48 protein-coding genes are annotated in these 57,671 nt (G+C 69.9%); 24 read left to right on the top strand and 24 right to left on the bottom strand.

The features are described 5' to 3' along the window. Positions 1 to 79 precede the first annotated feature (79 nt). A complete protein-coding gene (locus tag ABD156_RS15555; RefSeq protein WP_344272854.1) occupies positions 80 to 313 on the top strand; it encodes a hypothetical protein in 234 nt (77 codons plus the stop codon). 42 nt (positions 314 to 355) lie between these two features. Here ABD156_RS15555 and ABD156_RS15550 read toward each other — a convergent pair whose 3' ends face one another. The 9 genes from ABD156_RS15550 to ABD156_RS15510 form a co-directional block, all read right to left on the bottom strand. Continuing rightward, positions 356 to 1,345, bottom strand: coding sequence for an ABC transporter ATP-binding protein (locus ABD156_RS15550; RefSeq protein WP_344272851.1), 990 nt, complete (start codon positions 1,343 to 1,345; stop codon positions 356 to 358). Next, entirely contained in the window at positions 1,342 to 2,334 is a 993-nt protein-coding gene (locus ABD156_RS15545; RefSeq protein ID WP_344272849.1) for an ABC transporter ATP-binding protein, read from the bottom strand. The genes ABD156_RS15550 and ABD156_RS15545 overlap by 4 nt, the downstream gene beginning before the upstream one ends. Before the next feature lie 6 nt (positions 2,335 to 2,340). Further along, positions 2,341 to 3,369 (bottom strand): ABC transporter permease, encoded by a 1,029-nt coding sequence (locus ABD156_RS15540; protein WP_344272845.1) that lies wholly within the window; start codon positions 3,367 to 3,369, stop codon positions 2,341 to 2,343. A gap of 48 nt (positions 3,370 to 3,417) precedes the next feature. Next, on the bottom strand, positions 3,418 to 5,139 hold the full coding sequence (locus tag ABD156_RS15535; protein WP_344272843.1) for an ABC transporter substrate-binding protein: 1,722 nt from the start codon (positions 5,137 to 5,139) through the stop codon (positions 3,418 to 3,420). Between the two features lie 26 nt (positions 5,140 to 5,165). Then, positions 5,166 to 6,167: an ABC transporter permease gene (locus ABD156_RS15530; RefSeq protein WP_344272840.1), complete on the bottom strand. Its 1,002-nt coding sequence runs from the start codon at positions 6,165 to 6,167 to the stop codon at positions 5,166 to 5,168. Between the two features lie 214 nt (positions 6,168 to 6,381). Continuing rightward, on the bottom strand, positions 6,382 to 7,671 hold the full coding sequence (locus ABD156_RS15525) for a cytosine permease (RefSeq protein WP_344272837.1): 1,290 nt from the start codon (positions 7,669 to 7,671) through the stop codon (positions 6,382 to 6,384). Then, positions 7,668 to 9,110, bottom strand: a complete 1,443-nt coding sequence (locus tag ABD156_RS15520; RefSeq protein ID WP_344272835.1) for a YlbE family protein — start codon at positions 9,108 to 9,110, stop codon at positions 7,668 to 7,670. Before ABD156_RS15520 ends, ABD156_RS15525 begins: the two co-directional genes overlap by 4 nt. Continuing rightward, positions 9,107 to 10,648: an acyl-CoA synthetase FdrA gene (gene fdrA / locus ABD156_RS15515; protein ID WP_344272832.1), complete on the bottom strand. Its 1,542-nt coding sequence runs from the start codon at positions 10,646 to 10,648 to the stop codon at positions 9,107 to 9,109. Before fdrA ends, ABD156_RS15520 begins: the two co-directional genes overlap by 4 nt. Then, complete coding sequence (locus ABD156_RS15510; protein ID WP_344272830.1) at positions 10,645 to 11,517, bottom strand: oxamate carbamoyltransferase subunit AllH family protein; 873 nt, start codon at positions 11,515 to 11,517, stop codon at positions 10,645 to 10,647. Before ABD156_RS15510 ends, fdrA begins: the two co-directional genes overlap by 4 nt. A 98-nt stretch (positions 11,518 to 11,615) precedes the next feature. Between ABD156_RS15510 and ABD156_RS15505 the strand changes: the two genes are divergently transcribed. Further along, positions 11,616 to 12,545, top strand: a complete 930-nt coding sequence (locus ABD156_RS15505; protein ID WP_344272828.1) for a carbamate kinase — start codon at positions 11,616 to 11,618, stop codon at positions 12,543 to 12,545. Between the two features lie 283 nt (positions 12,546 to 12,828). Here ABD156_RS15505 and ABD156_RS15500 read toward each other — a convergent pair whose 3' ends face one another. The 3 genes from ABD156_RS15500 to ABD156_RS15490 all read right to left on the bottom strand — a co-directional run bounded on the left by ABD156_RS15500 (position 12,829) and on the right by ABD156_RS15490 (position 15,304). Further along, the gene (locus ABD156_RS15500) at positions 12,829 to 13,473 is read right to left on the bottom strand and encodes a GntR family transcriptional regulator (RefSeq protein WP_344272826.1); all 645 of its coding nucleotides are present in this window, start codon (positions 13,471 to 13,473) and stop codon (positions 12,829 to 12,831) included. Between the two features lie 48 nt (positions 13,474 to 13,521). Then, entirely contained in the window at positions 13,522 to 14,430 is a 909-nt protein-coding gene (locus ABD156_RS15495; protein WP_344272824.1) for an NAD-dependent epimerase/dehydratase family protein, read from the bottom strand. A gap of 88 nt (positions 14,431 to 14,518) precedes the next feature. Beyond that, entirely contained in the window at positions 14,519 to 15,304 is a 786-nt protein-coding gene (locus tag ABD156_RS15490; RefSeq protein ID WP_344272822.1) for an SDR family NAD(P)-dependent oxidoreductase, read from the bottom strand. A 101-nt stretch (positions 15,305 to 15,405) separates the two neighbouring features. On the opposite strand from ABD156_RS15490, the gene ABD156_RS15485 reads away from it, so the two are divergent. Then, the gene (locus tag ABD156_RS15485) at positions 15,406 to 16,011 is read left to right on the top strand and encodes a TetR/AcrR family transcriptional regulator (protein ID WP_344272820.1); all 606 of its coding nucleotides are present in this window, start codon (positions 15,406 to 15,408) and stop codon (positions 16,009 to 16,011) included. Between the two features lie 22 nt (positions 16,012 to 16,033). On the opposite strand, the gene ABD156_RS15480 is transcribed toward ABD156_RS15485, so the two are convergent. Continuing rightward, a complete protein-coding gene (locus ABD156_RS15480; RefSeq protein WP_344272817.1) occupies positions 16,034 to 16,381 on the bottom strand; it encodes a hypothetical protein in 348 nt (115 codons plus the stop codon). A 300-nt stretch (positions 16,382 to 16,681) separates the two neighbouring features. On the opposite strand from ABD156_RS15480, the gene ABD156_RS15475 reads away from it, so the two are divergent. From ABD156_RS15475 to ABD156_RS15465, 3 genes are read left to right on the top strand one after another with little or no spacing between them, the layout of a single operon-like run. Continuing rightward, complete coding sequence (locus ABD156_RS15475; protein ID WP_344272813.1) at positions 16,682 to 16,897, top strand: hypothetical protein; 216 nt, start codon at positions 16,682 to 16,684, stop codon at positions 16,895 to 16,897. Next, complete coding sequence (locus ABD156_RS15470) at positions 16,894 to 18,348, top strand: sodium:solute symporter family protein (RefSeq protein ID WP_344272810.1); 1,455 nt, start codon at positions 16,894 to 16,896, stop codon at positions 18,346 to 18,348. Before ABD156_RS15475 ends, ABD156_RS15470 begins: the two co-directional genes overlap by 4 nt. Next, a complete protein-coding gene (locus ABD156_RS15465; RefSeq protein WP_344272807.1) occupies positions 18,345 to 19,514 on the top strand; it encodes an amidohydrolase in 1,170 nt (389 codons plus the stop codon). Before ABD156_RS15470 ends, ABD156_RS15465 begins: the two co-directional genes overlap by 4 nt. Before the next feature lie 70 nt (positions 19,515 to 19,584). On the opposite strand, the gene ABD156_RS15460 is transcribed toward ABD156_RS15465, so the two are convergent. After that, the gene (locus ABD156_RS15460) at positions 19,585 to 21,051 is read right to left on the bottom strand and encodes a chlorohydrolase family protein (protein WP_344272804.1); all 1,467 of its coding nucleotides are present in this window, start codon (positions 21,049 to 21,051) and stop codon (positions 19,585 to 19,587) included. A gap of 137 nt (positions 21,052 to 21,188) precedes the next feature. Between ABD156_RS15460 and ABD156_RS15455 the strand changes: the two genes are divergently transcribed. Further along, a complete protein-coding gene (locus ABD156_RS15455; protein WP_344272801.1) occupies positions 21,189 to 21,845 on the top strand; it encodes a GntR family transcriptional regulator in 657 nt (218 codons plus the stop codon). 211 nt (positions 21,846 to 22,056) lie between these two features. On the opposite strand, the gene ABD156_RS15450 is transcribed toward ABD156_RS15455, so the two are convergent. Further along, positions 22,057 to 23,268 carry an amidohydrolase family protein gene (locus ABD156_RS15450; RefSeq protein WP_344272798.1) on the bottom strand — a complete coding sequence of 404 codons (1,212 nt, stop codon included), beginning with the start codon at positions 23,266 to 23,268 and terminating at the stop codon, positions 22,057 to 22,059. Positions 23,269 to 23,682: 414 nt separating this feature from the next. On the opposite strand from ABD156_RS15450, the gene ABD156_RS15445 reads away from it, so the two are divergent. Continuing rightward, positions 23,683 to 25,140, top strand: coding sequence for a glucosyltransferase (locus tag ABD156_RS15445; RefSeq protein ID WP_344272795.1), 1,458 nt, complete (start codon positions 23,683 to 23,685; stop codon positions 25,138 to 25,140). Positions 25,141 to 25,190: 50 nt separating this feature from the next. Here the strand turns inward: ABD156_RS15445 and ABD156_RS15440 are convergent, their stop codons facing one another. From ABD156_RS15440 to ABD156_RS15420, 5 genes are all read right to left on the bottom strand, one after another. Beyond that, positions 25,191 to 26,156 (bottom strand): class I SAM-dependent methyltransferase, encoded by a 966-nt coding sequence (locus tag ABD156_RS15440; protein WP_344272792.1) that lies wholly within the window; start codon positions 26,154 to 26,156, stop codon positions 25,191 to 25,193. After that, entirely contained in the window at positions 26,156 to 28,738 is a 2,583-nt protein-coding gene (locus tag ABD156_RS15435; RefSeq protein ID WP_425546108.1) for an HAD family hydrolase, read from the bottom strand. Before ABD156_RS15435 ends, ABD156_RS15440 begins: the two co-directional genes overlap by 1 nt. A gap of 323 nt (positions 28,739 to 29,061) precedes the next feature. Then, positions 29,062 to 29,898: a class II fructose-bisphosphate aldolase gene (locus ABD156_RS15430; RefSeq protein ID WP_344272787.1), complete on the bottom strand. Its 837-nt coding sequence runs from the start codon at positions 29,896 to 29,898 to the stop codon at positions 29,062 to 29,064. Next, positions 29,895 to 30,782: a 1-phosphofructokinase family hexose kinase gene (locus tag ABD156_RS15425; protein WP_344272784.1), complete on the bottom strand. Its 888-nt coding sequence runs from the start codon at positions 30,780 to 30,782 to the stop codon at positions 29,895 to 29,897. The genes ABD156_RS15430 and ABD156_RS15425 overlap by 4 nt, the downstream gene beginning before the upstream one ends. Further along, positions 30,782 to 31,609 carry an SIS domain-containing protein gene (locus tag ABD156_RS15420; RefSeq protein ID WP_344274459.1) on the bottom strand — a complete coding sequence of 276 codons (828 nt, stop codon included), beginning with the start codon at positions 31,607 to 31,609 and terminating at the stop codon, positions 30,782 to 30,784. The genes ABD156_RS15425 and ABD156_RS15420 overlap by 1 nt, the downstream gene beginning before the upstream one ends. Before the next feature lie 233 nt (positions 31,610 to 31,842). Between ABD156_RS15420 and ABD156_RS15415 the strand changes: the two genes are divergently transcribed. The 9 genes from ABD156_RS15415 (at position 31,843) to ABD156_RS15375 (ending at position 41,163) form a co-directional block, all read left to right on the top strand. Beyond that, positions 31,843 to 32,631: a DeoR/GlpR family DNA-binding transcription regulator gene (locus ABD156_RS15415; protein ID WP_344272780.1), complete on the top strand. Its 789-nt coding sequence runs from the start codon at positions 31,843 to 31,845 to the stop codon at positions 32,629 to 32,631. A 79-nt stretch (positions 32,632 to 32,710) separates the two neighbouring features. After that, positions 32,711 to 33,892: a Gfo/Idh/MocA family protein gene (locus ABD156_RS15410; protein WP_344272777.1), complete on the top strand. Its 1,182-nt coding sequence runs from the start codon at positions 32,711 to 32,713 to the stop codon at positions 33,890 to 33,892. A 57-nt stretch (positions 33,893 to 33,949) separates the two neighbouring features. After that, complete coding sequence (locus ABD156_RS15405; RefSeq protein ID WP_344272774.1) at positions 33,950 to 35,227, top strand: ABC transporter substrate-binding protein; 1,278 nt, start codon at positions 33,950 to 33,952, stop codon at positions 35,225 to 35,227. Between the two features lie 10 nt (positions 35,228 to 35,237). After that, positions 35,238 to 36,152, top strand: coding sequence for a carbohydrate ABC transporter permease (locus tag ABD156_RS15400; protein WP_344272771.1), 915 nt, complete (start codon positions 35,238 to 35,240; stop codon positions 36,150 to 36,152). Next, positions 36,149 to 37,036, top strand: coding sequence for a carbohydrate ABC transporter permease (locus tag ABD156_RS15395; RefSeq protein ID WP_344272768.1), 888 nt, complete (start codon positions 36,149 to 36,151; stop codon positions 37,034 to 37,036). The genes ABD156_RS15400 and ABD156_RS15395 overlap by 4 nt, the downstream gene beginning before the upstream one ends. A 23-nt stretch (positions 37,037 to 37,059) precedes the next feature. After that, positions 37,060 to 38,007: a carbohydrate kinase family protein gene (locus tag ABD156_RS15390; RefSeq protein WP_344272765.1), complete on the top strand. Its 948-nt coding sequence runs from the start codon at positions 37,060 to 37,062 to the stop codon at positions 38,005 to 38,007. After that, positions 38,004 to 39,308, top strand: a complete 1,305-nt coding sequence (gene melA / locus ABD156_RS15385; protein ID WP_344272762.1) for an alpha-glucosidase/alpha-galactosidase — start codon at positions 38,004 to 38,006, stop codon at positions 39,306 to 39,308. Before ABD156_RS15390 ends, melA begins: the two co-directional genes overlap by 4 nt. Before the next feature lie 246 nt (positions 39,309 to 39,554). After that, positions 39,555 to 40,328, top strand: a complete 774-nt coding sequence (locus tag ABD156_RS15380; RefSeq protein ID WP_344272759.1) for an endo alpha-1,4 polygalactosaminidase — start codon at positions 39,555 to 39,557, stop codon at positions 40,326 to 40,328. Between the two features lie 52 nt (positions 40,329 to 40,380). Further along, positions 40,381 to 41,163 (top strand): class I SAM-dependent methyltransferase, encoded by a 783-nt coding sequence (locus ABD156_RS15375; RefSeq protein WP_344272756.1) that lies wholly within the window; start codon positions 40,381 to 40,383, stop codon positions 41,161 to 41,163. Here ABD156_RS15375 and ABD156_RS15370 read toward each other — a convergent pair. Beyond that, a complete protein-coding gene (locus ABD156_RS15370; RefSeq protein WP_344272754.1) occupies positions 41,160 to 42,056 on the bottom strand; it encodes a DMT family transporter in 897 nt (298 codons plus the stop codon). The genes ABD156_RS15375 and ABD156_RS15370 overlap by 4 nt on opposite strands. Before the next feature lie 82 nt (positions 42,057 to 42,138). Here ABD156_RS15370 and ABD156_RS15365 point away from each other — a divergent pair, with 82 nt between their 5' ends. The 5 genes from ABD156_RS15365 (at position 42,139) to ABD156_RS15345 (ending at position 50,714) form a co-directional block, all read left to right on the top strand. Beyond that, entirely contained in the window at positions 42,139 to 43,032 is an 894-nt protein-coding gene (locus tag ABD156_RS15365; RefSeq protein ID WP_344272751.1) for a LysR family transcriptional regulator, read from the top strand. 741 nt (positions 43,033 to 43,773) lie between these two features. Next, positions 43,774 to 46,311, top strand: a complete 2,538-nt coding sequence (lanKC, locus tag ABD156_RS15360; protein WP_344272749.1) for a class III lanthionine synthetase LanKC — start codon at positions 43,774 to 43,776, stop codon at positions 46,309 to 46,311. A 32-nt stretch (positions 46,312 to 46,343) separates the two neighbouring features. Then, entirely contained in the window at positions 46,344 to 46,478 is a 135-nt protein-coding gene (locus tag ABD156_RS15355; RefSeq protein ID WP_158242558.1) for a class III lanthipeptide, read from the top strand. Positions 46,479 to 47,173: 695 nt separating this feature from the next. Then, a complete protein-coding gene (locus ABD156_RS15350) occupies positions 47,174 to 48,826 on the top strand; it encodes an ABC transporter ATP-binding protein (protein ID WP_344272741.1) in 1,653 nt (550 codons plus the stop codon). Positions 48,827 to 48,992: 166 nt separating this feature from the next. After that, the gene (locus ABD156_RS15345; protein WP_344272738.1) at positions 48,993 to 50,714 is read left to right on the top strand and encodes an ATP-binding cassette domain-containing protein; all 1,722 of its coding nucleotides are present in this window, start codon (positions 48,993 to 48,995) and stop codon (positions 50,712 to 50,714) included. 520 nt (positions 50,715 to 51,234) lie between these two features. On the opposite strand, the gene ABD156_RS15340 is transcribed toward ABD156_RS15345, so the two are convergent. Together ABD156_RS15340 and ligA are read right to left on the bottom strand one after the other, a co-directional pair. Further along, positions 51,235 to 51,621 (bottom strand): hypothetical protein, encoded by a 387-nt coding sequence (locus ABD156_RS15340; protein WP_344272735.1) that lies wholly within the window; start codon positions 51,619 to 51,621, stop codon positions 51,235 to 51,237. A gap of 127 nt (positions 51,622 to 51,748) precedes the next feature. Further along, complete coding sequence (ligA, locus tag ABD156_RS15335) at positions 51,749 to 53,740, bottom strand: NAD-dependent DNA ligase LigA (RefSeq protein WP_344272732.1); 1,992 nt, start codon at positions 53,738 to 53,740, stop codon at positions 51,749 to 51,751. 363 nt (positions 53,741 to 54,103) lie between these two features. Between ligA and ABD156_RS15330 the strand changes: the two genes are divergently transcribed. Both ABD156_RS15330 and ABD156_RS15325 read left to right on the top strand, forming a co-directional pair. Further along, entirely contained in the window at positions 54,104 to 54,835 is a 732-nt protein-coding gene (locus ABD156_RS15330; RefSeq protein ID WP_344272729.1) for a helix-turn-helix domain-containing protein, read from the top strand. A 100-nt stretch (positions 54,836 to 54,935) separates the two neighbouring features. Next, the gene (locus ABD156_RS15325) at positions 54,936 to 57,008 is read left to right on the top strand and encodes a HelD family protein (protein WP_344272726.1); all 2,073 of its coding nucleotides are present in this window, start codon (positions 54,936 to 54,938) and stop codon (positions 57,006 to 57,008) included. A 1-nt stretch (position 57,009) separates the two neighbouring features. On the opposite strand, the gene ABD156_RS15320 is transcribed toward ABD156_RS15325, so the two are convergent. Then, positions 57,010 to 57,513, bottom strand: coding sequence for a hypothetical protein (locus ABD156_RS15320; RefSeq protein WP_344272724.1), 504 nt, complete (start codon positions 57,511 to 57,513; stop codon positions 57,010 to 57,012). Between the last annotated feature and the right edge of the window lie 158 nt (positions 57,514 to 57,671).

Genomic DNA, 57,671 nt, shown 5'->3' with positions numbered 1-57,671 from the left:
ACCCGGTTCGCGGCAAATCCGGGAGGGTAGGGATGGTGAGGAGGCGGTCGCCGCGATCGCCGCAACCGGAGGGATCGAAATGACCATGCGGAAATTCTGGGCCACCGCTGCCGTCTGCGTCGCCGCCACCGGCGGTTCTCTGCTGCTCAGCGGCACCGCGTTCGCCAGCCACCTCGAGTACAAAGGGCCGTACGAAACCCCGGACGATTGCGTGCACGCCCTGCGCGCCCTGCCGCCGGACCCCACGGTCGACGGCGCCGAGTGCATTCCCATGAAAGGCAAGCACTACATCGAAATCTCGCACACGAACTGAACGAGAAGGGTTTCCCCGGCCGGAAAGGCCGGGGAAACCGCCTCACTCGGCCAAAGCCGAAGCTGCCACGTGGTGGCAGGCCGCCCCCGAAACCGAAGCGGGCGCCTGCTCCCGGCACAACCGCTGCCGCTCCTCCCCCAGTGCCGCATAAAGCGGGCACCGGGTCCGGAAGACACAGCCGCTCGGCGGGTCCGAGGGGCTCGGCAAGTCGCCGGCCAGCCGGATCCGGCCTGAGCGGTCCGCGCCCGGCGAAGGCGAAGGCACGGCCGACAGCAAGGCTCGCGTGTAGGGATGCTTAGGAGCCGCGAAGACATCGGAAGTCGGGCCGTGTTCCGCCAGGTGTCCCAGGTACATCACCGCGACCTGGTCGGCGAAGTGGCGCACCACGGACAGGTCGTGCGAGATGAACAGGTACGCCACCCCGGTCTCCTGCTGGATGTCCTGCAGCAGGTTGATCACCTGCGCCTGCACCGAAACGTCCAAAGCGGACACCGGCTCGTCGCAGACGATCAGCCGCGGGTCCAGCGCCAGCGCCCGCGCGATGCCCACCCGCTGTTTCTGCCCGCCGGAGAACTCGTGCGGGAACCGGTTGTAGTGGTCCGGCCGCAGGCCCACCCGGTCCATCAGGTCCCGCACCCGCGCCTTCACCCCGCCGGGCGGCGTGATGCCCTGCGCGAGCAGCGGCGCGGCGATCGCCGTGCCCACGGACTGGCGCGGGTTCAGCGCCGAGGCCGGGTTCTGGAAGACGATCTGCACGCGCCGCCGGTATTCCTGGAGGGCGGCGCCGCGCAGGGCGCCGATTTCCTCCCCGGCCAGCCGGATGCTGCCCGACGTCGGGTCCAGCAGGCGCATCACCAGCCTGCCGGTCGTGGACTTGCCGCAGCCGGATTCGCCGACCAGGCCGAGCGTCTGCCCGACCCCGATCGAGAAGCTGATCCCGTCCACGGCTTTCAGCGCGTCCGCCGCACGGAACAGCCCGGAGCGCACCGGGAAGTGCTTCACGAGGTCCCGGACCTCCAGCAGCTCGGTCATGCCGCCTCCCCGAGACCACCGAGATGGCACCGCGACAGATGCCCGGCACCGGACAGCAACGGCAGCTCCGTACGGCACCGATCGTCGGCCACCGACGACGCCCGCGGGCACCGATCCGCGAACAGACACCCCGCCGGGAGGTCGAGCAGCGCGGGCGGGAAGCCCGGGATCGGCCGCAGCCGTCCGGTTTCCTCGGCCAGCGACGGCATCGACGCCAGCAAGCCTTGCGTGTAAGGGTGGCCGGGCGCGGCGAAGAGGTCGTCGACGGACGCGACCTCCATGCACATCCCGCCGTACATCACCGCGACCCGGTGACATACCTGTGCCACCACCCCGAGATCGTGCGTCACCATGATCACCGCCGTGCCCGTCTCGGCCTGCAGTTCGCCGATCAGGTCCAGGATCTGCGCCTGCACGGTCACGTCGAGCGCCGTGGTCGGCTCGTCCGCGACGAGCAGCTCCGGCTCGCACACCAGCGCCATCGCGATCATCGCCCGCTGCCGCATCCCGCCGGAGAATTCGTGCGGGTATCCGGCCGCACGACGGCGCGGGTCCGGAATGCCGACCCGCCCCAGCATGTCGACCGCGACCTCGGCCGCGGCCTTGCGCGACACCCGGTTGTGCGTCCGGTACACCTCGGCGATCTGCGAACCGACCGGGTAGAACGGATGCATCGCCGACAGCGGATCCTGGAAGATCATCGAGATCTTCTTGCCCCGGTAGGCCAGCATCGCGGATTCGGACAGGGTGTTCAGATCGGTCCCGTCGAGCACGATCTCTCCGGTCACCGTCGCCGGCGTGCCCTTGAACAGGCCCAGCAGCGCCTGGCTGGTCACGGTCTTGCCGGACCCCGACTCCCCGACCAGCCCGATCGTCTCGCCCTTGCCCAGCGTCAGGTCCATCCCGTTGACCGCGTGCACGACGCCGTCGTCGGTCGGGAAGGCGACGCGCAGATCGCGGACCGCCAAAAGCGTTTCGGTTGCAGACACGTGCCCTCAGACTCTCACTCGGGGGTCGATCACCGCGTAGCACAGGTCGACGACCACGTTGGCCACGATGATGAAGAAGGCGGCCATCATGGTGACCGCCATCGTCACCGGCAGGTCGCCGGATTGCGCCGCGTGCACCGCGGTGAACCCGACGCCCGGCACGGAGAAGATCTGCTCGGTCAGCACCGCGCCGCCCAGCAGGCTGCCGATGTCGAGGCCGAGCATCGTGACGATCGGGGTGATGCCCGCCCGCACGCCGTGCTTGAACACGACGCGCCGGCGCGGCAGCCCCATCGCCCTCGCGGTGCGCATGAAGTCCTCGCCGAAGGTCTCCAGCATCGCGGTCCGGGTGATCCGGATGTACTGCGCGCTGAACAGCAGCGCCAGCGCCACCCACGGCAGGAGGTAGTTGCCGAACCAGCCGAGCGGTCCGGCCGGGCCGAACGGCGACGAGATCTCGTTGCTGGTGAACGGAAGCAGGTGCAGCGTGCTCACGAACACGAGCAGCAGCAGCAAACCCGTCACCGGGATCGGCAGCGACACCCCGCCCGAGGCGGCGCCGACGATCAGCTTGTCGGCGGCCCGTCCCTTGCGCAGCGCGGCGAGGAGACCGAGCGAGACCCCGGCGACTGTCCACAGCAGAATCGCGCCGACCGCGATCGACACCGTGTACGGCAATGCCCGCGCGAGCACGTCCGTCACGGCTTCGTTGGTCTGGAACGACTTGCCGAGGCACGGCCACGCGCACACCGTCAGCGCGCCAGGCGCACCGATCATCCGGCTGTGCACGAAGCCGGACAGGTAGTCCAGGTAATGCACGAAGAACGGCTTGTCCATGCCCAGCGCGATCCGGGCCTGGTCGATCCGCTCCGGCGTGCACTCCTGCCCGCACGCGGCGGCGGCCGGGTCGGCCGGGCCGACCTGGAACAGCGCGAACGTGACGAAGCTGATCACGACCAGCAGGACGATCATCGCGGCCACGCGCCGCACCAGGAATCCGATCACGTCCGCACCCGCCTGGTCCACTGTGGACACCGCATCGCCGGGGAATCCTCTCTCGTCGCTCGAGTGCTCGCTGGGGTGCTACTGCCCGACGCCGACGGCCGACAGGTCGATCGACCCGAAGAAATAGCCGACCTGGGCGTTGCGCACCTTGGAACCGACCACGCTGTAGGTGTAGTTGCGCACCAGCGGCACGAGCGGGTACTGCTGCATGATCTGGTCCATCGCGGCAGCCCACTTGCGGCCCAGCTCCTCGGCGGACCCGTTCTGCCCGCGCAGCTGGTACAGCTCGCCCGACAGCTTGGCGTCGTAATACCGCGGGATGTTCGAGAAGCCGTACGTCTTGCCGTCGAGGCTCGGGCCGATGTTCGGGTCGACGGTGAAGCGCACCGACGCGCTGTCCGCACCGCCGCACCAGCCGGAGCGCGCGATGTCCGGCATCTGGTCGCCCGCGAGCACGGTGTAGTAGTTGGCGGTCGGGATCGGGCGCAGCTGCACGTCGACGCCCAGCGCCTTCAGGTTCTGCTGCAGAACGGTGCCGACGCCCTTGTACTTCGACGACGCTTCGGCGTAGCCGTACACCAGTGACTTGGGATAGTTCTTGCCCTGCAACAGCTTCTTCGCCTCGTCGAGCTTCGGCTGACCCTTCGGGTCCAGTGCGGTGTGCTGCTCGACGTATCCCTTCTGCGCGTCGTTGATATACGACTGCGGGATGTTGCCGAACCGCTCGCCGCCGTACTGCAGCAGGATCGCGTTGCGGTCCAGCGCCAGCGCGAACGCCTTGCGGACGTCCGGGTCGGTGATGGTCGTCGTGTTGAAGTTCAGCACATCGGTGCAGCCGAGCAGACCGGCGGCGGTGCGCTTGGAGATGTCCTCGGCGGACAGTTTCGCGATGTCCGACGGCTGCAGCGCGCCCTGGGTGTCGAGGGTGAGCGCGGTCGGGTCCGCGTTGGAAAGCAGCTGCTGGCTGATCGTCGCCTGTGCGGTCGACAGCGTGAAGGTGAAGGTGTCGGGCAGCGCCGGGCGGTTCGGGTCGGTCGCCGCGTCCCAGTTCGGGTTGCGGACCAGCTTCAGGCTGCGGCCGCGGTCGTAGGACGCGATCTTGTACGGACCGCTGGACACCGGGTGGTTCGTGTAGTCGAGTTTGGTGTCCTTAGCCTGCGGCACCGGCGCGGTGTTCGACCGCGACACCAGCGCCGGGAACTCGGCGAACGGCTGCTTCAGGTGGAAGACGACCGTGTGCTCGTCCGGGGTGTCGATGGCCTTGAAATCGCCGCCCTTGTACGGGCCTTTGTAGCCGTCGTCGGTCAGCGCGGAGTCGAGTTCCTGCGGGGCCTGGGTGTAGACGTCGCGCGCGTAGGTGCGTTCGACGCCGTACTTGATGTCCTGCGCGGTGATCGGCGTGCCGTCCTCGTACTTCAGGCCTTGGCGCAGGGTGTACGTCCAGGTCAGACCGTCCGCCGACGCCTTGCCGAGGTCGGTCGCCAGGTCGGGCACGATCGTCGGCGGCTTGCCGGAGGTCTCCTTCGCCATGGTCAGCGTGCGGTAGTAGAGCTGGCCGACGTTGGCGGTCTGGACGTAGTTGCTGTTGCCCGGGTCGAGGGTCTGGAAGTCCGACGACATCAGGACGTGGATGTCGCCTCCCTTCGCAGTGGACCCCTCGGCCACCTTCACGGCGGCGCGCTTGGTCACGTCCTGCTGCCCGTTGCCCGCGCCCGCGGCGGGTTTCGGGCCGCCGCACGCGGTGAGGGCAAGCCCGGCGGCGAGCGCCAGGACTCCCGCCGCAGTGGTGCTTTTCTTCACGAACTACTCCTTATGCAGAAGGGAAATCAGCGACGGGACGCTTTGGGGTCGAGCGCGTCCCGGACAGCGTCGCCGAGCAGGTTGAAAGCCAGGACCGTGATCGCGAGCGCGCCCGCGGGCACCGCCAGGAACCAGGGGTCGGAGAGATACCAGTTGCCCGCCTGCGCCGCGTTGAGCATCTGGCCCCACGACGGCGTCGGGTCTTTCACGCCGACGCCGAGGAACGACAGCGCGGCTTCGGCGGTGATGTTGATCGGGATCAGCATCGTCGCGTACACGAGCACGACGCCCAGCACGTTCGGGATGATCTGCTTCAGGATGATCGAACGACGGCTCGCGCCGAACGCCTTCGCCGCCTCGACGTACTCCTGCTCGCGGATCGAGAGCACCTGGCCGCGCACCACGCGCGCGAGATACGCCCAGCCGAAGAAGCCGAGGATGATCACCAGCGAGGAGATCGGGATCAGGCTGCCCGAATCGAGCGCGGTGCCGCGCAGCCGGGACTGCAGGATCGGCGTCAGCGACAGCACCAGCAGCAGGTGCGGGAACGCGAGGAACAGGTCCATGATCCGGCTGATGACCATGTCGGTCTTGCCGCCGAAGTAGCCGGCCGCCGCGCCGAGCACGGTGCCCAGCACGACCGAGACGACGGTGGCCAGCAGCGCGATGGTCAGCGAAACCCGTGCGCCGTAGGCCATCCGCGCGAAGATGTCGCGGCCGAGGCCGGGTTCGAGGCCCAGCCAGTGCTCGGACGACGGGTAGCGGTAGTAGTCCAGCGGCAGGCCGGGCGTCGTGAAGCCGTCGAGGAAGTCCGGGCCGGTGTGCGCGGTGAACGGGTCGGAGCCCTCGATGCCGGTCAGCACCGGGGCGAGGATCGCGAACAGCACGATCAAGCACACCGCGACCAGCGCCGCCATCGCGATGCGGCTGCGCCGGATCCGCAGCCAGGCCGTGCCCACGAGGGTGCGGCCGGTGCGGACGGCCGCGACCGGGGCGGGCGCGGCGGCGGCCGTGTCGACACCTTGCACGGGGTTCTCCTCAGCGAGAGCGAAACGATGACGTTTGGTATACCAAGTGCTCGCCCAAGATCACAAGAGTGTCTTCGAGGATTGTTGCCGTGCTGTGTACTTCTTGCCGCAGCGCAAAACGGCCGCACGTCGCCGGAGCGACGTGCGGCCTACCAAATTCGGTTGGAAAGCAGCTGGGCCTCACGCGCTTGAACTCGTGAGGCCCAGCTGCCGGTCAGGAGGAGGCGGCGCGGGTGCGCGGCACCTCGATCGCCAGATACGCGAGGAGCCCGATCACGAGCCCCACGACGGCGTCCGAAAAGGACGGTGCGACGAGGTGTACCAGCAACGCCGCGGCGGCCCCGATCGCCCACGCGAGGAACGCCGTGGGCCGGAACCGGGTCTCCGCGCGTCCGGCGGTGCGACGGCGCAGGAGGATCTGGTCCGCGATGAGCACCGCGCCCAGCGGCGGCACCAGGACGCCGAGGATCGACAGCCAGTTCACGAAGTAGTTCCACGCGCCGAGCAGCGCCACCACGACGCCGATGATGCCCAGCACGAGCGTCAGGATCCGCATCTTGGACCGCACCAGATGCGACCAGCCGAGCGCGCCGTTGTACAGGCAGTGCGTGCACACCGAACCCAGGTTGACCACCACGAACACCACGACCAGCACGTTCAGCACCGGATTGCCCGGCCCGGTGAGGATCGGCGTGAAATCGCCGCCCGCCTTGTCCGCGCCCGCGATCGCCCCGGCGGCCACGAGCAGGCCGCCCGACAGCTGCGCGACGAGGCTGGCGATCGGGAACGCGGTCACCGTGGCGAGCACCGCTTGGCGGCCGTTCTTCGACCACCGGGTGAAGTCGGCGGTCATCGTGCCGGAGTCGGCGAACGTCGCCATGATCGAGGTGACCGCGACGCCGAACGTCATCGCACCCCCGCCGATGCCCGGATAGCTCGTGATGGCCCCGAAATCGTGGTTCTCGGCGGCGAGGAAGACCGCCGTTCCCGCCGCGATGACGAACAACGGCGCGGCGATCGCGCCGAGCCAGGACAGCGCCCGGATACCGAGGTAGGTCACCGCGATGAAGGCCAGCCCGGCGAGCAACGCGACGAGTGTTTCGTTCCAGCCGAACGCTTTGTTGAGACTCGCGCCGGTCGCGCCGGTGTTGAACGCGAACCACCCGACCACGACCGTCGACAGGAATCCGGACGCGATCGCGTATCCGGCGGTGCCGAAGGTTTCCGTGGCCTGCAAGGAAAAGCTCTTGCCCGTTTGCCCGGCGCGATGGCTGAGCAGGCTGACGTAGACGAACATGATCAGGTTCGCCAGCAGGATCGCCGCGAGTCCCCGCCAGAAGCCGAGCATCGCGACCACGAGACCGCCGGGCACGGCGTTCGTCAGGATCATCGGGAAGCCGAACCACACGGCCGAAACCGTCCAGAGCGACTTGCGGTGGGATTGCGGGACCGGCGAATGCTCGAATTCGGATTCGAGGCCGTTCTCTACTGTCGGCGTAGTCATGGCGCATCAGTCCCGGCGAGCTTTTCCGCGAGAGCGATGATCGCCTTCTCGAACGCTTCGGCGGGCGGATGCGTGATGCCCGCGCCGATCATGCCGATGCCCGCTTCCTTGTGCGCGATCGCGGTGTTGATGACCGGCAGGATGCCCGCGTCGAGCACCTTCCGGACGTCGATTCCGGTCGGCAGCCCGGTGAAGCCGAGCGACGGAACGGTGACGTTCGGGTTCGAGGCGGTGGTGATCGCGGCCATGTCGCGGGTGTAGCGCACCGCGTCCGCGACCGTGCCGCCGACGAGCGCGACGATCGCCGGCGCGGCGGCCATCGCGAAACCGCCGAAGCCGTAGGTCTCGGTGATGGCGCTGTCGCCGATGTCCAGCCCGGAGTCCTCCGGTTTGTACCCGGCGAACATCGGGCCGACGACCTTCTGGGCCGGTCCGGTCAGCCAGTGGTTGCCCGGGAGCCCGCTGACGCGAATACCGAATTCCACGCCGTTTCGCGCCATCGTGGTGACCACAGTGGACCCTTCGATGCCGTGCGCGGCGTCGAGCGCGGCCTTCGCCATCGCCATCCACGTCGGGCCGGAGAAATAGTCCGAACTCGCGATGAAGTCGAAGACCTCTTTCTTCTTCTCCGTGCTGAAATTCGTCTGCAGCAACGCGGGCGCGAGCGCTTGGAACAGAAGGACGGTGCCCGCGATGTTGCGGTTGTGGCATTCGTCGCCCATGTGGACGGCCTGGGCGAGCATGAGGCGCAGGTCGATCGGGTCGCCGATCTCCATGGCTTCCTGGAGCATCGGGCCGAGGGTGTCGCGCATCCACACGAGACGCTCGATGACGCTTTCGTCGTTCGCGCCCATGCGGAGGATCTTGGCCATCTGCTCGGACAGGTTGGTGTAGGCGTAATTGCCGTGCGTCTCGTTCTTGACGATGTGCATGTACATCGACGCGGACGTCACCCCGGCCATCGAGCCGACGCAATCGTGTTCGTGGCACGGCTCGAAGGTGATTTCGCCGCTCGCAGCCACTTCGGCGGCCTCGTCGAGGTCTTTTGCCAGTCCCTCGAAGACGAGTGCGCCGGTGACCGCGCCCTTCATCGGGCCGGACATCCGCTCCCAGGTGATCGGCGGGCCCGCGTGCAGGATGGTCTTCGGCGTCATGCCGGGGACGACGTCGAGCGCGCGGCCGAAGCCGACGAGCATCGGCTTGGCGTTGGTGATCCGGTCGACGGCCTCGGCGTTCGCGGCGGCGATTTTCTCGGCCAGCTCGGGCTTTTCGAGTGCGTCGAGCGCCGCGATGACGTCCGGCTTCCCGTTGCCCGGCGGGGTCCAGTCGAGGGTGGTGACCTTCCCGCCCTGCGCGGCGATGTCGTCGGCGAACATGGCGAGGCCGACGTTCACGACGTCGAGGTCGCTCCCGAACAGCCGGGTGGTGGGGGTGCTCATGCGGTGGCTTCCTTCCCGATGATGGCGCGGACGTACTGGCCCGTTTCGGTGCTGCTGCGGGCGACGGTCACCCCGGCCGCCTCGAGCGCGGCGACCTGGCCGGCGAGCGCGGGGGTGTCGAGGTCGGTGCCGAGGACGTAGCCGACGATTTCGAGGTGACGGCCGTCCTTTTCGGCCAGGCGCTTGGCTTCGGCGATGGCGGGCAGCGTCACGCCGACCGGGTCTTCGTGCGAGCCGAAGCCGAGCACGAAGTCCATGACGAGCACGGCGACGGTCGGGTCGGCGGCCTCGCGGACGAGGCGTTCGAGGCGCAGCGACGGGTCGATCATCGGGTGCGGACGGCCGTTGGTGAACTCGTCGTCGCCGAAGTCGAGGAAGGTGTGGCCGCGACTGGCGGCCCCGGCGGGGAGGACGAACTCGGGGGTCTTCTGGATGTTGCTCCAGACGTCCTCGCCCGCGTTGAGCAGCGCGTACATCGATTCGTCGCACAGCGTTCCGCCGCAGAAGATGCCGCGGACGTACTGCTGTTCCGGCTTGAGCTTCGCGCGCACGGCGGCGACGTGCGCGGCGTCCAGCGCGGGCACCTCGGCGACCGGATCGGTGGTGAGCCAGACGGCCTGGAGCGCGGCGTCCTGGCTGGTGGCGGCGAAGTGCCCGCCCGCGGCGGCGACCGCTTCCTCGGAGCCGCCGATGAAGTAGACGACGACCGGTTTGCCCGCGCCGGCGATCTCGGCGAGCACCTTCTTCTCGACCTCCGGCGCCGGGGGCTTCGAGACGAGGACGATCGCGTCGGTCCGGTCGTCGGCGGCCAGCGCGCGGATGCCGTCGATCATCATGATGCCGCCGACCTCGGCGCTCAGGTCGCGACCGCCGGTGCCGATGAGCTGCGAGATCCCGCCGCCGAGCGCGTGCACCCGGACGCTGACCTCCTGCGACCCGGTGCCCGACGCGGCGACGATGCCGACCGAACCGGGGCGGACCGCGTTCGCGAAGCAGAGGCCGGTGTTGTTGATGATCGCGGTGCCGCAGTCCGGGCCCATCATCAGCAAACCCTTGTCGTGGGCGAGATTCTTGAGCGCGATCTCGTCCTCGACCGGGACGTTGTCGCTGAACAGCAGCACGTGCAGGTCGTTCTCGAGCGCCTTGCGGGCCTCACGGGCGGCGTAGGCGCCGTTGACCGCGATGATCGCCAGGTTCGCGTTCCTCTGGGCGGCGGACTCGATCGTCCGGTGCACGACGGCCGTTTCGCCTTCCGCGGGCGGCTTGCGGACGAGCAGTTCCTCGATGCGCGCGAGGATTTCCTCGACGTCTTCGGTGCCTTCTTCGGTGACCACGACGATCATCAGGTCGCCGTTGGCCGCGTCCGCGAGTTCCGGCGTGAGCAGGCCGAGGTTGTCCAGCACGCCCTTGTTCATCTCGGTGCCCATGGCGACGAACGCCTGGTCCACGCCGTCGGCCTGGTTGGCCTTGGTGGAGATGGACATCAAGGACACCGAGTCGAAATAGGTGTTCTTCTTGATCACCGCTGTGACAGTCACACGGAACCTCTCATTTCGCTTTCCAGGTGGAGTCCGGCGGCCACGCCCGAGAGCAGGTCGGTCCCGGAGGTGTGGCCGATGGCGGCGACGCGCGCGACGGCGTCGGCCAGGCCGGTCCCGCCGCCGGGCTCGAGGAGCCGGCGCAGGAGGTCGAGGAGGCTTTCCCGGGCTCGGCCGTTCGCTGCCTCGCACAGGGTGACGGCGCTCAGCAGCGTCGTGCGGGCGAGGATTTTCCCGGTCAGGCGGGGAAAGCTCGTGGCGCGGCTGCCCGGTTGCGCGGCGACGAGGGCCAGGCCGGTGAGGAAGTCGTCCCCGGCGGGCGTGAGACCTGGGCCGAGGCCGACGAGCCCTTCGGCGGCCTTTCGCGCGGCTTCGGCGTCGTTTCGCCGGAGGGCTTGGGTGAGCGCCGTTTGTCCTTGGCGCAGCCGGATGCTGACCGCCGCTTGGAACGGGTCGGAGGTGTTGCCTTGCATTCCGCCGGGGACGCCGTGCGCTGCCAGCAGGTCGTCGAGCAGCCGGGCGCGGGCAGCCAGCTCCGTCCGGTCGAGGATCAACGGTACATCTTTGGCATACCATAAGCGCGGCTTGGCGAATTTGACCGAAGTCGCGCCGAACGTCGCACCTTGCGCTGTGACCACCGCAGGCGTCCCGGCTTCCACCTGGTGCCGACACCAGCCGTCGACGTCGACCCGGATCGTCCACGGAGCGTCATCCACAGTGGCCGCAGCGAACGCGACGAGCTGATCTTGCTGCGTGACAACGTTCAGCACTCGCCGGAACACGGAGTGCACTTCCCCCAGCAGGACCCTTTCGCGCGCCTTCCCGGCGACGACGGCATCCATCGACAACGCGACCGCCGTTGCGTTCATCGCCGCCGCCTTTCCCGCCGAACCCTGCTCGCCAATATGGTATACCATCTAAGCTGATGCAGGCACCGGTCCCGGACCGGCGGGCGAGGAGGACAAGGATGCGGGTAGTCGTGGCCCTCGGCGGCAACGCCCTCGCGAAGCGCGGAGAGCCGATGACGGCCGACCGGCTGCGGGCGAACGTGCGGTCGACCTGCCAGGCGCTGGCCGGCCTGGCCCGCGAGCACGAACTGGTGATCATCCACGGCAACGGGCCGCAGGTCGGTTTGCTGGCGCTGCAGAACCTGGCGTACCAGGACGTCGCGGCGTACCCGCTGGACATTCTCGGCGCCGAGACGCAGGGCATGATCGGATACGTGATCCAGCAGGAACTGTCGAACGCTCTCGGCGGCGAACGCGAGGTAGTCGCACTGATCTCGACGACGGTGGTCGACGAGGAGGATCCGGCGTTCGAACGCCCGACCAAACTGATCGGCCCGCAGTACTCCGCCCAAGACGCGGCCGAAGCGGCGGCGGAGTACCGCTGGACCATCGCCCGCGACGGCGGCGCGTTCCGCCGGGTGGTGCCGTCACCGGAGCCGATCCGAGTCGTGCAGGCGCCGTTGGTGCGGCTGCTGCTGGAAAACGGCCACCTGGTGGTGTGCGTCGGCGGTGGCGGCGTGCCGGTGAAGACGGATCCGGACGGCAAGCGGCAAACCGGGATGCAGGCTGTGGTGGACAAGGATCTCGCCGGTGCCGCGCTGAGTGCGGAGCTGGGCGCGGACACGTTGATCATGCTGACGGACGCGGACTACGTCACGGAGAATTGGGGAACGCCGCACCAGCGGGACATCCTCACCGCGTCGGCGGAGGCGATCGGAAAGCTGGAGTTCGCCGAAGGCTCGATGAAACCGAAGGTGGACGCGGCGATCCGCGTGGCGCGGGCCGGTGGCCGGGCGTTGATCGGGCCGTTGGACCGGCTGGACGATCTGCTGGCGCGGAAGATCGGCACCGAGATTCGCGGGGACGCGGACGGGATCGTGTACGCCTGATTTCTTCCGGCGGGCGGCAGCGGGGGTTATCCGGGCGGAGGTCCCGGTGCCGTCCGCCGGTTTCAGTTCGGCCGGATCGGTCGCGTCCGGCACCGGACGTTCCGCAGCCGTTCGCACCCCGGCCATCGCCGGGCGAACTGGCGGCCGCTCGTTCTCCAGACCGGGAGCGGTTCTCGCCGTCGGATCGCTCTCCGCCTGCGCCGGGTGCGCGGCTCAGCGCTCGATCTTGTCGCGCACCAGGGGATCGGCAACTCCCGGCACGCACGGGCAGTTGCGCAGGGCCTCAATCCTCCCCGCGCCCCAGCCCGCGCAAATGCCGCCCGCTCTCCATGTGCTCCATCAACAGCGCCTCGACCGTATCCACATCCCGCCGCGCAATAGCGTCGTAAAGCTCGCGATGCTCCCCGGCGACCCGTTCCAGATCCTCGTGCTGTCCCAGCAGCCACCGCATCCGGCTGCGCAGCGTCAGTTCCAGCTCGTTCAGCAGCTCGTTGCCCGCCATCGCCGTCACGGCCTCGTGGAAATCCGCCGCCGCGCGATGCGCCGTCACCGCGTCCCCGGCGGAAGCAGCGGCCGTTTCCTCCTCCAGCGCGGCCCGGAGCTGGTCCAGCCCGCCGCGCGAATGGCGGATCGCCGCGAGCTTGAACGTCAGGACCTCCAGCGCGGCACGCACTTCCTGCAGGTCCGCGATGTCGCTCGCGGTGAACTCCCGCACCACCGCCCACGTCCGGGGCCTCGGCGTGACCAGCCCCTCCGCGACCAGCGCTTTCAGCGCGTCCCGCACCGGAACCCGGCTCACGCCCAGGTCCGCGGCGAGATCCCGTTCGACCAGCTTGCTGCCCGGCTTGCGCGCCCCGTCCAGGATCTCGTCCCGGAGCTGCCGGACGACCCGGTCCGTCTCGGATTCGACGCCCTGTTCTGCTGCCATCCGGCCATTCTCGCACCACCGCCGGGACCGTCCACTGTGGCCAGTCGATCAGCGCGGATTGGCCTTCCGCCACGCCGCGTAATCCGCCACCGCCGCCCGCACATCGAACTCCGGCGCGAAGCCCGTTTCCTCCCTGAGCCGCGAAATATCCAGATACGGCCCGGTCTCCCCGCCGGGCTGCAGCCGATCCGGCAGGCCCGGCACCAGTTCCGCCAGCGCCTCGGCGAACTCCCGGTTGGTCACCGGCTGTCCGCTCGACACGTTGTACGTCTGATATTTCAGCGAAGGCGCCGTCATCAGCGACGCGATCGCACGCCCGGCGTCCGGTGCGTAACAGCAGTCGAACCCCTCGTCCGCGACCAGCGAGCGCGGCGTGCCGCCGCTGAGGCCCGCGTTGAGATACGACGGAATCGGGAAGAACGGCGAGTCCGGGTCCACGAGCGGCCCCCACACGGTCCCGATCCGCAGCACCACCGGCTCGACGCCGCTCCCCCGCAGGCTGTGCGTCGTCAGCGGTTCGACGGCCTTCTTGAACGCCACGATCAGATGCGGCAGGTCCGCGGTCGGCAGCGGCAGCTCCTCGTGCCAGGACGGCTCGTCGCGTCCGATGTACACGCCGAGGCTGCTCGCGACCGCGAACCGCCGCACCCGCCACGCCCGGGCCGCGTCCAGGGCGCTGGTCAGGCCGGCCAGGTCCGTCCGGAAGAACGCGACCGGGTCGTCGCCCGGGATGCTGCCCGCCAGGTGGACGATCGCGGTGATGTCGTACCGGTCGCCGAGCGCGAGGAAGGCGTCCCGGTCGGTCGCGTCGAGCGTTTCCACGGCGACCCGGCCGGCCAGGAACGACGGGACGTCCGTCCGCCGGTGCCCGGTGACCAGGACGTCTTGCCCGAGATCGGCGAGCGCCCTGGCCGTGTGCGCGCCGATCATGCCGAGGCCGCCGGTCACGAGGATCATCGCGGCGCCTCGCAGCGGGCGGTCGAAAACTTTGTCATGCCGCGAAGCTACGGCCCGGCCGCCCGCCGGTTCTTGAACGAATCGCGCATCAGAAGTGCGTGCCGCCGTCGATGCGGACCTCGGTGCCGGTGATGAACGCCGCGTCCTCGCTGGCGAGCATCGCGACGACCGACGCGACCGTCTCCGGGCCGGCGAAACCCTGGCCCAGCGCGGGAAGCAGCTTGCCGAGCAGGGTGAAATCGGCGTCCTCGGGGAAGCCGGGGCCGACGCTCTGCTTGCTCTTGCCGCTGCCGTCGGTCATGCCGGACGAGATCGAACCGGGCTGCACCGCGGTGAACCGGATGCCGTCCTTCGCGTATTCGGACGCCAGCGCGTGCGTCATCGACTGGATGCCGCCCTTGCTCGCCGCGTACGCCGCCATGTACGGGTGCGCGAACATCGCCGACGTCGAACTGAAGTTCACCACCGCGGGCGCGGAACCCTCGCGCAGCGCCGGGATCGACTCGCGGATCACCAGGAACGTGCCGACCAGGTTGACGCGCAGTACCTGCTCGAACGCCTCGAGCGGCATCTCGTGCGTGTGCGCCGACCGCAGGATGCCGGCGGCGTTGACGACCGCGTCCAGCCCGCCGAGCTTCTCGACCGCCGACGCGACCCCAGCCTTGACCGACGCTTCGTCGGCGACGTTCACGACCACAGTGCCCAGCCGGTCCGCCGCGTCGCCCGCCTTCTCGACGGTGTCCGCCAGGCCCGCTTCGCTCACGTCGGCGGCGACGACGCGCCCGCCCTCGGCCAGCATCCGCAGGACCGTCGCCTGCCCGATGCCCGAGCCCGCTCCAGTGACCAGTACGCGGCGTCCTTCGTAACGGTTCATGGTCCGCTCCTTTCTCCAACCGTCACGTTACGCCTAGATGGCAGACTGTGCCACTCTGGCGAGACAGGCACGCTTGGCAGGAATCGGGTAGCGTGGCCGTGGTGAGCGGAAAGACCCCGACCCTGACCGAACGGCGCAAAGCGGCGACGCAGCTCGACATCGCCCGCGCCGCCGCGCGCCTGTTCACCGAGCATGGCGCACAGGGGACGACCGCGGAAGCGATCGCCGCCGCGGCGGGCGTCGCGCCGCGCACGTTCTACCGCTACTTCCGCACCAAAGAGGACGCGGTCGCGCCGCTGCTGGTCGTCGGCGCCGATTCGTGGCGGGAACACCTCGCGTCGACACCCGAAGGCACGCCGTTGCTGAAGGCGGTCGAGGACGCGATCCACAAGACGATCTCCGCCGCCGACGCCACCCGGGAATTCTCCTGGACGCGCGGGTTGCTGCGAGCCGCGAGCGGGGACGATTCGGCGCTGGCGGCGGTGTGGCACCGGGTGAACGGCGAATCCGAAACCCGGCTGCGTCCGGTGCTGGCACGGCTGGCGCCGGAGACGGACGAGGTGACGGTGCACCTGGTCGCCGCGGCGGCGACGGACGCGATCCGGATTTCGCTGGAGATCTGGGCCGGGACCGACGAGGAGGCGGCGCCGGTCGAACTGGCGGTCCGGTGTTTCCGCGGGCTGTCCGCCGGGCTCGCGAGCGGCTAGCACCACGCTCGCGAGCCGCCGGTCAGCGGAACTCGTGCGCGACCTCGATCTCCCCGACCAGGTGCGCGTTGAACTCCGGCAATTCCTCAGCCGGAACCCACAGCTCCAGGATCGTCTCGCCACCGGCCTGCCGCACCGGATAGCGGGCCAGGAACGCCGTTTCGACCCGGAAGCGGGTCACATAGCCCGCACCGTCGTGCCGGACGTTCCAGTCCCGCGCGATCTTCACCGCGTAGTCCTCGTTCAGCACCGGGTAGAAGATCGGCTGTTCCGGCAGCCGCGGCGGCCACGCGCGCCAGCCGGACTGGCGCACCAGCTCCAGTTCGGCCGGGCCGGTCGGGCGCCACAGCTCGGTCGTCGGGTTGTCCATCATGCCCCCTCTCGACGGCACGGTAACCGCCGACAGGAAGCGCGGGCGACCGGTTTACCCAGGCAATTCGGTCTACCAAAGCCCGGGTCGGGCACTGCACCCGGCCAAGCCGCGTCCAAATCGGACAAACGGCCCCGCGTCCGCGCCCGGCGCCAGCCGAACCACTTTCCGCCACCGCCAGCACACCAACCGCCACCGGCGGCCCGGAACGGTCGCGAGCCCGCATCGTTCCCGTCCGCACCCTTGACAACCCGCCACCAGCCGCGCTTATGGTATACCAAACAACGAAGGGTGTGCGCGATGAAGCGTTCCGCAGTGGTGGCCGCGGTGGCCTTCACCCCTTACGTGGCGATGATCGGCGGCCTGCTCTGGTTCAGCGGCGACGGCCGGATCTGGTTCCTGCCCGAGATCGGGTTCTGGATCCTGCTCTGGGTGGCCCTCACGCCCGTCTTCCTCGGCGTCGCCGACCGCATCCGGCGCCCGAGCGCCGCCGAAACCGAGCAGGAGCAGCGATGAACGCGGGCGCGGTGGTAGCGCTGGCCGTGGTGGCGCTGGCGGTGGTCATCGGACTGGCCGCGCGCGGCCGGAAGCAGATGAACCTCGAACAGTGGACAGTCGCCGGCCGGTCGTACGGGACGCTGCTGTTCTGGGTGCTCGCCGCGGGCGAGACCTACTCGACCTTCACCTATCTCGGCGCCTCCGGGTTCGCCTACGCCAACGGCGGAGCGGCGTTCTACATCGCCGGCTACGGCACGTGCGCCTTCGTCCTGTCCTACTTCTTCCTCCCTCCATTGTGGAGGTACGCGAAGAAGCACAACCTCGTCACGCAAGCGGATTTCTTCACCCACCGGTTCCGCAGCCCGTGGTTCGGCGCGCTCACCGCGATCGTCGGCGTGGCGTTCATGATCCCCTACATCGAGGCGCAGCTGCTCGGCCTCGGCCAGATCGTCGAGACGACGACCGGCATCAACCGGGTCACCAGCATGGTGCTCGCGGTGGTGCTGATCGCGGTGTTCGTCTACGCGTCCGGCATGAAGGCCGCCGCGTGGGTGTCGGTGCTCAAGGACATCCTGCTGATCGGCACCGTGCTGGTCGTCGGCATCGCGATACCGGTGCACTACTTCGGCGGCTTCGAGCATCTCATCGACACCGTGCAGACACAACACCCCGGTTTCCTCGGCGTGCCGGCGCCGGGCAGCCCGCTCGGCGTGCCGTGGATGATGTCGACCCTGCTCGTCACGAGCGCGGCGTTCTTCATGTTCCCGCACGCGCTGGCCGCGATGTACACCGCGAAGTCCGAGCAGACGATCCGCCGCAACGCGATCTACCTTCCCCTGTACCAGATCCTGATCGCGCTGACGCTGTTCGTCGGCTTCGCCGCGGTGCTGGTCGTGCCGGGCCTGAAGGGCAGCGCCACCAACGGCGCGCTGCTTTCGCTGACGGTGAAGACCATGCCGTCGTGGGTGGTCGGGCTCGTCGGCGGCGCGGGCGCGCTGGCCGCGATCGTGCCGATCAGCCTGCTGCTCCTGCAGTCCGCGACGCTGCTGGCCCGCAACGTCTACCAGGGCGTCCTGCGGCCGAAGACCTCCGAACTGGGCGTGTTCCGGCTGTCGCGCGGCCTGGTCGTCGTGGTGACGGCGGTGGCACTGTTGTTCGCGATCTTCCAGCCCGCGCTGCTGGTGAACCTGCTGCTGACCGGCCAGAACGGCGTCTCCCAGTTCTTCCCGGCGATCGTGCTGGGGCTGGTGTGGCGGCGGCTGACCAAGGCGGGCGCGGCGACCGGGCTCGTGGTCGGCGTCGCGATCGTCGCGTGGACGGTCCTCGCTTCGAAGAACACGTTGTGGGGCCTCAATCCCGGCCTGCTCGCGATCATCGTCAACGTCGTGCTCACGGTCGGCGTCAGCCTCGCCACCTCCGAACGGCGCGAGCCGACGGTCCGCGCCGAGGCCGTGGAGGGGGTCGCGTGAACCTGTTGCTGCGCAACGTCCGGCCTGGCGGCGGCGATCCGACGGACGTGCTGGTGCGCGACGGCCGGATCGCCGGATTCGGACCTTCCGCCGCGGAGGCTCCTCACGTCCCGGTCGAGGACGGCGAGGGCGCACTGCTCCTGCCCGGCCTCGTCGACGCCCACTGCCACCTCGACAAGACCCTCTGGGGCCTCCCCTGGGTGCCGAACACCTCGGGCTCGGTCCTCGCCGACCGGATCTCGAACGAACAGCGCCGCCGCAAGGAATTCGGGCTCCCCTCGCCCGAACCCGCGGCCGCGCTGCTCGGCGCGATGATCGCGAACGGCACCTCCTTCGTCCGCACGCACACCGATGTCGACCCCGAACTGGGGCTGTCCGGCATCGAGGCGATGCGGGAGGCGGCGGCGCGGCATCGCGGCCGGGTCACCGTCGAGCAGGTCGCCTTCCCCCAGGGCGGCCTGCTCACCCGGCCCGGCACGCTGGAGCTGCTGGAGCGGGCGGTGGCGTCCGGAGTGGAGAACGTCGGCGGCATCGACCCGGCCGGGTACGACCGCGACCCGCGCGGGCACCTCGACGCGATCTTCGACATCGCCGCCCGGCACGGCTGCGGCGTCGACCTGCACCTGCACGACGAAGGTCCGCTCGGGGCCTGGGAAATCGAGCTGATCATCGAGCGGACGAAGGCGCTCGGCCTCGCCGGGAAGGTCGCGATCGGGCACGCGTTCGGCATCTGCGGCATCCCGGACGCGCAGCAGGACCGGCTGATCGAGGGCCTCGCGGAGCAGCAGATCACGCTCACCACCGCGGCGGTGTACGACCGGCCGGTGCCGCCGCTGGCCAAAATGCGGGCCGCCGGCGCGAATGCCGCGTGCGGCAACGACGGCATCCGCGACCTGTGGGGACCGTACGGCGACGGAGACATGCTGACGCGCACCATGCACCTGGCGTACCGCAGCTCGTTCCGGGCCGACCAGGAGATCGAGCTCGCGCTGCACGCGGCGACGTACGGCGGCGCGAAAGCGTTACGGCTCAAGGATTACGGCCTGCGGATCGGCGACCACGCTGATTTCTTCTTGATAGACACAGTGTACCCGGCCGAAGCCGTCGTGTCCCATCCTCCGCGGCGGCTCGTGGTGAAGGGCGGGGCTGTCGTCTCGCGGCGATAGCCCCGGTCCGTGAGGGGAACCCTGGGAGACTCTGAGTCCCTCAGGGTTCCCCTCACGGACAGCAGCCGGGTTATTCCTGGAACGCCGGGAAGGTCGGAGGGAACAACTCCCCCGCCTCCCGGCGTTCGACGTCCCGCTCCGAATACGCGGCGCGCATCTTCTCGAACAACGCCTGCGCACGACGGCGGAGGCCCTGCTCGTCGACGCCGGGCACGTGCCCGTCGACCAGCACCGGCCGCCCCGCGACGACGGAATGCGTTGCCTGGCGGGCGGTTCCGCTGAGCAGGAACGTCCGGATCGGATCGTCCCGCACACCGTCGCGGAGGTCGCCGACGTGGAACGCGACAAGGTCCGCTTGCGCGCCCGGAGCCAGCTTGCCGAGGTCGTCGCGACGGAGCGCGCGAGCACCGCCGAGCGTCGCGGCTTCGACGTACCACTCCGCCGGGGCGGCGTCGGCGCGGTCGTCCATCACCTTCGCCAAGTGCACGCCGACGTCCATGCCGCGCACCAGGTCTGGAGGGAAGGAATCGGTGCCCAGACACAGGTTCAGGCCCGCTTCACGGTAGTCGCGGAAGGAGCGCAGGGCGTGGCCGTAGCGGAAGGACGTGAGCGGGCAATGGATCACCGACGCACCGGCTGCGGCGAGCGCCGCGACATCACCGCGGTCCTCGCCGTAGACGTCGGGGTGGCGGTCGAGTACCTGACCGTGCGGGATCAGCAGCCGGTCGCCGAGCAGGCCGGTGCGCTTGAGCATTTCCAGTGGCGTTACGCCGTAACGGTCCAGGATCAGTTCCCGCTCCAGTACGCCTTGCAAGCAGTGGAGCCGCACCAGGACGTCACGCTGCCGCGCGGCGTCGGCGGTGGCGCGCATGAGGTCTTCGGTGAGGGTTTCGATGCGGCACGGCAACAGAACGCCGTTGACGAGCGGATCGTCCAGTTTCGTTACGTGGTCGAGGAACCGCAGCGCGTCGGCCAGCCCCTCCTCGCCGCGGGGCTCGTCGAAGGCGACCGTCCGGGTACCGTCCACAGTGGCCACATTGACGCCGGAACGGTAAGCGGGGCCGAGATATCCGCGCAGCCCGAGGTTCCGCGAGAAGTCCGCCATCGCCACGAGTTCCTCGTACGGTTCGGCCCACGACGAATGGACCTCCGACGCGATCGGCATGAACGTCGTGATGCCGTGCAGTGCCAGCTGAACGAGCGCGTACTCGCGAATGGTCTGCCGTTCTTCCGGGGTGAAAACGTCGTGGCGGCGGTTCGCGAAGTAGTCCTCGGACCACTGCAGCCCGGTCGCACGGTCTGCGGCAGCCCAGGAATCGAGGACGAGATGGTCCACGTCGGTCAGCGCGTCGAGGTCGATCAGGCCCGGGAGGACGAGCGCTTCGCCGAGGTCGACGTCCAGGTCGGCCGTTCCGGCATACCGCGGGCCGACGTAGGTGACGACGTCGTCCTCCCACACGACCTCGCCGTTTTCCAGCAGGGCGTGCTGTCCGTTCTGGTGGGCCAGCACATGGCGCGCACGCCAGCGAGTACGCATCGGGTTCCTTCCGTCGGTGCATTTAGGTATACCAAACGGCGGAACCTGGCGGCCAGACCTTGCCGGGGGCGGGTTTTTCCGGGAACCTGGGGGAAGGTTCGCCGATACTGTCGGTGACGGCGGCGGGAGGGGATCGGATGGAGCCGGGTTTCGCCTCGGAATCGGAGCGCGTGACGGAACGGCTGCGCAACGAAATCCTCGACGGCACGCGGGCTCCCGGCGGCAAGCTGGTCGAACGGGACCTGGCCGCGGAGATGGGCGTGAGCCGGGTGCCGGTGCGGGACGCGTTGCGCGCGCTGGGAAACGAGGGACTGGTGACGCCGCGGCCGCGGTCGTGGTCGGTGGTGCGGGAGTTCAGCGCTTCGGATGTCGCGGACCTCAACGAGGTGCGCACCGCCTTCGAGGGCCTCACTTTCCGGCTCGCCGCGCAACGCCGCACCCGCGAGGGCCTGGCGCGGCTGCGCGAGGTGCTGGACACGGAACTGCGCGCCGCCCGAGCGGGCGACGCGGTGTCCGCTCGCCGCGCCGCCGCGGATTTCCACGAGGTCGTGACGTCGCTGTCGGCGAACGAGCTGCTCGGCGAACTGGAGCGGACGCTGCGCAGCCGGATGCGATGGCTGCTCGGCCAGCACGACGACCTGGAAGCCATGGCGGCGGAACACGAGCTTCTGTACGAGGCGATCGTGGACCGGGATGTCGAACGGGTGGAACGGCTCGTGCTGGCGCACCTGGCGACGGGCACGAGCGAGGCGGTGCGGCGGCATCCGGCGGAGGAGGCCGCTTCGGCGGGGTGAGCTTGCGTCCGCCAGCCCGTAATTTCCGCCCCGCGGCAGGTGCGATCTCAGCACCTGCCGGCTGCCAGCGACATCCCCCGGCCGTCGCGATTCGACCACCCAGCCCCGATGAACGGCCGCCCTCCAGCGTGCTACCGGTGAGATTCCGCCACCGCCGCGAGACGTCGGCACCAGTCCGGCGGGCTCTCCCGGCCCGCCGGACTTCGCCTTGTCAGAGGTCGACCACGGCCAAACCGTCCGCCACCACGACCCCGTCGTGCAGCACCGTCCGGTCCTTGCCGCGGTCCATCACCGCGCTCGTCGGGGTCTCGCCGTCCACCAGCACGAGGTCCGCGCGGTCGCCGACCGCCACCCCGGGCCGGTCGGCGATGCCCGCCAGCCGCGGGACGTCGTGGCTCATGATCGACGCGCCGCCGATCGTCGCGACCGCCAGCGCCATCTCGATCAGCTCGTCGCGGCGGAAGCCGTGGGTGAAGGCCAGCTGCCAGGTGCGATCGAGGAGGTCGCAGTTGCCGTACGGGCTCCAGTAGTCGCGCTGGCCGTCCTCCCCCAGCCCCACGCGCACGCCCGAGGTCGTCAGCTCCGCGAGCGACAACTGCCGGTCGACGGACGGCGCGACGGTCGCCATCGCGATGTCCAGCTCCGCGAACGTGTCGATCAGACGGCGGCTCACCGCCTCCGAAACCGACCCCAGCTCGTACGCGTGCGACAGGGTCACCTTGCCGCGCATGTCCAGCGCGCGGACCCGCTCGATCACCAGATCGGCCGAGAACACGCCGAGATGCCCCGGCTCGTGGAGATGGATGTCCACCTCGACGCCGTACTTCTCGGCCAGCCCGAACACGACGTCCAAGTGCCCCTTGGGATCCTTGTCCAGCGAACACGGATCGATCCCGCCGACGACCGACGCACCCGAGCGCAGCGAGGCCTCCAGCACGTCCGCCGTGCCCGGCTCGCGCAGGATCCCGGCCTGCGGAAACGCCATCACCTCGACCTCCGCGTGCTTGGCGAAGCGCTCCTTGGCCGCGAGCACGGCGTCGAGCTTCTCGAGCTGGCAGTCCACGTCGACCTGCGCGTAGGTGCGCACGCGGGTGGTCCCGTTCGCGATCATCCGCTCCAGCGTGCCCGCGACGCGTTCCGGCAGCGGGACTTCGGCGTTGCGCCAGTTCTCGCGATCGTTCAGCATCATCGCCCACACGCCCGGCGCGCCGGTGTGCGGCCGGAACGGCAGCCCGATCCGCGTCGAATCGAGGTGGACGTGCACGTCGCTGAACGAGGGGAACAGCAGCCGCCCGCGCCCCTCGACCGCGTCCGGACCAGGCGCCGCCGCCGGATCATGCGGCCGGACCGCGACGATCCGGTCGCCGGCCACCTCGACGTCGCTGCGCTGACCGCCCCAGGGACGGACGTCACGGATCAACACGGAGAGCACCTTTCTCAGCGGGAACGCTTTGGTATACCAAGAATACCGGACGCGTCCGCGAAGCACCTGAAAGCACTGCAGCCAGCCCCGGGCCACACGACCGCGCAGCAGGTTCATCGCCGCTCTCCCGCCAGCGGACAACCGGCCCGCGGGAAGGGCATCGGGTGCCAGGGACCATCAGCCCGATCGACGGCGCGACGCAGTGACCCTTCCGGCTCACCGCCAAATGCGAGCACGTGATGCGCACCACAGTCGATACCGGTAAGAAATTGCTCCGATTTTTCGATAAGAGCAGTAATCGAATGCAGATCGGCAATCGATTACTGCATTCAGCCTAGCCCTGCCGGCTCGGGTCGCGAATGCGCGCACCGCTTCGAGTTCCACGGGACAGATTTCACAAGGAGAAGTTCGATCGTGATCGTCCAGCCGGACGTTGCCGGGCCCATCGACGACGTCGGCTCCCCGCCCGCCGAGCCCGGCCGCCGGCCTTGGCGCACCGGAGCCTGGTGCGCGGCCTGGCTGCTGGCAGCGACCTGGCTCCAGCTGATCCGCGGCCCCGGGCATCGCGCGCCCGACGTGCCGTGGGCCGAGGACGCCAGCGTTTTCGTCAATCAGGCGCTGCGGCATTCCTTCTGGGACAACCTCTTCGCGCAGCACGCCGGGTATCTCCAGGTCGTCGCCCGGCTGCTCGCCCAACCGGTCCGGCATCTCCCCGTCGAATGGTTCGCGGTCTGGCTCGCGCTGAGCGCGGCGTTCGTCGTGGCGCTGGTCTCCCTGCTGGTCTGGTTCCTCAGCGGCAAGGTGGTCCAGACCTTGTGGGCACGCGCGCTGCTGACCGCGCTGGTCCCGCTTCTGCCGCAGGCCGGATTCGAAGTCAACGGCGCGATCTGCGACCTGCACTGGCATCTCGCGTACGCAGCTTTCTGGGTGCTGCTGGTTCCGTCGAAGTCGCTGCGCGGGCAGATCGGAGCCGCGGCGGTAGTCGTGCTGGCGGCGCTCTCGGATCCGTTGACGGCGCTGGTCCTGCCGATCGCGATCGTCGGCGTGCTCCGCACGTCGCGCCGGCGCCTCGCCTTGCTCGCCCCCGCGGCGATGTGCGCCGCGCTGGCAGTCCAGGCCTGGGTGCATTTCACGCAATCAGTGCCGTTCCGCGCGAGCCCGACGAATGTCTGGGACCTCCCCAAGATCTACGGGCTGCGCGTCGTCCTCAGCGCAGTCGTCGGCGACCGCGAACTCACGTCCGTGTACGTGCCCCTGGGATTGCCGATCGTGGTGGCCGTCTGTGTTCTCGTGCTCGCCGGGCTGGCAGTCCTCCTGCGCGTCGCCGCCCGGCCGGCCCGGGTCGTCGCTGTCGCGTCCCTCCTGGCGTCCGTCGCCTACCTGTTCGTCTCGGTCGGATTGCGCGGCACCGGCGGCGTCCTGCCCCGGGAGTCCTTCGGGCTCGGAGATTCCCGGTACACGATCGTCCCGCTGCTGCTGTTGTGGACCGCGGTGATCGTCCTCCTCGACCAGGCGGCGGCTCGCTCCGATCCGGCACGGAACGCTCGCGGAGCCGGGACGTCGGCGCTGATCGGAATCGTGACGGCCGCGTTCCTCGGCATCCAGCTGCTCAGCGACTGGACCCTGCCCACGGTCCGGTCGTTCGGCCCTTCTTGGAGCGCCAGCCTGCGGTCCGCCGAAGCCGTCTGCGAGAAGCCGCCCGCGGAGCGCGCCCCGCAACCGGCGCCCCTCGTCGCCGAGAGACACGGAAAGACCTCCGCGCCGATTTTCCCCGGGCCCGACGACGTCACGATCGTCGTGGCGCCTGAACCGCCGCCCGGCGAGCCGCTGTTGTTCGGAGTCGTGCTCCCCTGCTCCGCGCTCCGGAAATAACGTCGCGGCGCGCACCTGCCGGACAGGTGCGCGCCGCGAACTAACTCATTTCAGCGCTTGCGAAGCGCCTCCCAGGCTCGATGCAGCTCCGCCTTCAATTGATCGATTTCGCGCCGCTGGGCAGAAACCGTGTCAGCCAATTGATCGGCGTGCCCGGCCTGCGCCGCCGCTTCGTACTGCATTTGCAGCACGCGGGTATAAAGCGCGACGCGGTTGTTTTCCATCGTCGCGAGCAGGTTCGAATTCGAGTAAGGGCGCAACGCGTCCGCCAGCCGCTCGTCTGCGTCCGGGGTCGCGCGATACAGCACGCCCATCCCGAAGACGGCGGGCACCAGTTCGAACCGCCACAGCTCATTCCCTTTTCTGCCAAGGACGTCCTCGACCGCCGTGGCCACGCCGTTGCGCTCGCCGCCGGCGTGCCGCGCGACCGTGAACGCTCCCGCTCCGACGAACCCGGCAGGCGTCAGTTCGTCATGCCAAGCGGTCGGGCCGTCCGCGCTCGACTCGTGTTTGTCAGCCGGGGCGAGCGGTGAGGGCTCGTAGTACAAATCCCTCCGGGCGCACGGCCACATCAGGTCGTGCATGACGACGACGGCGCCGGGCGCGTTCTCGAGGATCCAGCTCAGCTCACGCTCGACGACCGCGTAGTTGTGGTCGCCGTCGAGCACGTAGAGATCGGCGACCGGCAGTTCCGGCAAAACCTCCGGCGAGGGCGTCGTCACCAGGTGCAAAGCCGGGTTCTCGGCCAGCGTGGCGCGCAGCCGCGCGGTCGCACCGGGATCGACGCAGTAGACCGCCGTCGCTCCCAGATCCAGGTACATGCCGCTGACCTGGCCCGATTCGACACCGACCTCCACGACGGACCGGATCTCGCGATGCGCGAAAACGACCTCGAAGATCTCTCGGAACACCGTCATCGAATGCAGCAGCAGGGGCTGCTTCCGGGCTTCCCGCATCTGGCCGTACGGATCGTCCCTCGTTCCGGCACGCCGGGCCAGCGACGAAGAGCTGTCCATCAGTGTCCCCTCAGCCGGCGCGCGGCGATCCGGGCGGCGCCCGCCGTCACGCCCATGACGCCGCGTTCGCGGAACTCGTCCCGCACCTTCGCGGAAATCCGCGCCGTCCGGTCGGCGGGCGGCATCCGGTAGCCGAGCCCCGATCGGGACCGCGGGAGCATCGCGAAAGCGACGGTCACCTGGAGGGAGCTGACAGTCGCGCCCGCGGCTTCCCCGAGGGGAAGCCAGATCGCGGCGAGAGGCGAATGGAACTCGACCATGTTCGCGCCCAGCCACGCACAGTCTTCGTAGTGCAGCCGGGCGAAGTCGTCCGTGCTGTTCCAGTGCAAGGTCCGAGGCCGTCCGCCCGCGATGGCCTTGACCTCGATCCAGTCCACGCGCACGAGCGCGGGCCTGCCCGGGACTGCCAGCGAGACCAGTTCGATGTCCGTGTCGTGGACGTCCATCCGGGCGAACGAAAGACCGTTGTGGTTGATCCGCACGCGACGGCTCGTCCCGTCGTGCCACTGCCCGTCCCCGGTCCGGTAGCGCAGGGTCGTGGCCGACGATTCCCCCGCGGGCTCGAACATGGCCGGGTCGACGAGTCCGTTGTGGACCGCCCTGGCCGCGGCTCCGAGGTGCGGGTCGGCCGCCGCGAGCAACGCGGGCCAGAACGAATCCCGCATCTGCAGGTCTTCGAGGTCGCTCGGCGAGAGGTACGGAACCGCGGGCACCAGGTCGTCCGGCAGCACCCGGGTGACCACCGTCGAACCGAAGTTGTCCTCGTGTTCCCAGTTTCCGAACACCGACGCCTCTTCGGCAGTAGGCAGCTTCAGCGAGGAGACGAGGATGTTGGCCAAGCGCTCCTTCGCGGTGTCCACGAGCGTCGGCCACATCGTGTCGTTCAGCGCGACATAGCGGTTCCACTGCCGCTGAAACGCCCGGATTCCGTTCTGCACGGCGGCGCGCTCCAGGTTCTGGGCCTCCCGGCCCGCCGCGACGCCCAGCACCGGCGAGCCGTCCTCGGCGAAGTCGACGAGCGAGCCGCACAGGGCGTTGACCGACTGCTCCAGCACCTCGGGGCTGCGGACCACCGCGCCGACCGCGTCCGCCGGATGCCCGGACTGGCCGAGATAGCCTTCGGCGCGCAACCCGGCGAGCAGGACCTGGACGGACCGGTCGTCGGTCGCGAGATAGAGGCCCGCCGGTTCGATGTCGATTCCCGCCAGCCGCAGCACCCGCGCGAGCTGCAGCTGGATCGTGCCGCCCCAGCCGAGATCGACCAGCGTCAGGTCCGGCCGGTCCAGGGCTCCGGCGTCGCGCAGCGACCGGACGAGCCGCTCTCGCGACGCCGTCGCGGTCACCGCGAGCCGGTTGACCAGATGCGGCATCTCCGTGAGCGCTACTCCCAGCCGCTCCGCGATCTCGTCGTTGTCCAGCACGGTGTCGAGGTCTTCGGCCAGGTGCGGCACCTCGCCGACCCGCAGGTGCAGCATCTCCAGCAGCTGCCGGACGGTCAGCTCGTGGCGCTTTCGCACGAACTTGACGATCTCTTCCCGGTCCGCGCTCTCCAGCGCGGCGATCGAAGTGACCTGGCGCGAAAGCCAAACCGGCTTCGCGGTCACGTCCCATCCGCGTGCCCGTGCCGCGTTGTTGACCAGCTCGGACAACAGTTCGCCTTCGCGCATCGGACACCAGACGACCGGGGTGCCCTCCTGGTGCGCTTTGAACGCGACCCATTCGGCGAAGCCGGTCAGCACCGGCCCGACGATCGACGCGCCGTAGCGCCAGGCGGTCTTCGCCCCGCCGGTCCCCTCCGGCGAAAAACTCTGCAGAGTCTTCGCGCGCAGGCTCGTGATGCCGAAGTCGCCGCGATCAGGGTCGAAATGCGGAGCGTACGCGCCGAACGGGTCGACCGGCTCCTGCTCCCGCTCGAGGATCCTCGCGTAGGCGTCGTCGACCCGCTCGTAGTGCACGGTCCGGATGCCGAGCTTCTCCGGGACCTCGCAGTCGGCGACCTCGTTGTCTCCGACGTGCACCACCTGCTCGGGGCTGACGCCCAGTTCGGCCAGGACGATCTCCCACAGGCCGGAAGCCTTGTCCTTGCCGTGCTGGTGGGACCGGAAGACCCGGGCGCCCTTCAGCGCTTCGAGGCCAGGGCGGTCCAGCAGGAGCGCCAACTGGTCCTCGGTGAAATACGTGTCGGAAACGAGGACGACGGGAACGCCGTTGTCCCGCGCCGATTCGATGACGGCCGCGACGTCGAGGTCGACAACCGTGAAGTCCCGCTCGGCGTCCACCTCGGCCTGGACCAGGTCTTTCAGCGAGGAGCCCCGGAAATGCCGGAGCGGCATCGCGCGCCAGATGTCGAAGAGCGACACCTCGCCGCCGGCGGCCTCGCGCCGGGCGTCCCGCTCCGCGACGATGCGCATCCGCCGGAAGGCCGCGTCGGACACCCAGTCCTCGCACTGTCCGCCGCGGCGGAGCCGGGAGCCCAGGACGCCGAAGAGATCGGCGGGGCGCGGCGTGCGCCGCCAGAGAATGGTGTCGAAAACATCGAAAGAAACAACCGAACAAGAACCGTCTGCGATGACCTGGGTCACCTGCCGGAGTCTTCGGTGCTCGGTCTCGTTATGGTCGGGCATGATTCCCCCTCTTCGAAGCTGGTCTTCTTCGAAGAAAGATATCCCAGCCCTTTCTTCCCGATTCACCCGGACGGGTTAGTTATCTTGCCGTGACCGCTTCTTCGGCGCCAGCCCCGCCGGACCGCGAACACCGCACCCGGCATTGACGGCCGATCAGCGGATCCGGCTAGGCTAAACGACGTAAACTGCTCCTGGGCAGACCCTGGACGCCTGGTCCCGCCCGCCGTCGCTCCGCAAATTTTTGACCGGCGAGCTCGCGCTTCCGGTTACGGCATTACGGGTCAACCGGCGAGCAGGCGCAGAAGCCGAGCAGTCTCCGAAGCCACCGCCGTCCTTCCCAGCCTGACGTACTTTCTCGGGTCCACCGCCTCCGGCTGTTCTTCCAGGAACTGCCGGACCGAGCGTGTGAACAGGCCATTCAGATGCGTTGAGATATTCACCTTCGTCATCCCGCTCACCACGGCGCCGCGCAGTTCTTCGTCGGACAGGCCGGACGAGCCGTGCAATACCAGCGGGACCGGGACGGCCTCTCGCAATCGGGCGATCAGCGAGCGGTCCACCTGAGCAGTCCGTTCCACCATCGCGTGGGACGTGCCGACTGCCACTGCCAGCGCGTCGACACCGGTCGCGGCCACGAAGTCCGCTGCTTCGGCCGGATCGGTGCGGGCGCCGGGGGCGTGTACGCCGTCCTTGCCGCCGACCTCGCCCAGTTCCGCTTCCACTGCCACGCCCGCGTCGTGGCACCGGTCGGCGATTTCCCGGGTCGTGCGCAGGTTTTCCGGATAGGGCAGGCGTGATCCGTCGTACATCACGCTGTCGACGCCCAGTGCGATGCCTTCGCGGATCAGCTCGGGGTCTTCGATGTGGTCCAGGTGCACCAGCACGTCGACGGACGCGCGGCGGGCGATTTCCAGCGACGCCACGGTGATCGGGGCCAGGCCGCCGTGGTAGCGGACGCAGTTTTCGCTGATCTGCAGCACCACCGGTGATCCGGCTTGTTCCGCGCCTTCGGCGATGGCCTCGGCGTGTTCCAGCATGATCACGTTGAACGCGCCGACGGCGGAGCCGCGCTCGCGGGCGGCGGCCAGCAGCCGCGGCAGGTCGGGGCGGGTGATCATGCGGGGGCTCCGTTCAGGAATCGTTGGTAGGCGGGCAGATCGACCTCGCCGGCGACGGGGCGGAGGACGGCTGCGGCGCCGAGCGCCGCTGCTGCGCGCAGGGCTTCGATCAGGGGGCGGCCGGCGGCGAGGGCGGCGGCCAGTCCGGCGGTCGCGGCGTCTCCGGCCCCGGTGGGGTTGCCGTGCACGCCGGGGATGGCGGGAACGGCGAAGACACCGCCCCGGGTATAGGCAGCAATTCCGTCGGCACCGCGCGAGACGACGACCAACTCCGCGCCAAGGCGGAGAAGCATCGCCGCACCGACGGCCTCATCGGAAGCCGCCGTAGCGTCGAGAAGCTCAGCCCGGTTCGGCTTCACCACCGCACCAGCCCGCGCCGCGGCCAACAGAGCTGGACCAGATGCGTCGACCAGGGTCCGTACCCCGCGCTCCCTGGCGATGCGGACCCACGCAACGACCACGTCCGGCGAAGCGCCGCGCGGCAAGGAACCGGAGACCACCAGAAACCTCGCACCAGACAAACACTCGGCCAGGCGCCTGCCGAACGCTGCCCATTCCGCTTCGGACACTTCCGGCCCGGGTTCGGTGTAGACAGTCGGATGACCGTCCCCGGCCACCGTCACGGTGGTGCGGTTCTCGCCGGAAATCGGGACGTCGTCGAACGGAATGTCCAAGGCGGAACCGAGCCACCGGCCCGCATCGCCGCCCAGCGGGAGCACTGCCCGGACCGGGACGTCCAGGGCGGCGAGCACGCGGGCGACGTTGACGCCCTTGCCGCCTGGTCGTCGTCGCACCTCCAGCACCCGGTTCGTTTCGCCGGGAGCGTGGGCGCCGATCCGGTAGGTGACGTCGATCGCCGGGTTCGGCGTCACGGCGACGATCATCAGACGAGGATGACCGAGCGCGTCAGCGAGCGCGGACGGTCGGGGTCCAGGCCTCGCCGGGCGGCCAGGGCGACGGCGAAGCGTTGCGCGACAACGAGTGCGGCCAGCGGGTCCAGGTCGTGGTGCACGAATCGCGCGCCGGTGCGGGCGACGTCGTCCGCGAGTCCGGCGGGCGGCGAACCCAGCGACCAGACGAGACGGCCTGGCTGAGCGATCGCGATCGGGCCGTGGCGGTAGTCCATGGCCGGATAGGACTCGGCCCAGAATTGGGCGGCCTCGCGGGTTTTCAACGCGGCTTCGCAGGCCAGACCTACGGCGGGGCCGCGGCCGACGAAGGTGACCTGTTCGGCGTCGAGCAGGTCGTCGATCGGTTCGGTCAACGCCTCGGAACAGGCTGCGGCGAGCTGGTCGATGTCGTCGCCGAGGCCGGCGCGCAGCAGGGCGAGCGCGGTGGTGGCGAACCGGGTCTGCACGACGGATTGTTCGTCGGCGAAGGAAAGTTCGACGACCTCGTCCGCGTGTTCGGCGGCGGGGCTGTCGCCGACCGCGGTGATCAGCACGGTGCGCTGCGCGGGCAGGGCGGCGAGCAGGTCGATGATCTCGGTCGTGGTGCCGGAGCGGGAGATCGCCACGACGCGGTCGTATTCCCGCGACGCCGGGTATTCCGAGCCGGCGAAGGCGTCGGTGATCCCGTGGCCGCGTTGTTCGCGGGCGACGGCGTAGCTCATCGCGATGAACCAGCTGGTGCCGCAGCCGACGACCGCCACGCGTTCGCCCGGCTGGGGCAGAGCGGCGGACGGGGCGAGGGCGGCGGCCGCGCGCCACATGTCGGGCTGGGAAGCCAGTTCGGCGGCCGCGAAGGAGCCGGGGGCATCCGGAAGGGAGGACACGGGATGGAGGCCTTTCGATCCAGGGCGAGGGACGTGATCGCCTCTCGCACCCTACTTGAGCGTTTTTGATCAGTCCATACGCTCAAAAGCACTTTCGATCACGCAGCCGACGGGGCGCGCACTCTAGGATGAGCACCGAACCGCCTCCGACCAGGAACGAGAGACCCGGCATGACGCCCCAGCAACGCCTGAACGCCCTGCTCGAATTGGTGAGCGAACGGGGCAACGTCACGATCGCGGAGATCGGCGACGCGCTCGGCATCTCCCCCGCGACCGCGCGGCGGGACCTCTCGATCCTCGCCGACCAGCGGCTGATCACCCGCACCCACGGCGGGGCGGCCGCGCTGGGCACCGGCTACGAGCTGCCGCTGCAGTACAAGATCGCCCGCCAGGCGGAGGCCAAGACCGCGATCGCCGTCCGCGCCGCGGACCTGGTGCGGCCAGGCGAAACGGTCGGCATCAACGGCGGCACCACGACCACCGAGGTCGCCCGCGCGCTGGGCAAGAGCGAGCGGTTCGTCCGCGCCGACGGGGAAACCGGGCTGACCGTCGTCACCAACGCGCTCAACATCGCCTACGAGCTGTCCGTCCGCGCGCAGGTCAAGATCGTCGTGACCGGCGGCGTCGCGCGGCGGCAGTCCTACGAGCTGGTCGGCTCGCTCGTCTCGGAAGCGCTCTCGGCGTTCGCGCTCGACACGGTCATCCTCGGCGTCGACGGCCTGAGCGCCCAGTACGGCGCGACCACGCTGCACGAGGGAGAAGCCGAGGTCAGCAGGCATTTCAGCCAGGTCGCGCGGCGGGTGATCGTGGTCGCGGACGCGACGAAACTGACCAAGGCCACGTTCGCCCGCATCTGCCGGCTCGACGCGATCGACGTCCTGGTCACCGACGCCGAGGTGCCCGCCTCGTTCGCCGCCGACCTCGCCGCGGCGTCCGTGGAGCTCGTCGTCGCCGGATGAGCGGACTCGCCACCCATTGCGCATTTCTGATTGATTTGCCATCATCCAGATCAATATCACGCAGAAGTGAGGTGGCGACGTGGTGAACCCCGGGGTGCTGCGGGTCGGAGTGGTCGGCGTCGGCCTGCGCGCCGAGATCGCCCGGCACGTGGCGGAATCCGGGGTCGCGGCGGAGATCGTGGCCGCTTCGGATCCCGCCGAACGAGGCCGGGCGCGAGCGCACGACCTGTTCGGCGCCGTCGAGATCGTGTCCGGACACCGAGAACTCGCGAATCTGGTCGACGCCGCGATAGTGACCTCGCCGGACTGGACACACGCCGAGATCGCCGTCGACCTGCTCCGCGCCGGAGTGGCGGTGTATCTCGAAAAGCCGCTCGCCACCACGCTTCCCGACGCGGACGCGGGCCTCGCCGCCGCGCGGGAAACCGGCACGAAGCTCTACATCGGACACAACTTCCGGCACGCAGCCGTCGTCCGCACCTTGCGCGACGTCGTGACGCGCGGCGAGATCGGCGAGGTGAAAGCCGTGTGGTGCCGCCATTTCGTCGGCAACGGCGGCGACTACTACTTCAAGGACTGGCACGCCGACCGCAGCCGCGTGAACTCGTTGCTGCTGCAGAAAGCCAGCCACGACCTCGACGTCATCCACTACCTCGCCGGCGGTTTCACCCGCCGCGTCACCGCGATGGGCAACCTGGCCGTCTACGGCGGGATCACCGACCGGAGCGGCCAAGGCGACCGGCTCGCCGACGACTGGTTTTCCTTCGACAATTGGCCCCCTGCCGCGCAAACCGGCCTCAACCCGGTCGTCGACGTCGAAGACCTCTCGATGGTCCACATGCGACTCGACAACGGTGTCCTCGCCAGCTACGAACAGTGTCACTTCACGCCCGATTACTGGCGCAACTACACGGTGATCGGCACCGAAGGCCGCGCGGAGAACTTCGGCGACACCGGCGGCGGAGTGGTGAAAGTGTGGAATCGCCGCCGCGAATGGTCAGCGGACGGAGACCGCGAGCACCCGATCGACGGTGTCTCATCAGGACACGAGGACGCGGATCTCCTGACCATGACCGAATTCCTGCGCTACGTCGTGCACGGCGACCCGCCGGAACTGTCGCCGATCGCCGCCCGCGAAGCCGTGGCGGCGGGCGCGCTCGCCACGCAATCCCTGCGTTCCGGCTCCGTGCCGATCGACATCCCTCCCCTCCCCGAAACGCTGGCCGCCCATTTCTCCCCGCCGGAAGGAACCCGCAGATGACCTCGCTCTCCCGCCGTCCCCGCCCGCACCGCTAGCGCAGGGAAGGAAAACGCCCTCATGCGCGTGCGAACCCTGACCCGGCGCGGGTTTCTCCGCGGCGCGGCGGCCATGGCGCTGGTGCCCGCCGCCGCGGCCTGCGCCGAGGCCCCGGCCGCCACGTCCGGACCGGTCACCGTCGAAATGTGGCACGGCCAGAACGACACCGGCCTCAAAGTCCTCAAGCAACTGGTCGCCGCGTTCGAGCGCGAGCACCCCGACATCCGGATCGACCTCGGCGGCGGCGTGCTCGCCGACGCCATGCTGCAGAAGGTCACCGCGGCGCTCGCGTCCGGTTCTTACCCGGACATCGCGTACATCTTCGGCTCCGACCTCGCCAGCATCGCCCGCAGCCCGCGAGTGGCCGACATGGACGACGTCGTGCACGGCCAGTTCTGGAAGCCCGCCCTCGAAGCGGTCACCGTCAACGAACGCGTCCGCGCGGTGCCCGCGATGCTCGACTCGCTTGCCGTCGCCTGCAACAAGAAACTCTTCCAGGACCACGGCGTTCCGCTTCCGGACGAGAACTGGCGATGGCCGGATTTCGTAGCCGCCGCGAAGAAACTGACCAACCGCGACCAGGGCCAGTTCGGCACCGCCTGGCCCGGCGCGGGCGACGAGGACACCGTCTGGCGGCTGTGGCCGATGATCTGGGACCTCGGCGGCACCATCGTCGGCCAGGACGGCCGCAGCATCGGTTTCGCCGACAGCGGGGTGCGCGCGCTCGACGTGCTCCGGCAGCTGTCCGCCGACCGCAGTGTCTACATCGACCCGAAGCCCGGCTCCGAGCAGATGTACCAGGCCTTCGCCTCGGGCCGGATCGCGATGGTGCCGACCGGTCCGTGGCAGCTGCCCGACATCGCCGACGCAGGGCTCGACTACGCGATCGTTCCGCTGCCCACCTTCACCGGAAAGCCGATCACCATCTCCGGTCCGGACACCTGGACGGTGTTCGACAACGGGGAGCGGCGGCTCACCGCGGCCAAGACTTTCCTGCGCTGGCTGACCGCGCCGGCCCAGGATGTCGTCTGGGACGTCGGCGCGGGCAGCCTCCCGCTGAGCGCCGAATCGCAGCGTCTTCCGGAATGGCAGCGCAAAACCCAGGACACCGCCGGTCTTTCCGTGTTCGTCAAGTCGCTCGAGAACTCGCACGTCCGCGCCAACCACCCCGCCTACCCGCAGGTTTCGCAGGCCGTCGCCGCGGCGATCGTCTCCGTGCTGCTCGGGCGCGCGACCCCCGCCGACGCCATGCGCGACTGCGCTTCCGCGGCCAACGCCGCCCTCATCATCCCCCGTTAGGACCCCGCCCATGTCCGTACATCCCGGCCCGATCACAGTCGCTCCGGCCGCCAAGAGCCGCCGCCGGCGCGAGACCGCCGCCGCCTGGGCCTACCTGAGTCCCTCGGTCGTCGTCATCATCGGCCTCGGTCTCGTGCCCGTGGTGTGGTCGCTGATCCTGTCGTTCCAGGCCGACGACCTCGTCACCCCGTCCCGGTTCGTCGGCGTCGACAACTACGCGGCGCTCGCGCAGGACCCGCACTTCGGCCAAGCGGTCGGCAACACGCTGCTGTACACGGCGTTATACGTTCCGCTGAGCATCGTGCTGGGCCTCGCGCTGGCGCTCGCGCTGAACCGGCGGGTGCGCTTCATCGGCGTGTACCGAACGTTGATGTTCGTTCCGTTCGTGCTGTCGGCGACCGCGCAGGGCGTGCTGTTCTCGTTCATCCTCGACCCGGAATTCGGCGTCGCCAACTCGCTGCTGCACCGGATCGGCCTGAGCCCGCAAGGGTTTCTGACCGATCCGTCGCAGGCGCTCCTGATCCTGGTCGCCATCACGCTGTGGAGCGGCACCGGATTTTGCATGGTCGTCTTCCTGGCCGCGTTGCAAGACGTGCCGCCGTCGCTCGTCGAAGCCGCGCGGCTGGACGGCGCCGGTCCGTTCCGGATTCTGCGGCATGTCACCCTGCCCGCGGTGCTGCCGGTGACCACCTTTCTGACGCTGTGGCAGCTGATCCAATCGCTGCAGGTGTTCGACCTGACTTACGTCACCACCAAGGGCGGGCCGCTCGGCTCGACCACGGTGATCGTCTACTTCATCTGGCAGCAGGCGTTCCAGAACTTCACCGCCGGATACGGCGCCGCCGCCGCGTACGTGCTCGCCGTCGTGCTGCTGGCGCTCGGGCTGGGCGTCCGGCTGCTGCGCCGCGACAAGGAGGTCCGATGACGACGCGCGCCCACGTTGCCCCGGTTTCCGCAACCCGGCTGCCTGACGTCGCACGCCAGCCCCGGCGCTGGCGGCTGCCGTTCAGCCCGTGGCATCTGCTGCTGGCCCCGCTGGCGCTGGTGTTCGCGGCCCCGCTGGTGTGGCTGCTGCTCAGTTCGGTGATGAGCAACGCGGAGATCAACCGGTTCCCGCCGTCGCTGTGGCCGTCCGGGATCGACTTCTCCGGCTACCGGTACGTGCTGGAGAACGCGCTGTTCCTGCGCTGGTTCTCCAACTCGCTGATCGTGTCGTTCGTGACGGTGGCGGCCAACCTCGTCTTCGGTTCGCTCGGCGGGTACGCGTTCGCGCGCATGCGGTTCCGCGGTTCGAAGGCGATGCTCGGGCTGATGATGGCGACCATGGCGGTGCCGTTCCAGCTCACCATGATCCCGACGTTCCTGGTGATGAAGAAGCTCGGCCTGATCGACTCGCTCGGCGCGCTGATCGTCCCGTCGCTGGTCACGCCGTTCGCTGTGTTCCTGCTGCGGCAGTTCTTCCTCTCGCTCCCGCGCGAACTGGAAGAAGCGGCCTGGATCGACGGCTGTTCGCGGCTGCGAGTGCTGGTGCGGATCGTGCTCCCGCTGTCCCGGCCTGCCTTGAGCACCGTCGCCGTGCTGACTTTCCTCAGCACCTGGAACGACCTGACCTGGCCGCTGATCGCGATCAACCACGACACCCAGTACACGCTGCAGCTCGGCCTGACCACCTTCCAGGGACAGCACCACACCAACTGGGCGGCGGTGATGGCCGGGAACGTCATCACCGTGCTGCCGGTGCTGCTGGCGTTCCTGGGCGCGCAGAAGACGTTCATCCAGTCCATCACCTCCAGCGGCCTCAAAGGCTGACGAGTCGTCCAGAGGAACCACGCATGCCGCACCGCTTCGACCTGCTCGTGCTCGGCGACGTCAACCCCGACGTCGTCCTCGGGCCGCTGACCGACGACCTCGACTTCCGGCAACGGGAGAACCTCGTCAGCCACGGCTCGCTCACGCTCGGCGGGTCCGCCGCGATCACCGCCGCCGGGGCCGCCCGGCTGGGGCTGAAGGTCGCCTTCGCCGGGCGGATCGGCGACGACGCCGCCGGTCGCTTCGTCCGCGACATCCTCGAAGACCGCGGCGTCGACACGCAGGCCCTCACGGTGGATCCGACGTTGCCGACTCCGCTCACCGCGATCCTGACCCGCGACGACAGCCGCGCCATCATCACCAGCGCCGGCGTGCTGGACGCAGTGTCGGCGGCGGACGTGCCCGCAGAGTTGCTGATGAGCGCCCGGCACGTCCACGCGTCGTCGTACTTCCTGATGCCCAAGCTGGCCGCCGGGCTGCCGGAGCTGTTCCGCACCGCCCGTGCACACGGCGCGACGACCTCTTTGGACACCAACGACGACCCGGCCCGGCAGTGGGATCCCAGCGGTATCCCGCTGGTACTTCAGGAGACCGACTACCTCCTGCCCAACGCCGCCGAAGCTCTGCAACTGTCCGGAAAATCCAGCCTGCTCGACGCAGCAGCGCACCTCGCCGCCCAGGGTCCGACCGTCGTCGTCAAGAACGGTGCCGACGGCGCCCTTGCGCACCACCGCGGCGAAACCGTCACGGTTCCCGCGTCCCCGATCACCCCGCTCGACACCGTCGGCGCCGGGGACAGTTTCAACGCCGCGTTCCTCGCCGCGACGCTGCGCGGTCTGCCGCTCCGCGACGCGCTGCGGGCCGGGGTCGAGGGCGGCGGCCGTTCGACGCTCGCGCGCGGCGGGATCGACGGCCAGCCCACTTGGAACGAACTCAATCTCACCGAAACCACTGAAACGGAAAGCGCATGACCACCAAGATCACCTTCATCGGCGCCGGCAGCGTCGTGTTCACCCAAGGTCTGCTCGCGGACCTGTTCGCCTATCCCGAACTGGCCGAGGTGCACGTCGCGCTGCACGATATCGACCCGGAACGCCTGCGCATCGCGCACGCGGCGGCCGGTCGCATCGCCGAAACCCGCGGGGCCAAGCCGGTCCTCACCGCGCACGCGGACCGCCGCGAAGCCCTGGAAGGCGCGGACTTCGTCGTCAACATGGTCCAAATCGGAATGGGCGAGGCGACCCGGGTCGACTTCGACATTCCCGCCCGCTTCGGCGTGAAGCAGACCATCGGCGACACGCTCGGCGTCGGCGGGATTTTCCGTGCCTTGCGCACTTTCCCGTTCCTGCGCGAACTCGGCGAGGACATCGCGCAGGTGTGCCCGCGGGCGTGGCTGCTGAACTACACGAACCCGATGGCGATGAACGTGCAGTACCTCTCCGAGACGCTCGGCTCGGACCGCGTCGTCGGACTGTGCCATTCGGTGTACTGGACGGTGCACGACCTGGCCAAACTGCTGGAGGTGCCGCTGTCCGAGGTCACTTACCACGCCGCGGGCATCAACCACCAGGCCTGGATCCTGCGCCTGGAACACCAGGGCAACGATCTGTACCCGCGGCTCGCCGAACTCGCCGAGGACCCGCAGCTGCGGCGGCGCGTGCGGTTCGACATGTTCCGGCGGCTCGGCTACTACCCCACCGAAACCAGCGAGCATTCCTCCGAATACGTGCCCTGGTATCTCGGCCACGCCAGCGAAATCGAACGGCTGCGGCTGCCGATCGGCGCGTATCTGGACGTCGTGGCGGAGAACGAGGCCGAATACGAACGGACGCGCCAAGCCATCGAGCGCGACGAACCGCTCACGGTCGAAGGCACCAACGAATACGCTCCGCAGATCATCCACAGTGTCGTCACCGGCACGCCGCGCACCGTTTACGGCAATGTGCTCAACCGCGGGCTGATCCCGAATCTCCCGGCGACCGGGGCCGTCGAGGTGCCGTGCCTCGCCGACGCCACCGGCATCCGTCCGACGCGCGTCGACGCGCTTCCGCCGCAGCTCGCCGCGCTCAACCGCACCTACCTGAGCACCACCGAACTCGTGGTGCGCGCGGCGGTCGAGGACGATCCCCGGCACATCCGCCACGCCGCGATGACCGATCCCGCCACCGCGGCCGCGCTTCCGGTCGAACGCATCTGGGAACTGTGCGACGAAATGGTGCTCGCACACGGCGACGCGCTCCAGCCCGGATTGCGGAAAACACTGGGCAGCTAACGACTCTTGACGGCGCGACGCGGTGATCGGCTAAACTTCTGGTGCCTGCCGGACGGGCAGGCGCCAGAAGTACGCCCAGCCGGTAATGCGGAGTGTTCCGCGAGCCCGGACCCAGTCGCCAGGATGTCTTCTCCAGCGTCCGAGGCGGGGCCGTACTCACCAACGCTGGAGTCACCAGATGCATTCGCTTCCTGGTCGGATTTCTCGCGGAACCGTGGCCGCCGCGCTGCTGATCGGCAGTTCGGCGTGCGCGCTCGGGGCAGGCGGCACCGCGGAAAGCGCGCCGCTGCCCTCGCCGCACAGCCAGGTCAAAGACGTCCCCTGCCGGCCCCGCACGCCGGGTTCGACTACCAGATCGGCGGCCCCTACCAGCCGCCGGCGGGCGTCCAGGTCGTCAGCCGCGACCACAGCGCCCCGGCGGCCGCCGGGCTGTACAACATCTGCTACGTCAACGCTTTCCAGGCCCAGCCCGGGGCCGAAAAGGACTGGGGCGACCTGGTTCTGCGCGACGACGACGGCAACGTCGTCATCGATCACGATTGGAACGAAGCGCTGCTCGACCTGCGCACCGCGGACAAGCGAGGCCGGATCGCGGACAAGGTCGGCACGTGGATCGACGAGTGCGCGGGCAAGGGTTATCAGGCCATTGAGCCGGACAACTACGACAGCTTCACCCGGTCCCAGGGCCTGCTCAGCGCGCGGAACGCCCAGGACCTCGTCAAGCTGCTTTCCCAGCGCGCGCACGGGAAAGGCCTCGCGATCGGGCAGAAGAACACCTCGGAACTCGCTTCGTCGCGGGCGGACAACGGTCTTGACTTCGCCGTCGCCGAGGAATGCGGCGAGCAGGACAATTGCGCGGAGTACACCCAGCATTTCGGCAACCAGGTGATCGTCATCGAATACTCCGAGGACGGCCTGCGCAACGCGTGTGCCAAGTGGGGCAGCACGCTCAGCGTCGTCCGGCGCGACCGGGACGTCACGCCGAAGGGCGATTCCGCGTACGTGCGCGAAACCTGCTGAGACTTCCGTCATCCTGCCAGCACCGCCGCGCGGTTGCTGGCAGGGTGGCGGAATGGACGACGAGTACCCGTTCGACAACGCGGCCGCCCCGGCCAGCGACCGGATGTCCGCCCTCGAAGCCAGCTACGACGCGACCACCGTCCGGCACCTGGAGAATCTCGGAGTCGGCGCGGGCTGGTCCTGCTGGGAGATCGGCGCGGGCGGCGGGTCGATCGCCCGGTGGCTGGCCGAGCGGGCCGGACCGGACGGGCAGGTGCTGGCCACCGACCTCGACACCCGGTTGCTGGCCGACCTGCCCGCGAACACCTCGGCGGTGCGCCACGACGTGCGCGAGGAACCGCTGCCGGACCGGAAGTTCGACCTGATCCACGCCCGGCTGGTGCTGATCCACTTCCCGGAACGCGACGAACTGGTGGCGAAACTCGCCGGCGCCCTCGCCCCCGGCGGCTGGCTGGTCCTGGAGGAGATCGAGCCGCGCGGCCAAACCGTGCTCGCCGCGCCCGACGACGAGAGCGCGGCGGTTTTCGGTTCTGTGCAAGGGCGGATCCTGGACCTGCTCGAACGAGCGGGCAGCGACGTCGAATGGGCCGGACGGCTGCCGGAGGTGCTCGCCGGGGCCGGATTGCGCGAGGTCGGCAGCGCGCGGGTGACGACCAGGTGGCCGGGCGGCGGGCCGGAAATCCGGTTGCTGGCCGCGAATTCGGTGGAACTGGCCGAAAAGCTGGCCGCGGACGGCGTGTCGCCGGAGGAGCTTGAGCAGTTCCGCCGGGTGCTCGCCGATCCGCGGTTCACCGTGTCGTCCTATCCCCTCGTATCCGTATGGGGCCGCCGTTAACGACGGCGCGAGATCGCCACCCCCGCCAGGCACAGCACCCCGCCGATCAGCCCGTACGCGCTCGGGGTTTCGGCGAGCAGCAGCCACGACAGCAGCACCGCCACCGCCGGCACGGCGTAGGTCACCATCGTCAGGCGACCAGCGTCCGTGCGGCGCAAGGCGTACGCCCACGCCGTGAAGCCGACCGCGGTGGGGAACACTCCCAAGTAGACACTGCCGAGCACCGCGCCCGTGGGCGCCACCTGCACTTCGCTGATCAGCTGTGGCGCCCACGGCAGCAGCACCACGGTCCCGACGACGCAGCCGAGCCAGATCGCGGTCAGCCCGTCGACGTGGCGCAGCGTGATCTTCTGGACCATGACCCCGGCGGCGTACAAGACGGCAGCCAGCAGGCACAGCAGGACGCCTGCCCAGTCGTTGCTTCCGGTGGCTCCGGTCGCGATCAGCGCGGCTCCGCCCAGCGCGACGAGCGAGCCGATGATCAGCGAGCGCGAGAAGCCTTCGCCGAGGAGCTTCCCGGCCGCGACGGCGACCATCAGCGGCGCGAGGTTCACCAGCAACGCCGCGGTCCCGGCGTCGACGTGCCGCTCCCCCGCGTTGAGGACGACGGTGTACGCGGCCAGCCACAACACGGCGTACGCCGCGACCAGCAGGAACGCCTTGCGCGACAGCCGGACCCGGACCGCGCCCTTGGCCACGGCGAACACGGTGAGCGTCACGGCCGCCACGGCGAGCCGCAGCAGCGCCAGCGGCGCCGGGGACAGCGCGTGCCCCACGCTGCGGATGGCGACGAACGACGAGGCCCACAGCACCACGGCGAGCCCGGCGGCGGCCGCGATCTTGCCGAGGTCGGTCTTGACGGCGGGCTGGGCGGTTTCCACGAGATCGGTCACCTGACCATCGTCACCTCGCCCCGATGTACAGCACAAGCGATGAGTTCTGTACCTCCGTTAAGGACCGCTGTACATTTGAAGCATGCTGGACCTCCCCCGCCTCCGCGTGCTGCGCGCAGTCGTCGCCTCCGGGTCGATCCGCGCGAGCGCCGCCGCGCTCGGCTACACGCCGTCCGCGGTGAGCCAGCAAATCACCACGCTGCAACGGGAGACCGGGCTGCAGCTGTTCGAACGGTCCGGCCGCGGCATCGAGCCCACCGAGGCCGGACGGACGCTCGCCGCCGAGGCCGAGCTGCTGTTCGAGTCCTTCAGCCGGGTCGAGCAGGTCGTCGCCGAACTGCGCGCCGGACGCGTCGGCCGGCTGTCGATCGGCTACTTCGGCTCGGCAGGCTCGACCTGGCTGGCCCCGACCGTCGCCGCGCTGCGCGCCGAATTCCCGGGACTGCGGCTGGACCTGATGCTGACCGAGTTCACGCCGGGCGACCCGGACATCGACATCTTCGTGGAGGAAACCGGGGCCGAGCACCCCGGGTCGGTCGTCGTGCACCGGCTGGCCGAGGACCCGTACCTGGCGGTCGTCCGCCTCGACGACCCGCTCGCCGGCCTGCCGGAGGTGCCGCTGGCCGCGCTCGCGCCGCGGCACTGGGTCGACAACGACCTGCGCGAGGGCCCGTGCCGGCAGGTGCTGCTCAACGCCTGCACGCAAGCCGGGTTCTCGCCGAGTTTCGTCGTCGAGACGCACGACTACCGGACCGCGATGTCTTTCGTGGCAACGGGAATCGGGCTGACCGTGGTGCCGGCGCTGGGGATCGGCGAACTGCCGGACGGCCTCACGACCGTCGCACTGGCCTCCCCCGCGCCGGTCCGGCACCTCAGCCTCGCGGTGAAGAAGCCGATCGCGGAACACCCGGCCGCCCGGCGCGCGGTGGAACTGCTGGAAAGCCTGGTGTGCCCGGAGAAAACCAGCGTCGGCTGACGCATTGAGCCTGACACGCCGAATCTGACGCGCCGCCCGGATGCTGCCGAAGTCCGTGAAGGGCTCCTTGAGGGAATCAGAGTCCGTGAGGGGCCCCTTCACGGACAGCAGGGCTCGCTGGACCGCCGGGATTTCGCCCGCGCCGCCGAAGTCCGTGAAGGGCACCTTGCGGGAATCAAAGTCCGTGAGGGTTCCCCTCACGGACAGCCAGGTCGCGAACCATGAGGGGTCCGCGCTCCCAGCCCGGCAACCTGGGGCCGAGGAAGCCGTGAAGGGCTCCTTGAGGGAATCTGATTCCCTCAAGGAGCCCTTCACGGCACGGCGACCGGAGGCGCGAATCGAGCGACCAAACCTTTCCCGGTAACGAAAGCACCACATTCACGACGCGAATGCGCGGCCGTGACCCCGAACGGACCAGCCGGTACCGGGTTCTCGCCGGACGACGGGTGGAAGCGGGCTCACCGGAACGGGTTGATGGCCTTCCGCCAATTTCTCCGGCTCTTTCCGCGCCGACCTGGGCAGCCGACCGGAAACCGACATCGTTACACCCCGATCGGGTAAGGATAACTCACGCGCAGTCCCCGTTGAACCGGCCCCGACCCGCCTCCGTCACTCTGACGAGGCGCGGCGAACCCCCGGGTTGGCGGATTGGCCGGGGGACCCCCTCCGTGCGGGAATGGTGTCACCGTCCGACATCGAAGTCGCCCGGTTTTCCTCAGGGAAAGGGAAGGGTTCGTTTTCATGGACGTCCGGTACGAGGCTTTTTGCTTCGCCGATCCGCTGTTCTTCGACGAACCGCGGGAAACCCCGGGCGCGGCAGGCGACCTGGCCGCGGCCCTGCCGCAGCCGGGACCCGGGTGGACGGCCGAGCAGCACGGGATCTGGCGGTCGCTGCGCCCGGCGGGCCGGGAACTTCCCGCCCAGGGCTGGAAAATCCACGTCTCCGCAGGTCTGGACAACGCCGGGCGCGTGCTGGCCGCGGTGCATCAGTACTGTGTGGAGCATCGGGTCGCGTACAAGCACCTGCGCTCCCGGGCGATCCTCACCAGCCGCAATTCGAAATACGCGCCGCGCGAAGGAAGCGGCAAGCTGGTCACGATTTACCCGGAGTCCGAGGAGGCGCTCGCCCGGATACTCAGCGACCTTTCCGCCGAGCTGGAAGGCGAGCACGGCGCGTATATTCTGAGCGATCTCCGCTACCGCGAAGGCCCGCTTTACGTCCGGTACGGCGGATTCGCCGAACAGTGGACAGAACACGCCGGAACCCGGGTGCTCGCAATCCGCCATCCGGATGGCACGCTCGTGCCCGACCGGCGGGAACCGTCTTTTTCCGTGCCGGACTGGGTGTCCATTCCGGCCTGTTTGTCCGACAGCCTGGCCGCGCGCAAGAACGGCGCCCGGTTCCCGTACCGGGTGACCGGTTCCCTGCACTTTTCCAACGGCGGCGGCGTTTATCTGGCCGAACGAGGGGTCGACCGGAAAACCGTCGTGCTGAAGGAGGCGCGCCCGCACGCCGGGCTGGACCGGGACGGCGCCGACGCGGTCGCCCGGCTCAATCACGAGCGCGAGGTCCTCGAACGGCTGGCGGCCGTTCCGGGGATCCCCCGGGTGTACGAGCAGTTCACCGTGTGGGAGCACCACTACCTGGCGATGGAGCACCTGCCCGGCATCGCGCTGAGCAGCTGGCTCGCCCGGCACTACCCGCTCACCAGCGGTTCCCGCGCCGAAGCCGATCTCGCAGCCTACCGCGACCGCGCGCTGGCCGTGCTGGCGCAGGTCGAACGCATCCTCGCCGACATTCACCGGCACGGGATCGTCTTCGGCGACCTGCACGGGAAGAACATCCTGGTGGACGAGCAGGACCGGGTGTCGCTGGTCGACTTCGAGCTGGCCGTCGACGCCGATTCCGGCGACCGCCCGGGGCTCGGCGCGCCCGGCTTCCGCGCCCCCGCCGACCGGCACGGGTTCGAAATCGACGAGCACGCGCTGGCCGCGCTCCGGCTGTGGCTTTTCCTGCCGCTGGTGATGCTGCTGGAACTCGCGCCGAGCAAACTGCGCGGGATCGCGGACTTCGCCCAGCACCGGTTCGGCCTTCCCCAGGAGTACGCCGATCGCGTGGTCTCGGTGCTCACCCCGCGCGGCGAACCGCCCGCCTCGACGCACACCGCGCTGGACGAACCGCGGCCGGACTGGTCTCTGGTGCGCAAGCAGATCGCGGAAGCCATCCTCGCGAGCGCCACGCCGGAGCGCGCCGACCGGCTGTTCCCCGGCGACATCGAACAGTTCCGCTCCGGCGGCGCGGGATTCGGCGTCGGAGCCGCGGGCGTGCTGCACTCGCTGCACATCGCCGGAGCGGGCCGTTATCCCGAATACGAGCAATGGCTGCTGGCCGCGGTCCGGCGGCAACCGCCGTCTCGGCCCGGATTTTTCGACGGCAGCCACGGCATCGCGTACGTCCTGGAGGAATTCGGCTACTCGGCGGAGGCTGACGAACTGCTGGCCGCGTCGCAGTCGCTGGCCGGCCAGACCACCGACCACGGCCTGGAAAGCGGGCTGGCCGGAATCGGCCTCACCCGCCTGCACTTCGCGACGACCCGCGGCGACAACGAATTCGGCCGCCAAGCCCTGGACATCGCCGTCCGGCTCGCGACCGCTTTCGAAACCGCCGAACCGCCCGGCCGCTTCGCCAGGGCCGGCCTGCTGAGCGGCTGGTCCGGACCGGCGTTGCTGTTCCTGCGCCTGCACGAGCACACCGGCGAGCCGTCCTGGCTCACCCTCGCCGACCGGGTGCTGGCCCGCGACCTGGAGGAATGCGCCCCGGCGTCGGATGGATCGCTGCAGGTCCGCGACGGCGTCCTGCGCACGCTCCCCTACGCCGCGATCGGCAGCGCCGGAATCCTGCTGGTCGCCGAACAGGTCGCCCGGTGCCTGCCGGAGTCGGCGACCGCCCAGAGCCTGCCCGGTCTGCGGGCGGCGTGCCGAGGAGAGTTCGTGATCCACCCCGGCCTGCTCTACGGCCGGTGCGGACTCGCCGCCGCGCTGTCCTTCGCCGACGAGCCGGACCGGGAAGCCATCGACCTGCACCTGTCCCGGCTGTCCTGGCACGGCGTCCCGTACCACGGCGGGCTGGCCTTCCCCGGGAACCAGCTGCTTCGCCTGTCGACCGACGTCAATACCGGCAGCGCGGGGGTCCTCCGCACGCTCGCCGCACTACTGGACGGCGCGGAACCGCTGCCCTTCCTGGGCTCCGCGCCGTCCCCGCACACCTCCGGCCGATGAGCGCCGGCGGACCCCGAGAGAAGGGAACACCCATGGAACACGTCCTGGAGCTGCAGGCGTTGGAGGCCCCGGAAGCCCTCGAAGGCCAGGGACTGGACCACCACGGCCACAGCCACTACAGCGCGTACTGCGGCGACAGCACGCTCAGCCTGCTCCTCTGCTACTGACCGCGGGCGGGGCGGGAACGGCACAGGCCAAGTGCGCCGTTCCCGCCCCGTTCATTCTGCCCCGGCGAGCCGCGGCGGTCGCGTCGAGGCGGGCCTGGTGCGGTGAGGCGGCTCGGCCGGACAGCGGGCTGGCTGGCCACTTCGTGACGCCCGCATCGGTCGAGCCGGAACCGCTGGCTCGACGGCGGTTGGTGCGGCGAGGTGTCTCGTGGGTCGGCGGTCGCAGCGCTGGCTGACACGAGTCCGGTGACGCTCGCCTCGGTTGTGGCGAGGTGGCGTCGGCGATCCGAGAGCCTTCGGATCGGCGAGGTGCCTCCGCGAGTTCGCGGTCGGACCACCAGCTCGGTCGCGCCCGCACCGGTCGAGGCGGACGTCGCCGACCCGACAGCAATCGGCGCGGCGAACTGCCCCGGCACAGCGCTTAGCCGACCACAAGCCCGACGACACCCGCACCGAGCCCCGCAAACGTCGCCGACCCCACAGCGGTTGGTGCGGGCCAGTTGCCTCGGCGGGTTCACCGCCCGGCACTTGGCTGGCCACGAGCCCGAGGATGCCCGCCTCGGGTCAGAACGAGGCGGGCGTCGGCGAGTCGCGTCCGCGCGCTCGCCGCCGATTGCCTGACCGGCCGCGAACCCGACGACGCCCGGCGAAAGTCGCCAGGCGGGCGGACGTCGCACCGCAGCGAGAGGAGCGACATGGCCCGATCCGCCGATCGGCTGCTGCGTTCCGCCGCTTTGCTGGACCGGCCCCGGCTGGTCGCGGTTGTCGTGACGTCGCTGATCTCCGCCGGTGCCGGGCTGCTCCTTCCCGGAGCGCTGGCCGCCGCCACCGACGCAGTGCTCGGCGGGCGCGGCAGCACCGGCGCGGTGGTGTGGCTGCTTGTCGTGGGCGTCGCGGAGATCGCCGCCGATGCCGTCACCATGCTCCTTCCCGCCCGGCTGACCAGCAACGCGAGCGCCTGGCTGCGTCGCCGGGTGACCGACCGGCTGCTCGCTCTCGGCACGCATTCGCCGTTCGCCCCCGGGGACGCGGTCAGCCGGGTCAGCGGCGATTGCGCGGCGGCAGGCGGCATCGCCGCGGTCGTGGTGCAGCTGATCGCGACCGCGCTGATGTCCTCCGGCGCGGTAGTCCTGCTCGCGCTTCTGGACTGGCGGCTGGCGCTGGTCTTCCTCGGCAGCCTCCCGTTCGCCTTGCTGCTGGCGCGGTCGCACCTGCGGGGCACCGCGAAGGATGTCCTTGCCTACCAACAGGTCTCCGGCGAACTGTCCGCCCGGCTGCTCGACGCGGTCGCCGGACTGCGGACGATCGCCGCGTCCGGCACCGCCGACGCCGAGGCTGCCCGGGTGCTGCGGCCGCTGCCTCGGCTGAATCTCGCCGGCCAGGGCATGTGGCGCACCCAAGCCCGGATGGTGTGGCGGGCCGGTCTGCTGCTTCCCACGGTCGAAATCCTCACCCTCGCGGCCGCCGGTTTCGGTGTCCTGGACGGACGGTTGAGCGCCGGGGACGTCCTCGCCGCACTCGGCTACGTCGCTCTCGGCCTCGGCCTGGTGACGCAGATTCCGTTGCTCACCACACTTTCCCGGATCCGCTCGGCCGCATACCGGATCGCCGAGGTCCTCGACACCGAGCCACCGCCTCGCGGCGCCCTCGGGCTGTTGCCCGGAAACGGCACGCTGGAACTCCGCGGTGCGACAGTGCACGGTGCGCTGACCAACGTCGACCTCACCATTCCCGGTGGCTGTTTCGCCGCCGTGGTAGGGAGTTCCGGATCGGGCAAGTCCACTGTGGTCAGTCTGCTGGCCGGTCTCCGCCGCCCCGACGCCGGACAGGCGCTGCTGGACGGCCGAGACCTCGCCGTGCTGCGTCCGGACGAACTTCGCGCCGTTGTCGGGTATGCCGCTGCCGAGCCCGCGCTGCTTGGCGGCACCGTTTCCGATGCGGTTGGTTACGGATCCTGGGCCAGCATCCCGGCGGTGGACGCGGCCTGCCGGACTGCGCGTATTCACGACGTCCTGGTGCGGCTGCCCCGGGGTTACGACACGCTGCTCGCCGAAACTCCGATGTCCGGCGGGGAAAGCGCCCGGATGGGGCTCGCTCGTGCGCTCGCGCGGAACCCGCGGGTGCTCCTGCTCGACGACGCGACCGCCAGCCTGGACACGGTCACCGAGCGCGCCGTGACGGCGGAGCTGGGCCGCCGGACGCGGGTGGTCGTCACGCACCGGGCCGCGATGGCCGCGCGGGCGGATGTGGTGGTGTGGCTGGCGGCGGGACAGGTCCGTGCGGTCGGGCCGCATGCGCGGTTGTGGCAGATGCCGGGGTATCGCGCGGTGTTCACGGAGGAAACGTGATGCCGCGCTGGTGGAACGCCTTGGCCGGACTACGCGGTGCAGCAGGTCCGTGCCGTCCGGCCACGCCTGCGATAACCCCGAAGCCGCCCGGCAGCGCGCGATGGCGCACCAGCCTCGCGGCCCAACCGGCCCGCGCACGCAACCACACCGTGCCCACGGAGCGACCATGACCGTTGGCCGCCTTTACTGGAACGCCCTCGCCGGGCAATGGCGCGGCGGGCTGGTGCTCCTCGCCTGCTCCCTTCTCGAAGGACTGCCCGCGTTTTTCTCCGGACGGCTGGTCGAACTGGCCGTCAACAGCGGGTTCGCCGCGGGCAAGCCCGGCGTCGGCCTGGTCTGGCTCGGGGTGTTCGGCCTCGCCGCTCTCGCGGGCGCGTTCGGGTCGCGGCTGGTGTGGCGGCAGCTCGGCAAGGTCGTGGAGCCTCTCCGCGACGCGCTGGTGACTGCCGTCGTCCGCGGGGTGCTGCACGATCCCGCACCGCCGCGGAGCGGGCCGGACGCGCGCGGGGTCGCCCGGATCACCCAGCACGTCGAGGTCGTGCGCGACGCCACCGGTGGGCTCCTGGTCCAGGCCCGCGCCATGATCGTCACCACCGCGGCGGCGATCGCGGGACTGGTCACCGTCGCGGGGTCGCTGGCGTTGCCGGTCGTAGTTCCGGTGGTGCTCGCGCTGGCCGGATTCGCCGCGTTGCTGCCCTCTCTCGCCCGGAGGCAACGCGCGCTCACGCTGGCCGACGAAGGCACCGCCGCCGCGACCGGTTCGATCTTCGCCGGGATCCGGGACGTCGTCGCCTGCGGAGCCGAACCGGTCGCCGCGCTGACTGCCGACCAAGCGGTGGACCGCCAAGCCGCTGCCGCGGTGCGGGTGGCTCGGTCGGCGGCGCTGCGGTCGCTGATCGTGGCGCTCGGCGGGTTCGTCCCGCTGGTGCTCGCGCTCGCTCTCGCGCCGTCGATGGTCGCCCGCGGCGAGCTGACCGCCGGGGCGGCGCTGGGCGCGCTCGTTTACCTGGCCACCACCCTGCAACCCGCGTTGCGCGGGCTCGCCGCCACCGCGTCCACGGTCGTCCTCCGCTTGCTCGTGGCTCTGCGGCGGCTCGCCGAAACCACTGCCCCGCCGGAACCTCGCCTGGCGACCGAGAGTCCCGCCGGAATCGCCCTCACCGTGCGCGACCTGACGTTCCGTTGGGGTGCGGCGCCGGAACCGGTGGTCCGCGGCCTGAATCTCGATCTGCGCCCGGGCGACCATCTGGCGGTGGTCGGTCCGAGCGGCATCGGGAAATCGACGCTGGCCGGTCTGCTCACCGGTCTGCTGGACCCGCACCACGGCGAAGTCCGGCTGGGCGGCGTGCGAGCCGGAGAACTGGCCGACCGGCCTCGGCATCTGGTGCTGGTTCCGCAACAGGCTTACGTCTTCGCCGGGACGCTGCGCGAGAACCTGTCGCTGTTCCACCCCGAAGCCTCCGACCGACGCCTCGTCGCGGCCGCCGAAGCCGTCGGCGCCGCCCCGCTGCTGGCCCGCCTCGGCGGCCTGGACGCCGAACTCCGTCCCGGCGCGGAGGGCCTGTCCGCCGGGGAAGCGCAGCTCCTCGCCCTGGCGAGAGCCTATGCGTCGCCGGCAGGCGTCGTCGTCCTCGACGAAGCGACGTCCACTTTGGACCCGGCGGCGGAGATCCACGCGGAACGCGCTTTCGCCGCCCGGGGAGGCACCCTGGTGGTCATCGCACACCGGCTGTCGTCCGCGGTCCGGGCGCGGCGCGTGCTGCTGATGGACGGGCAGGACACGCTGCTCGGCCGCCACGACGAACTTCTCGCCGTGGCGCCGAGGTATGCGGAGATGATGCGGGCTTGGCTGCCGGAGCAGGCCGGGTCGCGGCTCGAGGCCAGTTGAATGGGGCGTTAGGGAGGCTCGACCGCGGAGGAGCCGGAAGCCGTGCGACTGACTGGTCCGCTGTCTCTGGCTGTGCAGTCGCTCGGGTGCGTCCGGTGCCTGCCGTTAGGTCGTGACTGCGGCGGAGGTCCCGGGACTCGGCGCCAGGTATAGCGCCAGACCTCTCCGCAGGCAGAGCGGAGCCATGACAGTGGCCGAGGTCCGGCAAAGGACAGCGCGCCCCGCCGAGCACGACAGACGAGGGCCAGCAAAGCCAGCGCGTCGGGCCGGGCGCAACAGCCAAGGTCCGGCCGAGGCAACACCACCCGGCCAGGCACGACAACCGACAGCCGAGATCCGGCCAAGCCAGCGCACCCAACCGGGCGCTACAACCGAGATCCTGATGGTCCTCGCCAGCAGCGGCCCGCGACGCCGCACAGCCGGCCGTCGCGGAGCGATTCGCCTGTCCCCCGGCGCATCCCGCATCGCCGTCTCGCGGCCGGTCGCGAAAACGTCCCCGCGACCAGCCGCCGAGCGCCGGTCAGACCTTGCGCGGGACCGAGGCGATGAGGATCTTGCTGCCGTTGCGGCCGAGGTAGATGTCGACCTTGCTGAAGCCGCCGGACGGGCCGGGTTCGGTCCAGCCGAAGGTCTTCGGGGCGTCGGACGCGGTGCGGGTCTGGACGTCGAACAGCGTGCCCGCCTGCCGGAACTCGAAGGTGACCGTGGTGCTGCCCGCCGACGGGTCGTCGATGACGAATCCGCTGACGCCGACGGCGCGGTTGTACCAGGTCAGCGTGCCGCCGGTGCGGCCGCCGATGATGTCGCCGCCGAAGTCCGACGTCGGGTAGCCCGCTGCGTTCGCGACGCCCGCGCCGCCGAGTGCGGCGACCGCGGACAGGACAAGGCCGATGGCGATGCGTTTCATGGCGTTTCCCCCAGGGATGGTCGATTCTGGGCGGAATCGTACGTGGCCGCGGCGTGCGGCGCGGGATTATGCGTGAAGTCCCTGGGGCGGTACCGGTCTCGTGCCGGCGAGGCGGCGCGGCTCGGGGTCAGACGACTCCGGCCGCGATCAGCTGGTCCCAGATCACCCCCTGGTCCACTACCTCGACGCCGAACTTCTCGGCCTTCGTGATTTTGCTGGCGCCGACGTCGGCGCCGGTGATGAGCAGGTCCGTGCTCGCCGAGACTGACGACGCGGTGGTCGCGCCCGCTGTCTCGCACAGCCGCTGGAACGTGGGGCGCGGCACCTTCTCCCCCGATCGCGGGTCGCTGATCGCGCCGGTGACCACCACAGTCTTGCCCTCCAGCGGCGCTCCCGCGACGACCGCGGGCGGGAGGTCTTCCTCCAGGACGTCCAGGGAGACCCCGCGTTCCCGAAGGCGTTCGAGCTCTGGACGCAGCCGGGTGAGGTGTTCCACCAGCGACGCGGCCACCTTGGGACCGATGTCCTCCACCGCCACCAAGCCGTCGGCGCCCGCGTCGAGGACCGCTTCCAGCGAGGCGAATCCGGCCCGGCACAGCCGCGCGGCGGTGCCTTCCGACGCCATCGGGATCGCGAGCCCGATCAGCGCCCGGCGCAGCCCGACCCGGCGGCTGGCGTCGATCGACTCGATCATCCGCGTCGCCGAGACCTCGCCGATGCGGTCGAATTCCAGCAGGCGTTCCTTGGTCAGCCGGTAGAAGTCCGACGGGTGCTCCAGGATCCCGGCCTCGGCCAGCCGTTCGATCCACACGCCGCCGATCGCGTCGATGTCCGCGGCCGCCCGGGACGCCCAGTGGATCAGCCGCCGGACGGTCTGCGCGGGGCAGGAGACGTTGGTGCAGAACAGTTCCCGGCTGTTGCCCTGCTCGGTGAGCGGCTGCTCGCACGACGGGCACGCCGAGGGCGGCACGATCTCCTGCTCCGCGCCGGTCCGTTTCGACTCGTCGAGCACCCCGGCGACGAACGGGATGACGTCGCCTGCCCGGCGCACCAGCACGGTGTCGCCGATCTTGATGCCGCGGGCGCGGATGACCTCCTGGTTGGCCAGCGTCGCGCGCGTGACCGTGGTCCCGCCGACGAACACCGGTTCCAGCCACGCGACCGGCGCGATCTTGCCGGTCTTGCCGACGTCCCAGACCACATCGGACAGCACGGTCGTCTTCTCCTCGGCGGCGAACTTGTACGCCAGCGCCCCGCGCGGCGAACTCGAACGGGTGCCCGCGGCGGCGTACGCGGCGCGGTCAGCGAGGCGCAGGACGGCGCCGTCGATGTCGTAATCCAGGTCGTTGCGCTGCTGTTCGATCGTGGTGATCACCTCCTGCGCGGAGGCCGCGTCGGCGCAGCGGCGCATGTCCGCCGCGGTGAACCCGAGCGCCAGCAGGCCGCTGTCCAGGTCGGTTTCCGCGCTGCCGGGCTCGGTGTCCAGGTCGAAGGCGAAAAAGCGCAGCCGGCGCTCGGCGACCGCGGCCGGGTCTTTCGCGCGCAGGGTGCCCGCCGCGGCGTTGCGCGGGTTGATCAGCGGTTTGTCCGGGTGCGCGGTGTTGTAGGCGGCGAACGTCGAGCGCAGCATCACCGCCTCGCCGCGGACCTCGACCCGGCCCGGGGCGCCGACCTGGTGCGGAATGCCGTCCGTCAGCGCCCGGACCAGCATGGTCACGTCGTCCCCGGTGGTCCCGTCGCCGCGGGTGACCGCCCGGGCGAGGCGGCCGTCCTCGTACACCAGTGCCAGCGACAGGCCGTCGAGCTTGGGCATCACGACCACCGGCTGGCCGGGGAACCGGCCGAAAAACGCCTCGACCTGCTCCGGCTTCGTCGCCTTCTCCAGCGACAGCATCGGCCGCGAATGCCGGATCGGCGCGTGCAGCACCGCGGGCCCGCCCACCTGGTCCAGCGGGTTCGGGTCCGGGGCCAGCTCCGGGCTCGCCTCGATCAACCCGCGCAGCTCGTCCTCGATCGCGTCGTACTCCGCGTCCGCCACCGCCGGCGAACCCCGGTAGTACGCGTCGCGCAGCACCACGACCTGATCAGCGAGCTCCTGAATACGTTCCCGAACGTCCACGACCCGGAACGCTACCCGGCCCCACCGACAAAACCCGGCTGCGACGCAAACCGCGAGGTCAGGACGGCAGTCGCCGCGCGCCGTGCCTGACTGGGCGGCGGGACGGCGGTCCGTTCAGGTCCGTCGCCGTCGCTCGGACCTCGGCGGGGCAGTCGTTCCGGAGGCTCCGAGCGGCCTCGACTCGCCACCGAAGCCGCCTCGCCAGTACAGCCAGGAATATTCTTCGCGCACTTTTCCGGAATGCCTGTTCCGCCCATCGGCAATCCGGTTTCCCGAATCAGCCACGGAACCGTGTCACGAAAAGGGCGGATCCGGCGATGAAACCGCGAGAAGGCGGCTCGCGGAATCCGGAGGGGATTGCCGATGAAGCGTAAAGCAGGTCGCGGAGTGTTGGAGGGCGCTTTTCTGCTGCTGGAGGAGCTGGCGCGAAACGGCGAGGCGGGACCGACCCAGCTCGCGGCCGCGACCGGGCTGCACAAGGCGACCGCGCACCGGTTGCTCGATCAGCTCGTCGGCGTCGGCGCCGTCCAGCGCTGCGCCGGGCGTTATCGCGTGGGGCCGCAGATGTTCCGGCTCGGCCAAGCGTGGGAACCGGTCCGGGTGCTCCGGGCCGCGGTCGGGCCGCCGCTGCGGCAACTCGCGGCGGCGAGTCGCCGGACGAGCGTCAGCGTCGGCGTGCCCGCCGCTGATTCCGGACGGATCCTGATCGGCTGCGGAATCCGCGGCGAAGCCGACGAGATTTGCGCAATGCGTGCCGGTTGGGTGCTGCCGCCGGGTGCCGCGGCGGAAATAGTTCTCACTGCTTCCGGGCCGCATGCCGAGCCGCCCGAAAAGTATTCCGGACGTGAATGGAAAAAGCTGCTCGCCGAGGCCAGAGACCGGGGTGTGGCGTTCGATTATAGCGACGGGGTTTCGCCGTTGTGCTGTGTGGCCGCACCGGTGCGGTCGGCGTCGGGGGACGTCGTCGCGGCGGTGGGCGCGGTCGCGCTGGACCAGCGGAGGCTGCCGTCGCTGGCGGAAGCGGTGCGGCGGGCGGCGAACGTCGCCAGCGCGAATCTCGCGCGGTTTCCGTCCTACGGGCCGGTGCGGCCTTGACCCGCTCGGCTGAGGCCGCCGGTAAAGACAAGACTGTTATTCCATCGGAATCCCGCGCACCCTCGGTGCCATCGATCACCCGACAGCGGGGAGTTCAGGGGTGCCGGCCGAAAACGACGTGGATCGTGAGCTTGTCCTCGAGCAGGAGTACGTGACCGCCTTATACGGCAGGCTCGACGCGCTGCGCGAGCAAGCGGCGAGCGGTTGCGGAAGCGAGGACCCGGAGGCGGCGGCGCGCTGGAACGCGGAGTTGGCGCGCCTCGAAGCCGTCGAGGACGGGCTTTGCTTCGGACGGCTGGAGATGCACGACGGCAGCCGGAGGTACATCGGCCGGGTGGGGCTGTTCCGGGACGAGGCGGACGAACCGTTGCTGCTCGACTGGCGGGCTCCGGCGGCGCAGCCGTTCTACACCGCGACCATGGCGGAGGCGCACGGCGTTCGCAGGCGGCGGCGCATCACCACCCGCAGACGGACAGTGACAGCGCTCGACGACGAATTGCTCGATCCCGACGCCGCCGGGACCGGGACCCTGGTCGGCGAGGCCGCGTTGCTGGCGGCGCTCACTGCGGACCGGACCGGGCGGATGGGCGACATCGTCACGACGCTGCAGGAAGAGCAGGACCGGATCGTCCGCGACGGTTACGCCGGGGTGCTGGTGGTGCAGGGCGGACCGGGGACCGGGAAGACCGCGGTGGCGCTGCATCGGCTGGCGTATCTGATGTACACCCGGCCGCGGCTGCGCACGCGAGGGGTGCTGGTGATCGGGCCCAGCGACGTCTTTCTCGACTACATCGGACAGGTGCTGCCGGGGCTCGGCGAGCACGCCGTGGCGACCGCGACGATCGCCCGGTTGCGGCCGGACGTCGAGGTCAGCCGGGTGGATCCGGCCGAGGTCGCGGAGGTCAAGGGGCGGGCGGAGGCGGCGGATCGGATCGTCGCGGCGGTGTGGGGCCGCGCGGGGGCGTCCGGCGAGGCGGTCGAGGCGGAATTCGAGCAGCAGGCGGTGCGGCTGGAGCCAGCCGAATGGCGAGCCGCGGTGGAGTTCGCTTCCGGCAAGGGGTTGCCGTACCACCCGGCGCGGTGGGTCTTTCAGCAGCGGATGGCGGAACTTCTCGCGCAGCGGTTGGCCGATCGGATGGAGAACGTGGTGTTCACCGAGAGCGGCGAGGCCCTCGACGGCGGGAGCGCCGACGGCCGGCTCAGCGCGGCCGACCTGCGGGCGCTGGCCGCGGCGGGGGTAGTGGTCGGGCCGGATCAGGACGACGGGCCTCGGCGGCTGCTGGACGAGGCCGATCTGGCTGACCTGCGCAAGGCGTTGCTGGCCGACGCCGCGGTGTGCCGGGTGCTGGATGAGCTGTGGCCCGCGCTGACCGCGGAGGGGGTGGTGGCGGAGGTGTTCGGCGAGCTGGGCGGCGTCCAGCTGGCGGATGCGGCGACGAGCGGAACCCGTGCGCGAAACGACGAGGTGCCGGGCGAGCCGGACGGCGGCTGGAGTGCGGCGGATATTCCGTTGCTGGACGAGGCTTCCGCGGTGATCGGCGAATCCGTGGGGACGTTCGGACATGTGGTGGTCGACGAGGCGCAGGAGCTGTCCGCGATGGCGTGGCGGATGGTGATGCGACGCTGTCCGGCGAAGTCGATGACTGTCGTCGGAGACCTCGCGCAGACCAGCGATCCGGCCGGAGCCACGTCGTGGGAACAGGTGTTGACGCCGCATGTCGCGGATCGCTGGCGGTTGGCGGAGTTGACCGTCAACTACCGGACTCCGCGGGAGATCATGGCGGCTGCGAGCGAGTTGTTCGCAGCGCAGCACCCTGGGCTCCAGCCGCCGCGGTCGGTGCGGGCTGCTGGCGAATCGCCGTGGCGTCAAGAGGGCACGCTTGCCGACGTCGGCGCTATTGCCGCTGAGCACCGCAGCGGGCAGCTGGCGATCATCGCTCCGGCGTGTCATCTCGCCGCGCTGCGGGAGGGTTGCGCCGCGACGGTGTTGACGCCTGGGGAAGCGAAGGGCCTGGAGTTCGATTCGGTGCTGATCGTCGATCCGGGGCGGATTCTCGACGCCCCCCTCGGGCGCAACGACCTCTACGTCGCGATGACGCGCGCGACCCGGCGGCTGGGAATCCTCCATCTCGGACCGGTGCCGGCCGAGCTGGCGCGGATCCGGGAGAAGTAGGTCAGGAGGCCGTGTCGAGTTCCTTCAGCGCGCGGGCTAGGCGCTTGATCAGGGAGCGTCCGTCGTCGACCTGGAGGCGCGCGAATTCGTAGCCGAGGACGCCTTCGCCGGTGACGCCGATCTGACCCCGAAGCGCCTGTGCGACCCCGGAATTCAGTTCGGGTTCCGAGACCCAGGCGAGCTGGTCGAGGGTCCAGGAGCGCACCGGCTTCCCCGGCGCGGCGCGAACGATGCCGCCCACGGTGAACAGCGCCACCTGGTGCGAGGTGAGCGCGAAGACGAACCGGCCCGGCGTCGGGATCGCGACCTGCGGGGCTTCCGCTTGCCCACGCCGCGCGGCGAGCGCCATCCCAGCCGCGCCCGCGAGCCCGGCGATGCCCGCCGCGCCGCCGATCATCGTCTTCCGCACGCCGCCCACGCGGAAAGCGACAAGTGCGCTCAGCACGCGCTCCCCCGGCACGAACTCCCCGGCCAGACGGCTCTCGACCTTCTCCCGCAGTGTCACGATCTGCAGCCTTTCCCGACTCGTCGATGGGTTCCGCTGTCGATCACGACGTGGCGGCGAGGGGAGATTATGCGTGCCGGGGCGCGAGGGGTGACGGGAATTTAGCCGGTGTTTGATGGCGTCGGCTTCGCCGCCGCGGGCGGGATCGCCTTTAAGTC

It is taken from the genome of Amycolatopsis albidoflavus (assembly GCF_039525725.1).
In the GTDB taxonomy this organism is placed as follows: Bacteria; Actinomycetota; Actinomycetes; order Mycobacteriales; family Pseudonocardiaceae; genus Amycolatopsis; species Amycolatopsis albidoflava.
Note: the sequence above shows the minus strand (reverse complement) of the source record. Positions and strands in the feature narration are given on the sequence as shown.

What these genes read in the sequence shown, in the direction of transcription:
- ABD156_RS15400 (WP_344272771.1), top strand. Translation starts at nt 35,238, where the DNA reads ATGTCCGTACATCCCGGCCCGATCACAGTCGCTCCGGCCGCCAAGAGC.
- ABD156_RS15460 (WP_344272804.1), bottom strand. Translation starts at nt 21,051, where the DNA reads ATGCGTACTCGCTGGCGTGCGCGCCATGTGCTGGCCCACCAGAACGGA.
- ABD156_RS15345 (WP_344272738.1), top strand. Translation starts at nt 48,993, where the DNA reads ATGACCGTTGGCCGCCTTTACTGGAACGCCCTCGCCGGGCAATGGCGC.
- ABD156_RS15375 (WP_344272756.1), top strand. Translation starts at nt 40,381, where the DNA reads ATGGACGACGAGTACCCGTTCGACAACGCGGCCGCCCCGGCCAGCGAC.
- ABD156_RS15505 (WP_344272828.1), top strand. Translation starts at nt 11,616, where the DNA reads ATGCGGGTAGTCGTGGCCCTCGGCGGCAACGCCCTCGCGAAGCGCGGA.
- ABD156_RS15350 (WP_344272741.1), top strand. Translation starts at nt 47,174, where the DNA reads ATGGCCCGATCCGCCGATCGGCTGCTGCGTTCCGCCGCTTTGCTGGAC.
- lanKC (WP_344272749.1), top strand. Translation starts at nt 43,774, where the DNA reads ATGGACGTCCGGTACGAGGCTTTTTGCTTCGCCGATCCGCTGTTCTTC.
- ABD156_RS15550 (WP_344272851.1), bottom strand. Translation starts at nt 1,345, where the DNA reads ATGACCGAGCTGCTGGAGGTCCGGGACCTCGTGAAGCACTTCCCGGTG.
- ABD156_RS15425 (WP_344272784.1), bottom strand. Translation starts at nt 30,782, where the DNA reads ATGATCGTCGCCGTGACGCCGAACCCGGCGATCGACGTCACCTACCGG.
- ABD156_RS15415 (WP_344272780.1), top strand. Translation starts at nt 31,843, where the DNA reads ATGACGCCCCAGCAACGCCTGAACGCCCTGCTCGAATTGGTGAGCGAA.
- ABD156_RS15330 (WP_344272729.1), top strand. Translation starts at nt 54,104, where the DNA reads ATGAAGCGTAAAGCAGGTCGCGGAGTGTTGGAGGGCGCTTTTCTGCTG.
- ABD156_RS15420 (WP_344274459.1), bottom strand. Translation starts at nt 31,609, where the DNA reads ATGTGGCGCGCGGCCGCCGCCCTCGCCCCGTCCGCCGCTCTGCCCCAG.
- ABD156_RS15355 (WP_158242558.1), top strand. Translation starts at nt 46,344, where the DNA reads ATGGAACACGTCCTGGAGCTGCAGGCGTTGGAGGCCCCGGAAGCCCTC.
- ABD156_RS15440 (WP_344272792.1), bottom strand. Translation starts at nt 26,156, where the DNA reads ATGGACAGCTCTTCGTCGCTGGCCCGGCGTGCCGGAACGAGGGACGAT.
- ABD156_RS15390 (WP_344272765.1), top strand. Translation starts at nt 37,060, where the DNA reads ATGCCGCACCGCTTCGACCTGCTCGTGCTCGGCGACGTCAACCCCGAC.
- ABD156_RS15500 (WP_344272826.1), bottom strand. Translation starts at nt 13,473, where the DNA reads ATGGCAGCAGAACAGGGCGTCGAATCCGAGACGGACCGGGTCGTCCGG.
- ABD156_RS15395 (WP_344272768.1), top strand. Translation starts at nt 36,149, where the DNA reads ATGACGACGCGCGCCCACGTTGCCCCGGTTTCCGCAACCCGGCTGCCT.
- ABD156_RS15365 (WP_344272751.1), top strand. Translation starts at nt 42,139, where the DNA reads ATGCTGGACCTCCCCCGCCTCCGCGTGCTGCGCGCAGTCGTCGCCTCC.
- ABD156_RS15430 (WP_344272787.1), bottom strand. Translation starts at nt 29,898, where the DNA reads ATGATCACCCGCCCCGACCTGCCGCGGCTGCTGGCCGCCGCCCGCGAG.
- ABD156_RS15470 (WP_344272810.1), top strand. Translation starts at nt 16,894, where the DNA reads ATGAACGCGGGCGCGGTGGTAGCGCTGGCCGTGGTGGCGCTGGCGGTG.
- ABD156_RS15555 (WP_344272854.1), top strand. Translation starts at nt 80, where the DNA reads ATGACCATGCGGAAATTCTGGGCCACCGCTGCCGTCTGCGTCGCCGCC.
- ABD156_RS15455 (WP_344272801.1), top strand. Translation starts at nt 21,189, where the DNA reads ATGGAGCCGGGTTTCGCCTCGGAATCGGAGCGCGTGACGGAACGGCTG.
- ABD156_RS15490 (WP_344272822.1), bottom strand. Translation starts at nt 15,304, where the DNA reads ATGAACCGTTACGAAGGACGCCGCGTACTGGTCACTGGAGCGGGCTCG.
- ABD156_RS15495 (WP_344272824.1), bottom strand. Translation starts at nt 14,430, where the DNA reads ATGATCCTCGTGACCGGCGGCCTCGGCATGATCGGCGCGCACACGGCC.
- melA (WP_344272762.1), top strand. Translation starts at nt 38,004, where the DNA reads ATGACCACCAAGATCACCTTCATCGGCGCCGGCAGCGTCGTGTTCACC.
- ABD156_RS15405 (WP_344272774.1), top strand. Translation starts at nt 33,950, where the DNA reads ATGCGCGTGCGAACCCTGACCCGGCGCGGGTTTCTCCGCGGCGCGGCG.
- ABD156_RS15520 (WP_344272835.1), bottom strand. Translation starts at nt 9,110, where the DNA reads ATGAGCACCCCCACCACCCGGCTGTTCGGGAGCGACCTCGACGTCGTG.
- ABD156_RS15510 (WP_344272830.1), bottom strand. Translation starts at nt 11,517, where the DNA reads ATGAACGCAACGGCGGTCGCGTTGTCGATGGATGCCGTCGTCGCCGGG.
- ABD156_RS15525 (WP_344272837.1), bottom strand. Translation starts at nt 7,671, where the DNA reads ATGACTACGCCGACAGTAGAGAACGGCCTCGAATCCGAATTCGAGCAT.
- ABD156_RS15475 (WP_344272813.1), top strand. Translation starts at nt 16,682, where the DNA reads ATGAAGCGTTCCGCAGTGGTGGCCGCGGTGGCCTTCACCCCTTACGTG.
- ABD156_RS15340 (WP_344272735.1), bottom strand. Translation starts at nt 51,621, where the DNA reads ATGAAACGCATCGCCATCGGCCTTGTCCTGTCCGCGGTCGCCGCACTC.
- ABD156_RS15480 (WP_344272817.1), bottom strand. Translation starts at nt 16,381, where the DNA reads ATGGACAACCCGACGACCGAGCTGTGGCGCCCGACCGGCCCGGCCGAA.